At 71.7% G+C, this 49050-nt stretch carries 37 protein-coding genes (1 of these 37 only partly in view); 28 read left to right on the top strand and 9 right to left on the bottom strand.

Going from position 1 to position 49050, the window contains the following annotated elements:
• Positions 1-175 precede the first annotated feature (175 nt).
• The 10 genes from paaA (at position 176) to D458_RS0127300 (ending at position 12102) form a co-directional block, all read left to right on the top strand.
• Positions 176-1156 (top strand): 1,2-phenylacetyl-CoA epoxidase subunit PaaA, encoded by a 981-nt coding sequence (paaA, locus tag D458_RS0127345; RefSeq protein ID WP_017589905.1) that lies wholly within the window; start codon positions 176-178, stop codon positions 1154-1156.
• Entirely contained in the window at positions 1153-1464 is a 312-nt protein-coding gene (gene paaB, locus D458_RS0127340) for a 1,2-phenylacetyl-CoA epoxidase subunit PaaB (protein ID WP_017589904.1), read from the top strand. Before paaA ends, paaB begins: the two co-directional genes overlap by 4 nt.
• A 70-nt stretch (positions 1465-1534) precedes the next feature.
• The gene (paaC, locus tag D458_RS0127335) at positions 1535-2413 is read left to right on the top strand and encodes a 1,2-phenylacetyl-CoA epoxidase subunit PaaC (RefSeq protein WP_017589903.1); all 879 of its coding nucleotides are present in this window, start codon (positions 1535-1537) and stop codon (positions 2411-2413) included.
• A complete protein-coding gene (gene paaD, locus D458_RS0127330; RefSeq protein WP_017589902.1) occupies positions 2407-2952 on the top strand; it encodes a 1,2-phenylacetyl-CoA epoxidase subunit PaaD in 546 nt (181 codons plus the stop codon). The genes paaC and paaD overlap by 7 nt, the downstream gene beginning before the upstream one ends.
• Positions 2953-2954: 2 nt before the next feature.
• On the top strand, positions 2955-4058 hold the full coding sequence (paaE, locus tag D458_RS0127325; RefSeq protein WP_017589901.1) for a 1,2-phenylacetyl-CoA epoxidase subunit PaaE: 1104 nt from the start codon (positions 2955-2957) through the stop codon (positions 4056-4058).
• A 50-nt stretch (positions 4059-4108) separates the two neighbouring features.
• Positions 4109-4486 (top strand): hydroxyphenylacetyl-CoA thioesterase PaaI, encoded by a 378-nt coding sequence (paaI, locus tag D458_RS0127320; RefSeq protein WP_040702859.1) that lies wholly within the window; start codon positions 4109-4111, stop codon positions 4484-4486.
• Between the two features lie 334 nt (positions 4487-4820).
• Positions 4821-6002, top strand: a complete 1182-nt coding sequence (gene rhaI, locus D458_RS0127315; RefSeq protein WP_017589899.1) for an L-rhamnose isomerase — start codon at positions 4821-4823, stop codon at positions 6000-6002.
• A complete protein-coding gene (locus D458_RS0127310) occupies positions 5990-8095 on the top strand; it encodes a bifunctional rhamnulose-1-phosphate aldolase/short-chain dehydrogenase (protein WP_017589898.1) in 2106 nt (701 codons plus the stop codon). The genes rhaI and D458_RS0127310 overlap by 13 nt, the downstream gene beginning before the upstream one ends.
• Positions 8092-9603, top strand: a complete 1512-nt coding sequence (locus D458_RS0127305; protein WP_017589897.1) for a rhamnulokinase — start codon at positions 8092-8094, stop codon at positions 9601-9603. Before D458_RS0127310 ends, D458_RS0127305 begins: the two co-directional genes overlap by 4 nt.
• A gap of 231 nt (positions 9604-9834) precedes the next feature.
• Positions 9835-12102: a rhamnogalacturonan lyase gene (locus D458_RS0127300; protein ID WP_017589896.1), complete on the top strand. Its 2268-nt coding sequence runs from the start codon at positions 9835-9837 to the stop codon at positions 12100-12102.
• 77 nt (positions 12103-12179) lie between these two features.
• On the opposite strand, the gene D458_RS0127295 is transcribed toward D458_RS0127300, so the two are convergent.
• Positions 12180-13391: a cation:proton antiporter domain-containing protein gene (locus D458_RS0127295; protein ID WP_017589895.1), complete on the bottom strand. Its 1212-nt coding sequence runs from the start codon at positions 13389-13391 to the stop codon at positions 12180-12182.
• Between the two features lie 350 nt (positions 13392-13741).
• Here D458_RS0127295 and D458_RS0127290 point away from each other — a divergent pair, with 350 nt between their 5' ends.
• Entirely contained in the window at positions 13742-15541 is a 1800-nt protein-coding gene (locus D458_RS0127290) for a LamG domain-containing protein (RefSeq protein ID WP_017589894.1), read from the top strand.
• Between the two features lie 136 nt (positions 15542-15677).
• Here D458_RS0127290 and D458_RS0127285 read toward each other — a convergent pair whose 3' ends face one another.
• Positions 15678-16727: a LacI family DNA-binding transcriptional regulator gene (locus D458_RS0127285; RefSeq protein WP_026119728.1), complete on the bottom strand. Its 1050-nt coding sequence runs from the start codon at positions 16725-16727 to the stop codon at positions 15678-15680.
• Positions 16728-17059: 332 nt separating this feature from the next.
• Between D458_RS0127285 and D458_RS0127280 the strand changes: the two genes are divergently transcribed.
• From D458_RS0127280 to D458_RS0127250, 7 genes are all read left to right on the top strand, one after another.
• Positions 17060-18577 carry a sugar ABC transporter ATP-binding protein gene (locus tag D458_RS0127280; protein ID WP_017589892.1) on the top strand — a complete coding sequence of 506 codons (1518 nt, stop codon included), beginning with the start codon at positions 17060-17062 and terminating at the stop codon, positions 18575-18577.
• A complete protein-coding gene (locus D458_RS0127275; RefSeq protein ID WP_017589891.1) occupies positions 18574-19626 on the top strand; it encodes an ABC transporter permease in 1053 nt (350 codons plus the stop codon). The genes D458_RS0127280 and D458_RS0127275 overlap by 4 nt, the downstream gene beginning before the upstream one ends.
• Positions 19610-20725: an ABC transporter permease gene (locus D458_RS0127270; RefSeq protein ID WP_017589890.1), complete on the top strand. Its 1116-nt coding sequence runs from the start codon at positions 19610-19612 to the stop codon at positions 20723-20725. Before D458_RS0127275 ends, D458_RS0127270 begins: the two co-directional genes overlap by 17 nt.
• A complete protein-coding gene (gene rhaS / locus D458_RS0127265; RefSeq protein WP_017589889.1) occupies positions 20722-21786 on the top strand; it encodes a rhamnose ABC transporter substrate-binding protein in 1065 nt (354 codons plus the stop codon). The genes D458_RS0127270 and rhaS overlap by 4 nt, the downstream gene beginning before the upstream one ends.
• Positions 21787-21799: 13 nt before the next feature.
• On the top strand, positions 21800-22117 hold the full coding sequence (locus D458_RS0127260; protein WP_017589888.1) for an L-rhamnose mutarotase: 318 nt from the start codon (positions 21800-21802) through the stop codon (positions 22115-22117).
• 360 nt (positions 22118-22477) lie between these two features.
• The gene (locus D458_RS0127255; protein ID WP_017589887.1) at positions 22478-25249 is read left to right on the top strand and encodes a carbohydrate-binding protein; all 2772 of its coding nucleotides are present in this window, start codon (positions 22478-22480) and stop codon (positions 25247-25249) included.
• Positions 25250-25393: 144 nt separating this feature from the next.
• Positions 25394-27295, top strand: coding sequence for a glycoside hydrolase family 127 protein (locus D458_RS0127250; RefSeq protein ID WP_017589886.1), 1902 nt, complete (start codon positions 25394-25396; stop codon positions 27293-27295).
• Between the two features lie 75 nt (positions 27296-27370).
• Here the strand turns inward: D458_RS0127250 and yjfF are convergent, their stop codons facing one another.
• Genes yjfF through D458_RS0127230 form a run of 4 tightly spaced genes read right to left on the bottom strand, consistent with a single transcriptional unit; the run spans position 27371 to position 31884 of the window.
• Positions 27371-28363, bottom strand: coding sequence for a galactofuranose ABC transporter, permease protein YjfF (gene yjfF, locus D458_RS0127245; RefSeq protein WP_017589885.1), 993 nt, complete (start codon positions 28361-28363; stop codon positions 27371-27373).
• On the bottom strand, positions 28360-29367 hold the full coding sequence (locus D458_RS0127240) for an ABC transporter permease (protein WP_017589884.1): 1008 nt from the start codon (positions 29365-29367) through the stop codon (positions 28360-28362). The genes yjfF and D458_RS0127240 overlap by 4 nt, the downstream gene beginning before the upstream one ends.
• On the bottom strand, positions 29364-30905 hold the full coding sequence (locus tag D458_RS0127235; RefSeq protein WP_017589883.1) for a sugar ABC transporter ATP-binding protein: 1542 nt from the start codon (positions 30903-30905) through the stop codon (positions 29364-29366). The genes D458_RS0127240 and D458_RS0127235 overlap by 4 nt, the downstream gene beginning before the upstream one ends.
• 22 nt (positions 30906-30927) lie before the next feature.
• Positions 30928-31884: an ABC transporter substrate-binding protein gene (locus D458_RS0127230; RefSeq protein WP_026119726.1), complete on the bottom strand. Its 957-nt coding sequence runs from the start codon at positions 31882-31884 to the stop codon at positions 30928-30930.
• Positions 31885-32207: 323 nt separating this feature from the next.
• Here D458_RS0127230 and D458_RS0127225 point away from each other — a divergent pair, with 323 nt between their 5' ends.
• The 7 genes from D458_RS0127225 to D458_RS0127195 all read left to right on the top strand — a co-directional run bounded on the left by D458_RS0127225 (position 32208) and on the right by D458_RS0127195 (position 41089).
• Positions 32208-33248, top strand: a complete 1041-nt coding sequence (locus D458_RS0127225; RefSeq protein WP_017589881.1) for a LacI family DNA-binding transcriptional regulator — start codon at positions 32208-32210, stop codon at positions 33246-33248.
• 160 nt (positions 33249-33408) lie between these two features.
• Positions 33409-34452, top strand: coding sequence for a LacI family DNA-binding transcriptional regulator (locus D458_RS0127220; protein ID WP_017589880.1), 1044 nt, complete (start codon positions 33409-33411; stop codon positions 34450-34452).
• A 237-nt stretch (positions 34453-34689) separates the two neighbouring features.
• Complete coding sequence (locus D458_RS0127215; protein WP_026119723.1) at positions 34690-35610, top strand: carbohydrate ABC transporter permease; 921 nt, start codon at positions 34690-34692, stop codon at positions 35608-35610.
• A 3-nt stretch (positions 35611-35613) separates the two neighbouring features.
• Positions 35614-36567: a carbohydrate ABC transporter permease gene (locus D458_RS0127210; RefSeq protein ID WP_017589878.1), complete on the top strand. Its 954-nt coding sequence runs from the start codon at positions 35614-35616 to the stop codon at positions 36565-36567.
• 62 nt (positions 36568-36629) lie between these two features.
• A complete protein-coding gene (locus D458_RS0127205; RefSeq protein ID WP_017589877.1) occupies positions 36630-37991 on the top strand; it encodes an ABC transporter substrate-binding protein in 1362 nt (453 codons plus the stop codon).
• A 127-nt stretch (positions 37992-38118) separates the two neighbouring features.
• Positions 38119-40188, top strand: coding sequence for a beta-galactosidase (locus D458_RS0127200; RefSeq protein WP_017589876.1), 2070 nt, complete (start codon positions 38119-38121; stop codon positions 40186-40188).
• Positions 40189-40234: 46 nt separating this feature from the next.
• Positions 40235-41089 (top strand): sugar phosphate isomerase/epimerase family protein, encoded by an 855-nt coding sequence (locus tag D458_RS0127195; protein WP_017589875.1) that lies wholly within the window; start codon positions 40235-40237, stop codon positions 41087-41089.
• A gap of 199 nt (positions 41090-41288) precedes the next feature.
• Here the strand turns inward: D458_RS0127195 and D458_RS0127190 are convergent, their stop codons facing one another.
• Positions 41289-42770: a ricin-type beta-trefoil lectin domain protein gene (locus D458_RS0127190; protein ID WP_017589874.1), complete on the bottom strand. Its 1482-nt coding sequence runs from the start codon at positions 42768-42770 to the stop codon at positions 41289-41291.
• Between the two features lie 206 nt (positions 42771-42976).
• On the opposite strand from D458_RS0127190, the gene D458_RS0127185 reads away from it, so the two are divergent.
• The gene (locus D458_RS0127185) at positions 42977-44086 is read left to right on the top strand and encodes a substrate-binding domain-containing protein (protein WP_026119722.1); all 1110 of its coding nucleotides are present in this window, start codon (positions 42977-42979) and stop codon (positions 44084-44086) included.
• Positions 44087-44285: 199 nt separating this feature from the next.
• Here D458_RS0127185 and D458_RS0127180 read toward each other — a convergent pair whose 3' ends face one another.
• Positions 44286-45188 carry a LysR family transcriptional regulator gene (locus D458_RS0127180; protein ID WP_017589872.1) on the bottom strand — a complete coding sequence of 301 codons (903 nt, stop codon included), beginning with the start codon at positions 45186-45188 and terminating at the stop codon, positions 44286-44288.
• A gap of 110 nt (positions 45189-45298) precedes the next feature.
• Here D458_RS0127180 and D458_RS0127175 point away from each other — a divergent pair, with 110 nt between their 5' ends.
• Together D458_RS0127175 and D458_RS0127170 are read left to right on the top strand one after the other, a co-directional pair.
• Positions 45299-46726: an MFS transporter gene (locus D458_RS0127175; RefSeq protein WP_239648081.1), complete on the top strand. Its 1428-nt coding sequence runs from the start codon at positions 45299-45301 to the stop codon at positions 46724-46726.
• 304 nt (positions 46727-47030) lie between these two features.
• On the top strand, positions 47031-47789 hold the full coding sequence (locus tag D458_RS0127170; protein ID WP_017589870.1) for a methyltransferase domain-containing protein: 759 nt from the start codon (positions 47031-47033) through the stop codon (positions 47787-47789).
• Between the two features lie 62 nt (positions 47790-47851).
• On the opposite strand, the gene D458_RS0127165 is transcribed toward D458_RS0127170, so the two are convergent.
• On the bottom strand, positions 47852-49050 hold the 3' portion of the coding sequence (locus D458_RS0127165; RefSeq protein ID WP_017589869.1) for a cytochrome P450. The gene runs 40 nt beyond the window's last position; only the last 1199 of its 1239 coding nucleotides appear in the window; the start codon falls outside the window, past its right edge — the gene reads right to left on this strand; it ends in the stop codon at positions 47852-47854.

Below are 49050 nucleotides of genomic sequence, written 5' to 3'. Positions count from 1 at the left end.
GGCGGCCCGCCACAAGCCGGCTTCCGGTCGGCACCCCGGCGGCCCTCATCGGGACCGTCTCGGCGCCGACTCGGTGACCTGCTCGGATTCGGGCGCCCGGGGACTTGCGTCGGGCGCCCGGATCCGGGGATACTAATTACTGACCGAACGTTCGGTTATGAATGGGGAAAGATCAATGCCGACCACGGCCCAGGAAGCGCCCCCCGGCGCCGACGAGGCTCTCCAGGCGGACTTCGACGCCCGGATCGCCGCCAACCAGCGCATCGAGCCGCGCGACTGGATGCCCAAGGCCTACCGCAGGACCCTCATCCGCCAGATCTCCCAGCACGCGCACTCGGAGATCATCGGCATGCAGCCCGAGGGCGACTGGATCGCGACCGCGCCCAGCCTGCGCCGCAAGGCCATCCTCCTGGCCAAGGTCCAGGACGAGGCCGGGCACGGCCTGTACCTGTACGCGGCCGCCGAGACCCTCGGCGTGGACCGGGGCGACCTCACCGAGCGGCTGATCGAGGGCCGCCAGAAGTACTCCTCGATCTTCAACTACCCCTCGCTGAGCTACGCCGACGTCGGCGTCATCGGCTGGCTGGTCGACGGCGCCGCGATCTGCAACCAGGTCCCGCTGTGCCGCACCTCCTTCGGCCCCTACGCCCGCGCCATGGTGCGCATCTGCAAGGAGGAGTCCTTCCACCAGCGGCAGGGCTACGAACTGCTCATGCGCATGATGGAGGGCACCGAGGGCCAGCGCAGGATGGTCCAGGACGCCGTCGACCGCTGGTGGTGGCCGTCCCTGATGATGTTCGGCCCGCCCGACGCCGAGTCGCCCAACACCCAGCAGTCCATGACCTGGGGCATCAAGATCGACACCAACGACGACCTGCGCCAGAAGTTCGTCGACATGACCGTCCCCCAGGCGGAGAAGCTGGGCGTCACCCTGCCCGACCCCGAACTGGCCTGGAACGAGGAGCGCGGCCAGTACGACTTCGGCGAGCCCGACTGGAACGAGCTCAAGCAGGTCATCACCGGCAACGGCCCCAAGAACGCCGAGCGTGTCACCCGCAGGCGCGCCGCCCACGAGAAGGGCGCGTGGGTCCGCGAGGCCGCCACCGCCTACGCCAGGAAGCAGCAGGACAAGAGCGCCCAGGAGGTCGCGGTATGAGCACGAACGACAACGCGACCCCGGCCCGCCCCGAGTGGCCCCTCTACGAGGTCTTCGTCCGCGGCAAGCGGGGCCTGAACCACGTGCACGTCGGTTCGCTCCACGCGCCCGACGAGACCATGGCGCTGCACAACGCCCGCAACCTTTACACCCGCCGCAACGAGGGTGTGAGCATCTGGGTCGTGCTCGCCGACGACATCACCGCGTCCAGCCCCGACGAGAAGGACCCCTTCTTCGAGCCCAGCGGTGACAAGGTCTACCGCCACCCGACCTTCTACCCCATCCCCGAGGACGTCCCCCACATCTAGGGGTGGACGGGGGCCCGGGGAACGAACGGGTCCCGGGGCAGAGGCCGGCACGAGTCTTCAAGGAACAAGCATGAGTGGCGAGAACATTTTCACCGGTCTGACCGAGGAGCACGACGGCGACGCCCGTTGGGCCTTCGGCACCGGCTTCACCGAGGCGCTCGCGGGCGTGGACACCACCCTTCCCGCGGGGGTGGACGGCGCGGACCTGGCGGCCTACTGCCAGATGCTCGGCGACGACGCCCTCGTCCAGTCCCAGCGCCTCGTCCAGTGGGTGACCGACGCCCCCGAGCTGGAGGAGGAGGTGGCCCTGGCCAACATCGCGCTGGACCTGCTCGGCCAGGCCCGGCTCCTGCTGGCCCGCGCCGGACAGGCCGACGGCACCGGCCGCGACGAGGACGCCTTCGCCTACCACCGGTCCGCAGCGGAGTTCCGCAACGTGCACCTGACCGAGGTCCCGCGCGGCGACTTCGCCCGCGCGGTCGCCACGCTGCTCGTGCTCTCCAGCTGGCGCCTGGCCGTCTTCACCCGCCTGGCCGACAGCACGGACCCCGTGCTGTCCGCCATCGCGGCCAAGGCCGTCAACGAACTGGCCTACCACCGCGAGTACGCCGTGTCCTGGTCCCTGCGCCTCGGCGACGGAACCCCCTACTCCAACGAGCGCATGCGCGCGGCCGTCGCCGACGTGTGGCCCCACACCGGCGAGCTCTTCGCCACCCACCCCGTGGAGGTCTCCCTGGCCGCCCAGGGCGTGGGCGTGGACCCGGCCTCGGTGCGCGAGGAGGTCCACGGGGTCCTCGACCAGGTGCTGACCGCCGCCACCCTGCCCGCACCCGCGCCCTTCCCCGAAGGCGCGGTCGCCGGACGCGACGGCAGGCACACCGGTGAACTCGCCCCGCTGCTGGAGGAGCTCCAGCGCGTGGCCCGGGAGCACCCGGAGGCGACATGGTAACCACGACCGGCGCCGGCACGGACACGGACCAGAGCACCGGGGCCGAGCGGAAACTGTGGGCCGCGGCCGCCGCGGTCACCGACCCCGAGCTGCCCATGCTCACCCTCGCCGACCTCGGCATCCTGCGCGAGGTCGCGGTCGAGGCGGACGGCACCGCCGCGGTGTGGATCACCCCCACCTACTCCGGCTGCCCCGCCCTGGCCGAGATGCGCGTGGACGTGGACCGCGCCGCGCGCGCCGCCGGGTTCGAGCACGTGGAGGTGCGTACCGCGCTCTCCCCGGCCTGGACCACCGACTGGATCACCGACGAGGGCCGGCGCAAGCTCACCGAGCACGGCATCTCCCCTCCCGGAGGGGCGCCCAGGCGCCCGGCGGGCCCCATCCCGCTCACCCTCATGCCCACCCGTACCGTCCCGCGCTGCCCGCTGTGCGGCGCGGCCGACACCGAGGAACTGTCCCGGTTCGGCGCGACCTCCTGCAAGTCGCTCCACCGCTGCCGGACCTGCCTCGAACCGTTCGAGCACGTCAAGGAGATCTGACCGTGACCACACCCGTCACCGAGACCGACGGCGCCCCGGTCCGCGGCCGCGCCGCGTTCCACCGGCTGCGCGTGGCCGCCGTCGAGCGCCTGTGCGACGACGCCGTCGCCGTCACCTTCGACGTGCCCGACCACCTGGCCGAGGAGTTCGCCTTCGCCCCGGGGCAGTCCCTGACCCTGCGCCGGGAGGTCGACGGCGCGGAGGAGCGGCGCAGCTACTCCATCTGCGCGGCCGTGGGCGAGGCGCCCCGTGTGGGCGTGCGCCTGGTCGCCGGAGGCCTGTTCTCCAGCTGGCTGGTCCGCGAGGTCGAGCCGGGCGACGAGATCGAGGTGGGCCCGCCCACCGGACGGTTCAGCCCCGACCTCAGCACTGCCGCCCGACACGTGCTGATCGCCGCGGGTTCGGGCATCACGCCGATGCTGTCCATGGCCTCGTCGCTGCTGCGCCGCACCGACTCCCGCGTCACGCTGCTCTACGGCAACCGCCGCAGCGACACCGTGATGTTCGCCGACGAGCTCGCCGACCTCAAGGACGCCTTCGGCTCCCGGCTCGAACTCGTCCACGTGCTCTCCCGCGAGCCCCGCGAGTCCGAACTCCTCAGCGGCCGCCTGGACGGCGCGAAGCTGGACGCGCTGCTGTCCACGATCGTCGCCGCCGACGCGGTCGACCACTGGTGGCTGTGCGGCCCCTACGGGATGGTCACCGACGCCCAGGAGGTCCTCGCCCGGCACGGTGTGGAGGGCGAGCGCATCCACCAGGAGCTGTTCTTCGTCGAGGGCGCCGAGCCCCCGCCCCAGGCCCGCCACGAGGAGCCCGGGGTCGAGGGTCCGGCCAGCGAGGTCACCGTCGTCCTGGACGGCCGCACCACCACGTTGACCCTGCCCCAGGGCGTGCCGGTCCTGGACTCCGCCCAGCGCTACCGCCCCGACCTGCCCTTCGCCTGCAAGGGCGGCGTGTGCGGCACCTGCCGGGTCAAGGTGTGCGGCGGTGAGGTGAGGATGCGCCGCAACTACGCGCTCACCCCCGCCGAGGTCGAGGCCGGGTACGCCCTGGCCTGCCAGGCGCTGCCCCTGACCGACGCCGTCACCGTGGACTTCGACTCGTGAGCGGCCGGGCGTCCGAGGGACGCGGGGAGCGCAACGAGGCGGCGTGGCGGATGTTCGAGGCCGACCGGGCCTCCAAGAACCTGGGCATGCGCCTGGTCGAGGCCCGCGACGGGTTCGCGGTGGTGGAGATGGCCGTGGGGCCGCTCATGGTCAACGGCCACGGCATCGCCCACGGCGGGTTCGTGTTCACGCTCGCCGACACCGCCTTCGCCTGTGCCTGCAACCTGGACGGAGGCGGGGTGACGGTGGCCTCCGGGGCCGACGTGACCTTCGTGGCCCCCGCCAAGGAGGGCGACCTGCTGGTGGCGACCGCCGTGGAGCGCGTGCTCTACGGGCGCAGCGGCGTCTACGACGTCACGGTCCACCGGGGCGAGGACGTCGTCGCCGAGTTCCGGGGCCGCAGCCGGACCCTGCCCCGGCGCGGGTAGCGGGGGTTCGGATTCCAGGAAGGGCCGGGGCGGGAGCCCCGGCCCTTCTCCGTGTGCCGGAGGCCGGCTGGACAACGGCGGCGGGGGTCCGCGAAGATGATGGGAAAGCGCTTACTGACGACGGTGCCGCTCCTCGGTGCCCGTCCTGGCCGGCGTGGGCTCTTTCGGCTGGTGAATAAAACGTTGTAAGCGATCGTCTCTGCCTCCTTGTGGTGGTTTCGGGTGTGGCTGTTGACACTCTTCCTGATGTCGGGATAACTTCTGCGCTAGTTGAATAAAACGATTCAATGACCGCTTGCGCCACCATCCCGCACCAGCCGAACGGAGCCCCAACGTGGTCACACCGCACACGGCCTCGCACTCCGACACCCTTGCCGTCCTGCGCCGCCAGCACATCGAACTGCCCTCCTGGGCCTTCGGGAACTCCGGAACCCGCTTCAAGGTGTTCGGCCAGCCCGGGGTGCCCCGCGACCCCTGGGAGAAGATCGCCGACGCGGCCCAGGTGCACCTGCACACCGGTGTGGCCCCCACCGTCGCGCTGCACATCCCCTGGGACCGGGTGGACGACTACGCCGCCCTGGCCGCCCACGCGCGCGACCTGGGCATCGGCATCGGCACCATCAACGCCAACGTCTTCCAGGACGACGACTACAGGCTCGGCAGCGTCACCAACTCCGACCCCCGGGTGCGGCGCAAGGCCATCGACCACCTCCTGGAGTGCGTCGACGTCATGGACGCCACCGGCTCGCGCGACCTCAAGCTCTGGTTCGCCGACGGCACCAACTACCCCGGCCAGGACGACCTGAGGTCCCGGCAGGACCGCCTGGCCGAGGCCCTGCGCGAGGTCTACGACAGACTCGCCCCCCACCAGCGCCTGCAGCTGGAGTACAAGCTCTTCGAACCGGCCTTCTACGCCACCGACGTCCCCGACTGGGGCACCGCCTACGCGCACTGCCTCGAACTGGGGGAGCGGGCCGTGGTGTGCGTCGACACCGGACACCACGCGGCGCACACCAACATCGAGTTCATCGTCGCCTTCCTCCTGCGCGCCGGGAAGCTCGGAGCCTTCGACTTCAACTCGCGCTTCTACGCCGACGACGACCTGATGGTGGGCGCGGCCGACCCCTTCCAGCTCTTCCGCATCATGTACGAGGTGGTGCGGGGCGGCGCGATGGCCACCGACACCCAGGTCGCGTTCATGCTCGACCAGTGCCACAACATCGAGCCCAAGATCGCCGGGCAGATCCGTTCGGTGATGAACGTGCAGGAGGCCACCGCCAAGGCCCTGCTCGTGGACCCCGACGCCCTGGCCCGGGCCCAGGAGGCCGGCGACGTACTGGGTGCCAACGCCGTGCTCATGGACGCCTACAACACCGACGTGCGCCCGCTCCTGGCCGACCTGCGCGAGGAGCAGGGGCTGCACCCCGACCCCATGGCGGCCCACGCCGCGTCCGGCTACGTCGAGAAGGTGGCGCAGGAGCGCAAGGGCGGCGCCCAGGCCGGATGGGGCGCGTGACCCCGCACGAGCACGACCCAGCCCAGCACCACCACGACACCGAACAGGGAAGCACCGTGTCCGAATCCGTCGTCGCCCAGCTCGTCGAACGCAGCAACACCCTCGGCGCCGATCCGCGCAACACCAACTTCGCGGGCGGCAACACCTCGGCCGCCGGCACCCGCACCGACCCCGTCACGGGACAGCCGGTCGAACTGCTCTGGGTCAAGGGCTCCGGCGGCGACCTGGGCACCCTCACCGAGGACGGCCTGGCCGTCCTGCGCCTGGACCGGCTGCGCGCCCTCGTGGACGTCTACCCCGGCGAGGAGCGCGAGGACGAGATGGTCGCCGCCTTCGACCACTGCCTCTTCGGCAAGGGCGGCGCCGCACCCTCCATCGACACCGCCATGCACGGCCTGGTGCGCGCCGCCCACGTGGACCACCTGCACCCCGACTCCGGCATCGCCCTGGCCACCGCCGCCGACGGCGAGCGCCTGACCCGCGAGTGCTTCGGCGACCGCGTGGTCTGGGTGCCCTGGCGCAGGCCCGGTTTCCAGCTCGGCCTGGACATCGCCCGCCTGGCCGAGGAGAACCCCGACGCCATCGGCGCGGTCCTGGGCGGCCACGGCATCACCGCCTGGGCCGAGACCAGCGAACAGTGCCAGGCGAACTCGCTGGAGATCATCCGCACCGCCGAGCGCTTCTTGGAGGAGAAGGGCCGCCCCGAGCCCTTCGGCCCCGCCCTGGAGGGCTACGGCGCCCTGCCCGAGGCCGAGCGGCGCGAGCGCGCGGCCGCCCTGGCCCCCGTCATCCGCGGCCTGGCCTCCACCGACCACCCGCAGATCGGTCACTTCACCGACAGCGACACGGTCCTGGACTTCCTCGCCGCCGCCGAGCACCCCCGCCTGGCCGCGCTGGGCACCTCCTGCCCCGACCACTTCCTGCGCACCAAGGTCCGCCCCATGGTGCTCGACCTGCCCGCCGACGCCCCGATCGAGCGGGCGGTGGAGCGGCTGCGCGAGCTGCACCAGGAGTACCGGGCCGACTACCGCGCCTACTACGAGCGCCACGCCCGGCCCGACAGCCCCGCCATGCGCGGCGCCGACCCGGCGATCGTCCTGGTCCCCGGCGTGGGCATGTTCTCCTTCGGCAAGGACGCCAAGACCGCGCGCGTGGCCGGCGAGTTCTACGTCAACGCCGTCAACGTGATGCGCGGCGCCGAAGCGGTCTCCACCTACCGGCCCATCGAGGAGTCGGAGAAGTTCCGCATCGAGTACTGGTCCCTGGAGGAGGCCAAGCTCGCCCGCCTGCCCGAGCCCAAGCCCCTGGCCGGCCGGATCGCCTTCGTCACCGGCGCCGCGAGCGGCATCGGCAAGGCCATCGCCACCCGCCTGGCGGCCGAGGGCGCCTGCGTGGTCGTGTCCGACCTCGACGCGGACAAGGCCGCCGAGGCCGCGGCCGAACTCGGCAACGCCGACGTCGCCGTGGGCGTGGCCTGCGACGTCAGCGACGGCCAGGCGGTCGCCCGGGCCCTGGGCGAGGCCGCCCTGGCCTTCGGCGGCGTGGACCTGGTGGTCAACAACGCCGGGCTGTCCATCTCCAAGCCCCTGCTGGAGACCACCGAACGCGACTGGGACCTGCAGCACGACGTCATGGCCAAGGGGTCCTTCCTGGTCTCCCGTGAGAGCGCCCGGATCATGACCCGCCAGGACATGGGCGGCGACATCGTCTACATCGCCTCCAAGAACGCCGTGTTCGCCGGTCCCAAGAACATCGCCTACTCCGCCGTCAAGGCCGACCAGGCCCACCAGGTGCGCCTGCTCGCCGCCGAGCTCGGCGAGCACGGCATCCGCGTCAACGGCGTCAACCCCGACGGCGTGGTCCGGGGTTCGGGGATCTTCGCCGGCGGCTGGGGCGCCCAGCGCGCCGAGGTCTACGGGGTCAAGGAGGAGGAGCTGGGCGCGTTCTACGCCAAGCGCACCCTCCTGGGCCGCGAGGTGCTGCCCGAGCACGTGGCCAACGCGGTCTTCGCGCTGACCGCGGGGGAGCTGTCGCACACCACCGGACTGCACGTGCCCGTGGACAGCGGCGTGGCCGCCGCCTTCCTGCGGTGAGCGCCGTGCCCGAGAAGCGGGAGGCGGCGGTGCACGCCGCGATCGACCTGGGTGCCTCCAGCGGCCGGGTGATCACCGGGCGCCTCGTCGACGGCGTCCTGCGCACCGAGGAGGCCGCCCGGTTCGCCAACACGCCGGTGACCGTGCCGAGCCAGGAGCGCGAGACCCTGCACTGGGACGTCCTGTCCCTGTACCGGGGAGCCCTGGAAGGGCTGCGTGCGGCGGCCGAGTCCCACGGGGGCCTGGCCTCGGTGGGCATCGACTCCTGGGCGGTGGACTACGGACTGCTCGACGCCGACGCGGCCCTGCTCGGCAACCCGGTGCACTACCGGGACGCCCGTACCGAGGGTGTGCCGGAGGAGGTGTTCGGGTACCTGCCCGCCGACCGCATGTACGCCGTCAACGGGCTCCAGGTCCAGCGGTTCAACACGGTGTTCCAGCTGGCCGCGGCGGCAGACGACCCCCAGCTGGTGCCGTTGGCCCGCGACGCGCTGCTCATCCCGGACCTGCTGGGGTACTGGCTGACGGGGGAGCGGGTGTGGGAGGTGACCAACGCGTCCACCACCGGGCTGGTGGACGCGCGCACCCGGGACTGGGCCCAGGAGTGCCTGGACGTGCTGGAGGGGCCCTTCGGGGTGCCGGTGCGCGACATGCTCTCCCGCCTGGTCGAACCGGGCACGGTCGTGGGCCGGCTGCGTGCCCGTGAGTCGGTGGGAGGCGCCGCGGGGGCGCCGCTGGTGGCGGTCGGCTCGCACGACACCGCGTCGGCGGTGGTCGCGGTTCCGGCCGCCACGCCGCACTTCGCCTACGTCTCGTGCGGGACGTGGTCGCTGGTGGGGGTGGAGCTGGACGCCCCGGTGCGCACCGAGGAGAGCCGGGCCGCCAACTTCACCAACGAGCTCGGCGTGGACGGCACAGTCCGCTACCTGCGCAACGTCATGGGCCTGTGGGTTCTGCAGGAGTCCCTGCGCACCTGGCGCGAGCGGGGCCGCGACGTGGACCTGGCCGACCTGCTGGAGCGGGCCGCCCGGGTGCCGGCGCTCGCCTGCGTGGTCGACGTGGACGATCCCCGGTTCCTGCCGCCGGGCGACATGCCCGCGAGGATCGCCGCGTACGCGGCCGAGACGGGCCAGCGGCCGCCCGAGGGCGACGCCGAGCTGGCCCGGTGCGTCATCGACTCCCTGGCCCTGGCCTACCGCAGAGCGGTGCGCCAGGCCGCCGAACTGTCCGGTCGGGACGTCGAGGTGGTGCACGTGGTGGGAGGCGGGGCGCGCAACACGCTGTTGTGCCGACTGACCGCCGAAGCCACCGGCCTGCCGGTCGTGGCCGGTCCGGCCGAGGGCACCGCCGCGGGCAACCTGCTGGTGCAGGCCCGTGCCGTCGGCACGGTGGAGGGGGAGCTGTCGGACCTGCGCCGGATCGTGGCCGACTCCTTCGAACTGCGGCGCTACGAACCGCAGGAGGGCCGGGCCCGGTGGGAGGACGCCGAGCGGCGTCTCTGGGGCTGACCCGGACAGGGCCCCGAGGACCCCGGGGAGACCGCCGCGAACCGCGGTCTCCCCGGGGTCCTTCGCGTGCTCTCGGTGCGTCTTCTCGCGCCGCTTCCCGTGCTTTCGGGGGTCTTGGCTGGAAAGCGCTTGCCTTATAGGGTGAGCCACCCCCGCCGTATGAGGAGCGTGCCCGTGAGGAACCCCCGCCGATCCCTTCTGAGAACGAGTCCACTGGTGGCAGGCGTATGCATGGCCCTGCTCGCACCCGGCGCCACCGCGGTGGCCGAACCCCGACCCGAGTCCGGCGTCCAGCTGGAACAGCTGGACCGGGGGCTGATCGCGGTCAAAACCGAGGAAGGCGTTTTCCTCAGCTGGCGCCTGCTGGCGTCCGAGGTCAGCGGCCACACCGGGTCCGGGCTCCGAGGCCCCCTGTTCCGGGTGTACCGGGACGGGAAGGTCGTCGGGACGGTCAGGGACAGCACGAACTTCCTGGACGAGAAGGGGAGCGCAGACTCCGAGTACCGCGTCGTCCCCGTCCCCCGGGGACGGCCCGGCGCCGGCCCCGAGGGCGAGGCCTCGGTCCGGGCCGAGGGCCACCACGAACTGCCCCTGAGCAAGCCCGAGGGCGGGACCACCCCGGCGGGCGAGGCCTACGAGTACACCGCCAACGACGTCAGCGTGGGCGACGTGACCGGCGACGGCCGCTACGAGTTCGTCGTCAAATGGGACCCCACCAACTCCAAGGACGTCTCCCAGAAGGGCTACACCGGCAACACGTACGTGGACACGTACACGCTGGAGGGCGAACTCCTGCACCGCGTCGACCTGGGCGTCAACATCCGCTCGGGCGCGCACTACACCCAGTTCGTGGTCTACGACCTCGACGGCGACGGCCGGGCCGAGCTGATGTTCAAGACCGCCCCGGGCACGAGGACGCTGACCTTCGGCGAGGACGGTCAGGTCTCCGAGGAGTACATCACCCTGCCCGAGGAGGACGCCGAGGCCGGGTACGGGCACGGCGACGACTACCGCATGAGCTCGCAGGACTACTACGAGCACCTCGTCGAGACGTTCCAGGGCTGGCACGAGCACCCCGAGGTCGAGGCCGGGAACTGGCCCGCGACCCTGGAGGAGGCCTTCGGCCAGGAGGCGCGCCACGACTACCCGCTCAGCCGCCAGGACGCCGAGGACCTCGCCGACCACTTCGTCGACGAGTACGCGCCCGCGCGCAGCGGGCGCAACGACCTGCGCGACTTCGAGGGGTTCGTCGTCCACGGCCCCGAGTACCTGACGGTCTTCGACGGCCGGAGCGGCGCGGAGCTGGACACCGTCCGCTACGAACCCGGGCGCGGTGACGACGGCCTGATGTGGGGCGACTACGCGATGGCCCGCATCGAGCCCGGCAACCGGGTGGACCGCCTCCTCTCGGGCGTGGCCTACCTGGACGGGGCCGCCCCCTCGGCGGTCTTCGCCCGGGGCTACTACACGCGTTCGGCCCTGGCCGCCTACGACTTCGACGGTGAGAGCCTCCAGCGGCGCTGGCTGGCCGACAGCGGCCACGTGCCCATGGACAACCCCTTCGATGCCTCCCCGCACGGGGGAGCGGGCACCGACCCCGACACGGGGACGCTGGCCGGGCAGGGCTTCCACTCCTTCAGCGTGGCCGACGTGGACGGCGACGGCCGGCAGGAGATCGTCTACGGTTCCGCCACCGTGGACGACGACGGCACCCTCCTCCACTCCTCCCACGACCACGGGCCGCCGCAGAGCGACGTCGCGGGGGAGTACGTCAAGCTCGGCCACGGTGACGCCATGCACGTGGGAGACCTGGACCCGCGGCGGGACGGCCTGGAGGTCTGGACGGTGCACGAGGGCGGCACCCACGCGCCCTACGGGTTCGCTATGCGCGACGCCGCCACCGGCGAGGTGCTCTTCGGCGGGTACACCGGAACGGACACCGGCCGCGGCATGGTCGGCGACATCGACCCGGACAGCCCCGGACTGGAGGCGTGGTCCTCCATGCCGCCCGGAGACGACGTCGAGGCGGGCCTGTGGAGCGCCGACGGGGAGTTCATGGGTGACAGCACCCCGGGCACGAACATGAGCATCCGCTGGTCCGCGGACATGACCACCCAGCTCGTCGAGGGCATCGCCACCCCCGACCACACCCAGTCGCCCCGGATCGAGGACTGGAACCGGGGGACCCTGCTCACCGCCGAGGGGACCCTGACCAACAACGGTACGAAGGGCAACCCGGGCCTGGTCGCGGACGCGTTCGGTGACTGGCGGGAGGAGATGGTCGTGCGCACCGAGGACAGCACGGCGCTGCGGATCTTCACCAGCACCGAGGTGACCGACCGCAAGCTGTACACACTCATGCACGACGCGCAGTACCGGGTCGGTGTGGCCGGACAGCAGAGCGGTTACAACCAGCCGACGTACCCGAGCTTCTACCTCGGATCGGACATCGACTGGGCGCGGGTCGGGGTGCCCGAGGCCCACTACCCGAACCCGTAGCGGCACGGCTCGGACGCCGGCCTCCGGACCCGCCCGCCCCACTCCGCCCCGCCGAACAGCTGTTCGGCGGGGCGGAGTCATGAGTCGGTCGGCTCGGCGCGCGCGTACAGCTTCCGGAAGGGCGAGGAGGTGACGCCGTGCGCCACCACGCTGGCGGTCACGGCCAGGCTGACGGCGGCGAACAGCCGCGGGTCGTGCACGCCCTCGTGGGCCGAGTGCGCCGCGTAGAAGAGCGCGCTGACACCCATCGGGCCGAACCAGCCCAGGAAGGCGGAGCCGCGCGGGCGCAGCCCCAGCGGACGCCGGCAGAGCATGACCCAGGGGAGGCGGCGCAGCAGCAGGACGGCGAACACGAAGGCGAGGGCGGCCGGACCGAAGCCGACCCACTCCTGCCAGGGCAGCACGATGCCCAGCAGCACGAACACGGGCAGGGCCAGGTAGCGGTTGACCGCCTCGTCGATGTTCTGCTGCGGGGTGCGTTCGCTCTCGCGCACCGTCCAGTTGTAGGCCAGCCCGGCGCTGAAGACGGCCAGCACCCCTCCGACGCCGATCAGTCGTGCGGCTCCCAGGACGGCGACCGCGAGCAGGAGCGTGAAGACCAGGGAGGGACCCTGCTCCAGTTCCCGTTCACGAGTGGCCGCCTCCATCGCCTTGCCCGCCGCCGCTCCCATGAGCGCACCCAGCGCCACACCGCCCAGCACCTCCCAGACCAGGCGGCCCGCGGCGTCCCCGGGCCCGGTGAGGGGCAGGGCGACGGCCACCGCCACCCCGACCAGGGGCAGGGCGAGCCCGTCGTTGGCCCCGCTCTCCCCGGTGAGGAGTCGGCGCAGGCGTCCGGGCAGGGCGCGTTCGGCGGGCTCTCCGGTCACCACCGACGAGGCGAGCACCGGGTCGGTGGGGCACAGGCACACACCCACCACGACGGCCAGGGCCAGGGGGAGGCCGAGCATCAGCGCGGAGGCGCTGGTGACCGCGGCCGCGAGCGGCATGACCACGCACAGCAGCAGCGCGAACTGGGGTAGCAGCGAGCGCAGGGAGGAGAAGGGGAACCGCAGCGCCGCCGTCATGACCGAGGCGGCCAGCAGGAGGCGGCTGCCCTCGAGCAGGAGGCTCTCGCGTTCAGGGACGGGCAGGGGGACCAGGTCGAGCACGAGGGGCCCCAGCACCACGCCGAGCAGGAGGGCCAGAAGGGGTTCGCTCAGCGGCAGGGACCGGGTCCGGTTGCTGAACAGGGCCAGGAGCACGCTGAGCACGCCGATGGCCGCGTACGCCAGGTGAAGGGAGTTCATGCGGTCGGCCTCCGCTCACTCGGGTCCGTTGCGTACCTCGGAGCAGGGTAATGGCCGGTGGCCCCGCAGACCCGCAGGCCGAACCGGCGAGGCGCGAAACCACGGCGGAGACGGACAGTAGCCAAACACAAGGATTGCGGCCATATGTGGCCATGGGCAGCATTGATTTTCCCAGCGTGGGTCTTTGCCCATTCTGTGGCCCATGCGCATGTATTGGAGTGAGGTGGATCACCTGTCAGGTCTTCTCTTGCTCCTGCTAGCTTGCCTCTCGTCCCAGGGCAACCACCCGTCGCGTCTCGACGGCGCGGCCTCCAACAGGTGATCCCTCACCCTGGGTAGAGAGCCCTGCCATGTTCCGCTGTGCTCGGGTACGTATCGCCGCCCTTCTGGTGTCGGTGCTCCTGCTGCCCGCTCTGCCCGCACCAGCCTTTGCCGAGGCGGGAGTCGAGGTCACTTCCGCCGACTACCCCGCTGGGAACGAGTTTCACGGAGCCCCCGGCCAACCCGGCGACTTCACTTTCTCCAGTAACGGAGACAAGGACGTCCAGAGCTACTTCTACGGCCTCAACGACGGCACCTGCCTCCGCCAGGCCGTACCCGACGAGCCGGGTGGGTCGGTGACGTTGACCCTCACCCCGCGCAGTGCGGGCCCCAACCGCATCTACGCGCGCACAGTGGACGCCTCCGGCCGCTCCTCCGCCTGCGTGTCCGTCTACTACTTCCTCGTAGCCCCTCCCAGTGATCCGGTGGCCTACTTCGCCTTTGACGAGGGACAGGGGAACCGCGCCGCCGACCTCGTCAATCCAGACCAGGGCGCCACCCTGTCCGACGGTGTGGAGTGGGTTCGCGGCCGGGTGGGAACTACCGGAAACCCGAACACCGACCCCGCCCCGCGTATGGAGGGCACAGCCGTCCACATCAACGGCCGTACCGACGGCGAGATCACCGCAGAGCACTCCACCGTGGACACCTCCGGTTCCTTCTCCGTCTCCACCTGGGTGAAGCTGGAGGGCACCGACGCCGACCACGTCGCGGTCGCCCAGGAGGGTGCCGCGCAGAGCGCCTTCCAGCTCGGCTACCAAGGCGAGAGCGGTCAGTGGGTGTTCAGGATGTCCCCCGAAGACGAGCACCGTGACGGTTCCCAGGAGTGGGCGGTGGCCGCATCCACCGCCTCCGCTGAAGCCGGGGTGTGGACCCACCTGCTGGGTACCCACGACGACCGGACCGGCGAGATCACCCTCTACGTCGACGGCATCGAACAAGGCACCGCCACCCATCCGGGGTCGTGGAACGCCCGGGGGCCGCTCGCTATCGGACGCGTCCTGTCCCAGGGTGCGGGTGAGCACCACTGGTCCGGCGCCATCGACGACGTCCTGGTGTGGAACCGCCTGGTCCTGGACGAGGCGGTGGCCAGCTCCGAGACCAACTCCGAGGTGTGGCGACTGGCCAACCGCCCGCTCGCGTCCGAGGGCCGGTGGATGCTCGACGAGTGGGACGGCAGGGCCGTGGCCGACGCCACCGACCACGGACTCGATGCCACCTTGCACGGGGACCCCCTCACCGCTTGGAACACCGCCGACAACGACATCACTTTCTCCCCCGCACTGCGGTTGAACGGTGACAAGGAGTACGTCGAGGCCCCCGGTCCCGCCCTGCGCACGGATCGCAGCTTCAGCATCGCGGCCTGGGTGCGCCTGGACGAGACGGGCGTAGGCGTCGACGCCACCGCCGTCAGCCAGGCCGGTGCACACCAGAGCGGCTTCCAACTGGGTTACCAGGGATCCAGTGATACCTGGGTCTTCAAGATGGCTGCCCACGACGACGCGGCCGACCCGGGTTCGATCGGTGGGGTCTACGCTTCCTCCGCTTGGCTGGCCCAGCCGGGGAAGTGGACCCACCTGGTCGGGATCTACGACCACACCGGTGGCGAGCTGGTGCTCCATGTCGACGGAACCGAGGCGTCCCGTGTCGCGGTGGACCACGCCTGGCACGCCGAGGGTCCGCTCCGGATCGGCAGCGCCCAGCACGGCGGTTCCAACACCGACCACTGGCCTGGTGACATCGACGACGTCCACGCCTACCAAGGCGTCCTGGGGGCCCACTCGATCTCCAACGTCTCCATGGGATTCTTCCCCACCGCCCAGCACTGACCGATACCGAGGGAGACGGGCTATGTGGCGAAGCGCCGGTCACGGGCGCGGAACTGGCTGTTCCCATGCCTTCCCGGCTGTTCACCACGTATGAGGCCCTCGTTCCACCGAGCGTGGAACGGGGGCCCTCCGGCTCTCAGCTGCGGTAGGCCGCCGTGGATCCGCGTACGACCAGTTCCGGTGTGAACAGGACCCGCTCGTGGAGGTGGCCCGACTCGTTGAGCTCCGAGTGCAGCAGCCGCATGGCCTCCCGCCCCAGCTCGTACTTGGGCTGGGCCACCGTGGTCAGACCGGGGTGCACCAGGTCGGCGAAGTCCAGGTTGTCGTAACCGACCACCGAGATGTCCTCGGGAACGCGCAGTCCCCGCCGCCCCAGCCCCTTCATCAGCCCCAGTGCGAGCTGGTCGTTGGCGCAGAACACCGCCCGCGGCCGCTGCTTGGGCCCTCCGGCCAGCACGGCGTCCACCGCGCGCTCACCCTGGCCGGGGTTGAGCAGGGGCTGCTCCACCACCCGCACCGCCGCGTCCGGGTCCAGCCCGGCCTCCTCGAAGGCCGCGCGCAGCCCCTGGTGGCGCCGCCGTACCTGCTCGATCGCGGACGGGCCGGTCAGGAACGTGACCCGCTCGTGCCCCAGGCCGATCAGGTGCCGGCCGGCGGCCAGGCCGCCCTCGTGGTTGTCCACGCTGACGCTGCACCCCACGTCCTCGGAGACGTCGCCCCGGTCGAGGGCCACCCACGAGGTCCCCTGCCGGCTCAGCCACAGCAGGTCCGACAGGTCGTCGTCCACCGGCATCACCACCGCCCCGGCGGCGCGCTGCTCGGCGAGCAGGCGCACGTTGCGCCGTTGGCGCTGACGGGTCTCCGCGGAGTTGAGCAGCACCACCGCCAGCCCCGAGTGCGCGGCCTCGTCCTCCACACCGCGTGCGACCTCGGCGAAGAAGGGGTTGGTCACGTCCAGTACCAGCAGCCCCACCGACTCGCTGCGCCCGGAACGCAGGCTGCTGCCGGAGGAGTTGCGCACGTAGTCCAGCTCGGCGATGGCCGCCTCCACCCGCAGCCGGGTGGCCTCGGCGACGCGCTCAGGCCGGTTGAGGACGTTGGACACCGTGCCGGGGGAGACTCCGGCGTGCCGGGCGACCTCGGTGATGCCCACAGGGCGGCGGGCGGATCGTGACCTGGTGGACAAAGGGGTTCTCCCGTGCGTGTGCTCGAGGGGCGACGGGAGGCATCGTACTGATCCGGACGAGCCTCCGGCTGAGTGCGCGGCCCGTGGGAGTCACATGTTCACACTCTGATTGAAACGTGTCAATGCCCAACGGCTCCCCAGGAAGGTGTCAGGCCCTGGGGTGAAGGCTGACCTGGCGGGGTCCGCGGTGTCGTTATCAGGGTGATACCTGGTCATTTCAGGTGATCCCCTTGACGGTGGTGTGTGCTGCACTTAACATCCCCATCATATTAAAACGTTTTTTCCGGTGTGCTGGCCACTCGCCGGACCCGGAACCGAAAAGGAGGGCGCACGTGGACCCGACAGAGGTCCCCCCACCCCTCGCACTGGTCGACGTCACCAAGTCCTTCGGGAGCGTCAGGGCCCTGCGCGGGCTGTCCCTGGAACTGCGCGCCGGAGAGATCCACGCTCTGGTCGGTGAGAACGGGGCGGGCAAGTCCACCCTGGTCAAGACCATCGCCGGGGTGCACCGGCCCGACGGCGGGCAGCTTCTCGTGGACGGGCGTCCCACCGGGTTCGCCGCCCCGGTGGACGCCCAGAACGCGGGCATCGCGGTCATCTACCAGGAACCGACCCTGTTCCCCGACCTGTCGGTGGCCGAGAACATCTTCGTCGGCCGTCAGCCCCGCACCCGCTGGGCGACCATCGACCGCCGCCGCATGCGCCACGAGACCGAGGGGGTCTTCAGCCGCCTCGGTGTCCGGATGGACCCCGACCGCCCCGCGCGCGGGCTGTCCATCGCCGACCAGCAGCTGGTGGAGATCGCCAAGGCCCTCACCCGCCAGGCCAGGGTCCTGGTCATGGACGAACCGACCGCGGCCCTGTCCGGTGTCGAGGCCGAGCGCCTGTTCACCGTCGCGCGGACCCTGCGCGACTCCGGCGCGGCACTGCTGTTCATCTCGCACCGCTTCGACGAGGTCTTCTCCCTGTGCGACCGCATCACGGTCGTGCGCGACGGCGCCTTCGTCTCCTGCGACCCGACCTCCGAGCTGGACGTGGACACCGTCGTGCGCCGCATGGTCGGACGCGAGGTCACCAGCCTCTACCCCAAGGAGGAGGCCGAGCACGGTGAGACCGTCCTGGAGGTCGAGGGCCTGACCCGGGACGGCGTCTTCGCCGACGTGTCCTTCAGCGTCCGCGCCGGGGAGATCGTCGCCCTGGCCGGACTCGTGGGCGCCGGACGCAGCGAGGTCATCCGCGCCGTGTTCGGTGTGGACCGCTACGACGCCGGGTCCGTCCGGGTCCAGGGACGGGAACTGGCCGGCGGCAGGCCCAAGGCCGCCATGGCCGCCGGAATCGCGCTGGTCCCCGAGGACCGCCGCCAGCAGGGCCTGGTCATGGAGTCCTCCATCGAGCGCAACGCCACGGCCACCCGCCGCCGACCGCTCAGCCGCCTCGGGCTGCTGAGGCCCAGCGCCGAACGCGCCTCCGCCGAGGAGTGGGGCGAGCGCCTCAACCTCAAGTTCGGCCGCCTCGACGACTCGGTCTCCACGCTCTCCGGAGGCAATCAGCAGAAGGTCGTGCTGGCCAAGTGGCTGTCCACCGAGCCCCGCGTGCTGTTCGTCGACGAGCCCACACGCGGTATCGACGTGGGCACCAAGGCCGAGGTCCACCGCCTGCTCTCCGGCCTGGCGGGCCGGGGCCTGGCCATCGTCATGGTCTCCAGCGAACTGCCCGAGGTCCTGGGGATGGCGGACCGCGTCCTGGTCATGCACGAGGGCCGGGTCACCGCCGAACTCGACCGGGCCGAGGCCGACGAGGAGTCGGTCATGTACGCGGCCACCGGACAGCGACCGAGCGAGGCCGTATGACGAACGCACCCAGCACCGCTCCCGAGCCCTCCACCGCCGGTGCGCCGCCCCGGCCCAGCGGGCGCCCCGCCCGCCGCCAGCGCCAGTTCCGCGAACTCGGCGTGCTCCTGGCCGTGGTCGTGCTCATCACCGCCACCTGGCTCCACAACCCAGGGTTCCTGTCCAGCCAGGGGGTGCGCGACCTGTTCCTGGGCGCCACCGTCCTGGCCGTCCTGGCCGTCGGCCAGGCCCTGGTCCTGATCACCAAGAACGTCGACCTCTCGGTCGGCTCGGTCATGGGCCTGTCCGCCTTCGGCACGGGCCTGCTCTTCGTGACCTTCCCCGGCCTGCCCGTCCCCGTGGCCGTACTCGCCGGGGTCGTTATCGGCCTGGTGTGCGGCCTGCTCAACGGCCTGCTCGTGACCACCGTCCAGGTGCCCGCACTGGTGGTCACCCTGGGCACCCTGTACGCCTACCGGGGCCTCAACCACTGGTGGGCCGACGGCGGCCAGGTCAACGCGCACGACATGCCCTCCGCCTTCCTCCTGCTGGGACGGATCAGCGTCCTGGGCGTGCCGCTCCCCGCCGCGGTCGCCATCGCCGTGGTCGCCGCGGTCGGTTTCTACCTGGCCCGCTACCGGTCGGGCCGGGAGCTGTACGCCATCGGCTCCAACGCCGACGCGGCCCGGCTGTCGGGCATCCCCGCCGCCCGGCGCGTCATGGTGGCCTTCGCCGTCAACGGCGCCCTGGCCGGGCTCGCCGGAGTCCTGTTCGCCGCCCGCTACGGCACCGTGGACTCCACCGTGGGCACCGGCATGGAACTGCAGGTCGTGGCCGCCGCCGTGGTCGGAGGGGTGGCCATCGCCGGGGGAGTGGGCACCGTCTACGGGGCCGCCCTGGGCGCGGTCCTGCTCACCACCATCACCGCCGCCCTGCCCATCTGGCGGATCGACCAGTTCTGGCACCAGGCCGTGGTGGGCGCGCTCATCCTGGCCGCCATCGCACTGGACCGGCTGCTGGCGCTCCGCACCGCGCGCAAACTTCGAGGAGGAGGTGCCCGTGGCGCCTGAACGCACCGCCACCGCGTCCGCACCGGACCGGACGAACGGCCCGGGACCGGCCCGGGAGGAGCGGCCCGCCGCCCGCCTGCGCGCCCTGCTGTCGGGCCGTGAGGCCCCCGTCGTCTCCGCGCTCCTCGTCGCCGTCCTGGGCGCCGCCCTGTTCGTGGACATGTTCGCCACCGCGCGCAACATCGACTTCATGCTGTTGAGCGTGGCCGCCATCGCCCTGATGGCGCTGCCGATGACCCTCATCGTCATCACCGGCGAGATCGACCTGTCGGTGGCCAGCACCCTGGCCCTGACCAGTGCCACCCTGGGCGTGCTGTGGGAGGCCGGGGTCCCGATCGAGACCGCCCTGTGGATCTGCCTGGGGGTGGGCGCGCTCCTGGGCGCCTTCAACGGCCTCCTGGTCACCGTCTGCGGGCTGCCCTCCCTGGCGGTCACCATCGGCACCATGGCCCTGTACCGGGGCCTGGCCTACGTGCTGCTGGGCGACCGGGCCGTGGCCAGCTACCCCAGCAACTGGGTCGGCGGCGCGCGGGAGCACTTCCTGGGCCTGCCCGGCCTGCCGTGGATCGCCGTGGCGGTCCTGGTCCTGGCCGTGCTGTTCGGGGTGCTGCTGCACGCCACCGCCGTGGGCCGGTCCCTGTTCGACATCGGCAACAACGACGAGGCCGCCCGGTTCACCGGGGTGTCGGTCCGCTGGACCAAGTTCTGGCTCTTCACCCTCAGCGGCGTGGTGGCCTCCGGCGCGGGCGTCTTCTGGACCATGCAGTACGGCACCTCGCGCGCCGACACCGCCTTCGGCCTGGAACTGCAGGTCGTGGCCGCCGTCCTGCTGGGCGGCGTGTCCATCTTCGGCGGGATCGGATCGGTCCTCGGCGTGATGAGCGGCGTGCTGCTGCTCGGGGTCATCCGCAACGCCCTCCAGCTGTTCGGAGTCGGCAGCGAGGTGCTCCAGGTCGTCACCGGTCTGATCCTCATCGCCTCCGTCGTCACCCCCAACATCGCGGCCCGTGTCAGGGCCAGGCGTGCGTCCGGCCCCCAACCGCCGCCGGCCCACGCGCCGCCCCCCGTGTCCGCCTCCACCAAGGGAGAAGATTCATGACCCAGCCCCGCCCACGCCACCTGTTCCTGGCCGCGTCCGCCTTCGCCGTGCTGATGACCGCGGCCTGCGGCGGAACCACCATCGACGGCGCCCAGGAGGAGAACGACTCCGGCCCCTCCGGCACCGCTGACCCCAACGCCGAGATCCCCGAGGGTCTGCAGATCGACTTCCTGCCCAAGCAGCTCAACAACCCCTTCTTCGACATCGTCAACGAGGGCGGCACCGAGGCGGTGGAGGAGGTCTCCGGCACCGCCACCGAGCGCGGCGGCACCGAGGCCACGGCCGACTCCCAGGTGGAGTACATCAACGCCGCAAGCCAGGCGGGCAGCGACGTCATCGTCATCGCCGCCAACGACCCCGACGCGGTGTGCCCCGCGCTCGACGAGGCCCGTGACAACGGCGCGGCCATCGTGGGCTACGACTCCGACGCCAACTGCACCGACGTGTTCGTCAACCAGTCCACGACCGAGCTCATCGGCCGCACGCTGGTGGAGATGATCTCCGAGCAGCTCGGTGGCGAGGGCACCTTCGCGGTCCTGTCCGCGACCCCCAACGCCACCAACCAGAACGCCTGGATCGCGGCGATGGAGGAGGTGCTCGAGGAGGAGGAGTACGCCGACCTGGAGCTGGTGGAGACCGTCTACGGCAACGACGACGACCTGCAGTCCTTCCAGGAGATGCAGGGCCTGATGCAGTCCTACCCGGACCTGGGCGGCGTGGTCTCGCCGACCACCGTGGGCCTGGCCGCGGCGTCCCGCTACATCAGCGACTCCGAGTACAAGGGCGAGGTGGCCGTCACCGGTCTGGGCACGCCCAACCAGATGCGCGAGTTCGTCGAGGACGGCACCGTCGACCAGTTCGCCCTGTGGAACCCGCTCGACCTGGGATACCTGGCCGGGTACACCGGCGCCGCGCTCAAGGCCGGACAGATCACCGGCGCCGAGGGCGAGACCTTCACCGCCGGGCGCCTGGGCGAGTTCACCTTCGAGACCGACCGCGAGATCGTGCTCGGCCCGCCGCAGGTCTTCGACGCCGACAACATCGACGACTTCGACTTCTGATCGGGGGACGGTTATGCGACGCGTGTGCTTCGTGCTCAAGGTGCGCGAGGACCGGCTGGAGGAGTACAAGGAGCGCCACGCCGAGGTCTGGCCCGAGATGCGCCGGGCGCTGTCGGAGAGCGGGTGGCACAACTACTCCCTGTTCTGCGACGAGCGGGGCACGGTGGTCGGCTACCTGGAGACCGAGGACTTCGAGGCCGCCCGTGAGGCCATGGCCGGGACCGAGGTCAACGCCCGCTGGCAGGCCGAGATGGCGCCGTTCTTCGAAGGTCTGGACGGCCGTCCCGACGAGGGCATGCTCCCCCTGACGGAGATCTTCCACCTGCCCTAGGGAACCGGACTCCCTCTCGGAGACCTCGAACGCCCCGGTCGGGCGACCTTTCACAGCCACGGGTCGCCCGGCCGGGGTTCGCCATTCCCTGTTCATGTTGTCGCTCACACGCTGGGTGGAGGGCGAAGCGCGAGACCGCAGGGGGAGTGGCTGGGCCTCTGTTCTCCGGATGGTTCCGCTTTCTGTACAGACACAAGGGGGCGAGAATCTCGTCGCGAGGGTTGACCGCACAATTGTTTGCGCTAACAATGTGTGCTGCCGAACCGGTTCTTCGCGTCGCGGGCACGTGTGGCCCACAGGACGCTCCGCGAAGGGCGTCGAGCCGGTTCGACAGCCGAAGGCAGACGAGTCGGGAGCAGCGTGGCACCCCCAGGCCAGCCGCCCCTCTCCGACGTGTTCGCGGCCGCGCCGGCCGACCCCGTGGCCGCCGTGCCCGCCAGCGTCCTGGCTGACCCCCGCCCCCGACCCGCGAACGACGAGGCCGCCGTGACCGACCCCGCCGACCAGCAGCTGACCATCGACCTCGCCACCGGCACCGGTGGCTTCCACGGAGGCGCCTGCGGCCTGCTCTACGGCCTCTACGGGCCCGGACTGCCCACCGACAATCTCATCGAGGGCATGAACGTGCGCACCGTGGCCACCAAGGGCCAGGACGGGGCCCAGCACCCCGGCTCCGACGCCCTGGAGGTCCTGCCCTGCCTGGTGGAGACCACCGGCGGCGACGTCTACGTCCGCACCACCGACCACTACCGCGGCTTCCCCTACCAGTGGCCGGGCGAGACCCCCGAGGAGCGGCTGTCCGGATACACGGAGGTCCTCGGGGCCCAACTGCGCCAGATCCGGGGACTGGACCCGGCCCTGCTGGACCACCTCGTCATCGAGCCCTTCAACGAACCCGAGGGCAACATGTTCGGTGACGGCGAGTGGAGCTACGACGGCACCAGCTGGCTGGACGACCCCGCCGACTACTTCCGCGCCTGGGACGACGCCCACGCGCTCATCCGGGCCGAACTCGGCGGCGTGCGCGTCTCCGGACCCAACACCAGCATCCTGTTCGACCAGGTCCAGGGGTTCCTCCAGCACACGGTGGAGGCCGGGACCGTCCCCGACGTCGTCACCTGGCACGAGCTCAGCCACCCCGGCCGGATCCGCGGTTCGGTCGAGCGCTACCGCGCCTGGGAGGCCGAGGCCTTCGCCGGCACCCCCTACGAGGGCACCGAGCTGCCGGTCAACATCAACGAGTACGCGTTCAACCACCACACCTCGGTCCCGGGGCAGATGATCCATTGGATGTCGGCGATCGAGGAGTCCAAGGTCGACGCCATGATCGCGTTCTGGAACGTCAACGGGAACCTCTCCGACAGCGCGGTCCAGGCCAACCGGGCCAACGGCCAGTGGTGGCTCTACAACGCCTACGGCGCCATGACCGGCCACACCGTCCGGGTCACACCGCCTCGTCCCGGAGAGGACTACACCCTCCAGGCCGTGGCCGCCCTCGACGAGGAACGGACCCTGGCACGGGCGCTCCTGGGCGGCTCCGACGGTGCCGCCCGGGTGGTCTTCGACCACGTCCCCGAGGAGCTGTTCGGCTCACGGGTGCACGCCTGGGTGCGGGAGATCCCCTGGACCGGGCAGATCGGTGACTCCGCCCCGCCCCGGCTGCTCACGGAGGAGGTCCTGCGGGTCCAGGACGGCGCCGTCACCGTCGACTTCGGTGACGGCCTGCCCGCGCTCACCGAGTCCTCCGCCTACGAGATCGTGCTCACCCCGGCCGGGGACGGAAGCCCCGCCGGTGAACCGCCCCACCGCTGGCAGGGCTCGTTCGAGGCCGAGGACGCCGAGTACACCGGCGGCGGGTACAGCCTCAACGGCCCCGAGGGCTCCCCCGAGGACGTCTCCAAGTACTACACCTCCGGCGGCTACCACGTCGGCGGTCTGCGCACCGGCTCCGACGGAGTCCTCGACTTCACCGTCACGGTGCCCGAGGCCGGCACCTACGACCTGAGCGTGTTCGCCAACTCCCCGTACACCCACGACCTCGTCGCGGAACAGGGGCCCACCAACGTCTTCCTGCGGGTCGACGGCGGGGCCGAGCAGGAACTGTTCCTGCCGCTGGCCTACAACCGGGTGGTCTGGGACCACGCCGACACCACCGTCGAACTCCGGGAGGGCGAGAACACCGTCACCCTGGCCACCCGGAGCCTGGTCGGCGACGGCGCCACCCGGGGCGAGGCGACCATCGACCGCATCACCCTGGCCCTGCCCCAGGGGACGCCGACCACCACCTACGAGGCCGAGACCGCCGCCCTCTCCGGGGCCACCCCCCTCTACCGGGACGAACGCCTCCAGGGACGGGACGTCACCGGTTCCGGCGCGGTCGAGATCGGCGAGGGCGACAGCGTCACCTTCTGGACGCACTCCGCACACGACGCCGAAGCCGTCCTGGACGTGCGCCTGATCGGGTCGGGCGCGGCGGACCTGGCGGTCAACGGCCGCACCGCCACGCGGGTCACCGAGGACGCCTCCTCGGCGGCGGTCTCGCTCTCGGGCGGGGTCAACAAGGTCACCGTCACCGGGGCCGAGGGCACCCCCCTGGTCGACCGGCTCGACCTCACCCCCTCCGACGGACACCTGGCCGCCACCCCGTACCAGGCCCAGGACGCCCGGACCGGGGGAGACGCGGCCGTCGTCGACCTGCCCCTGGCCGGCGGGGGACAGGCGGTCGACGGCATCGGCGGAGAACCCGGCAACGGCAACACGCTCACCTTCGACGTGGAGGCGCCGAAGGCCGGGCCCTACGTCCTGCGGGTGCGCTACTCCAACCCCGAGACCTCGGAATCCTCGCACTACAACCCGAACCCGGTCGCCCGGCGCGCCGACATCTCGGTCAACGGGGCCGATCCCGACCGGGTCCTGTTCCCGCCCACTTACCACGCCAACAACTTCTGGGTGCTCAGCGTCCCGGTCGAGCTGTCGGCCGGGGCCAACACCGTCACGTTCGCCTCCGAGGAGGCGCCCGGCTTCGACGGCGAGACCTACGCGTCCCAGACCTGGCCGGGCCGCCTGCTCAGGTCCTCCTACGCACCGGTGATCGACAGCATCACCGTCTGCGAGTTCGCCACCGGACTCTAGGCACGTACACCGCACCACCACGGTCGGGCCCCGTCCCCCGCACGGAGGCGGCCGGGTGAATCCGCGCCCCGCCGGCCCGTACACCCTGATCCCCAGGAGACACGTGTGAACCACCCCCCGGAAGCTGCCGCCCCACCTTCCCGGATGCGTCCCGTCGACCCTGCCCGAGGCGGCCACCGACCGCTCGGCCTCGACGAGTACACCCTCGCACCCGGCTTCTGGGAGGAGCGGCAGCGCACCAACACCGACGCCACCCTGGCGCACTGCGAGGAGTGGATGGAACGCCTGGGCTGGCTCGCCAACTTCGACCGCGTCGCCGAGGGGACCACCGGCCCGGACCGGCCCGGCTGGTGCTTCTCCGACTCCGAGGTCTACAAGCTCATGGAGGCCCTGGCCTGGGAGCACGGCAGGACCGGGGACCCGGGGGCCGACACCGCGCTGCGCCGCCTGACCGAACGCGTGGCCCGGGCCCAGGACCCCGACGGCTACCTCAACACCTGTTACGGGCACGGCGGCCAGGAGCCCCGCTACAGCGACCTCGAACACGGGCACGAGCTGTACTGCACCGGCCACCTCCTGCAGGCCGCGGTCGCCCGGGCCCGCACGGCCGGGCCCGCGGATCCGCTGGTCCAGGTGGCCCGCCGTGCCGCCGACCACGTCTGCGCGGCCTTCGGCCCCGACGGCAGCCAGGGGCTGTGCGGCCACCCGGAGATCGAGGTCGGGCTGGCCGAACTGGGGCGGGCACTGGGCGAGGAGCGCTACCTGGAGCAGGCACGGATCTTCGTGGAGCGGCGCGGCCACGGCACCCTGCGAGGCGAACGCGTGCCCTCGGGCAGCCCCTACTTCCAGGACGACGTGCCCGTGCGCGAGGCCCGTGCCTGGCGGGGACACGCGGTCCGCGCCCTGTACCTGGCGGCGGGCGCCGCGGACGTGGCGGTCGAGACCGGCGACGCCGGGCTGCTCGCCGCGCTGGAACGCCAGTGGGAGCACACCGTGGCCCGGCGCACCCACCTGACCGGCGGCATGGGCTCGCGCCACCAGGACGAGGGGTTCGGGGAGGACTGGGAGCTGCCCGCCGACCGCGCCTACTGCGAGACCTGCGCCGGGATCGCCTCGGTGATGGTGTCGTGGCGGCTCTACCTGGCCACCGGGGACGTGCGCTACGCCGACCTGATCGAACGCACCCTGTTCAACGTGGTGGCCGTCTCGCCCAGCACCGACGGCCGGGCGTTCTTCTACGCCAACCCCCTCCACCAGCGCACTGCGGGTGGGGCACCGGACGGCGAGGCCCCCAGCCCCCGGGCGGAGAGCGGGGTCCGCGCGCCCTGGTTCGACGTCTCGTGCTGCCCCACCAACCTGGCGCGCACCCTGGCGTCCTGGCAGGGGTACGCGGCCAGCGCCGAGGAGCACGGGCTCACCCTGCTGCAGTACGCGGCGGGCACCGTCCGCGGGCCGCTGGGGGACGGGCGCACGCTCGGTGTGGAGGTGGCCACCGGCTACCCGGACGACGGGCTCGTCACCGTCCGGGTCACCGAGCCGCCGCCGGGCCCGGTGGTCCTGCGCCTGCGCGTCCCGTCGTGGGCGCGGGGCGCGGTACTGGAGGAGGCGGGGCGGACCCGCGAGGCCGCCCCCGGGTTCGCGGTCGTGGAACGTGAGCTGGTCCGGGGAGAGGAGATCCGCCTCCGCCTGCCGGTGGAGCCGCGCCTGACCCGGCCCGATCCCCGGATCGATGCCCTGCGCGGATGCGTGGCCGTCGAACGGGGACCGCTGGTGTACTGCGCCGAGTCGGTCGACCTGCCCGCGGGGGCGGACCTGGACGGGGTGGTGGTCGATCCGACGGTGCCCCCGGTACGGGACGGCGACCGGGTGCGGCTGAGCGGGGCGGTGCTCCCACCGGACGCGGCCCCGTGGCCCTACGGCGCCGCACCAGGTCAGGGGCCGGAGCAGGGAAAGTCCGGGCCGGTCGAGGCGGTGCTGACCCCCTACCACTCCTGGGCCGAGCGCGGCCCCACCGCCATGCGGGTCTGGCTGCCGGTGCTCTCCTAGACCGGCTCCGGCCCCGTCCGCGCGGTGCGGGCGGGGCCGGAGCTGTGTCGCCGGAGCCGTGTCAGGAAGCCCGGGTCATTCGGTGCGGCGCACGATGAGGCGCTGGAACATGATGAAGGCCAGCAGCAGGACCCCGATGACGATCCGGGTCCACCAGGAGCTGAGGGAGCCCTCGAAGGAGATCAGCGTCTGCACGGTGCCCAGGACCAGGACGCCCAGGACCGAACCGGCCACGTAGCCGACCCCGCCGGTCAGCAGGGTCCCGCCGATCACCACCGCGGCGATCACGTCCAGTTCCATGCCGACGCCGTGCAGGCCGTAGCCGGAGAGCATGTACAGGCTGAACAGCAACCCGCCCAGGGCCGAGCAGAAGCCGCTCACCGCGTAGACGCCCACCCGGACCCGGCCGGTGGGCAGGCCCATCAGCCGGGCCGAGGTGGCGCTGCCGCCCACCGCGTACACGGTGCGGCCGAACCGGGTCAGGTGCAGCACGTACACGGCGGCCAGGACCACGGCCAGGGCGATCAGGACGCTGTAGGTCAGCGTCACCCCCTCCGCGAGGGTGATCGTTCCGGTGGCCACCGTGCGGAACGCCGGGTCGGTGATGGAGATCGACTCCACGCTGATGAGCAGGCACAGGCCCCGGGCCAGGAACATCCCGGCCAGGGTGACGATGAAGGGCTGCACGTCGAAGAAGTGGATCACCAGCCCCATGAGCAGCCCCAGGGCGGTGCCGGCGACCAGGACGGCCAGTACCGACAGCAGCGGCGGCCAGCCCGCCTGCAGGGTGGCGGCCGCGATCATGGTGGACAGCGCCGCCACCGCGCCCACCGACAGGTCGATGCCGCCGGTCAGGATCACGAAGGTCATGCCTACCGCGAGCACGATGAGGAACGCGTTGTCCACGAACAGGTTGGTGAGGATCTGCGGCGAGGCGAACCCGTCGTAGAGCACCGACCCGGTGCCGAAGGTCAGCACGAACACCACGAACGTGGCGATGACCGGCAGGAACCGCTGGGGCAGGCGTTCGATGCGCTCCCGCGCGCGGGTGACGTCCAGGACGTTCATGCCGCGGTCACCTCCTCGGAGCGGTGGGGTGCGGACGCGGCACGGCGCCGGGGGCCGAACAGCCGCGCGGAGTGGGGGGACTGCAGCAGGCACACGGCGATCACCACGAGCGCCTTGAACACCAGGATCGCGTTGGGCGCGACCCCGACGTTGTACACGGTGGTGGTCAGGGTCTGGATGACCAGGGCGCCCACCATGGTGCCGGTGAGCGAGTAGCGTCCCCCGGCCAGCGACGTGCCGCCGATGACCACGGCCAGGATCGCGTCCATCTCGATCCACAGGCCCGCGTTGTTGGCGTCGGCGGCGCTGACGTTGGAGCTGATCATCAGCCCGGCCACCCCGGCGCACAGCCCGGCGAACACGTACACGGTCCACACGATGGTGCGCGAGCGCACCCCGGCCAGCCGGCTGGCCCGCGGGTTGGTTCCCACGGCCTCGACGAGCATGCCCAGGGCGGTGCCGCGGGTCAGGGCTCCCACCAGCAGCAGTACGCCCAGGCTGATCAGGATCGCGATCGGCAGGACCAGGAAGCCCGCGCCGATCTGTCGGTAGAGCGGGTCGTTGATCGTGATGATCTGGCCCTCGGTGATGAGCATGGCGCCGCCGCGGCCGGCGGTCATCAGCACCAGGGTCGCGATGATCGGCTGGATGCCCAGGACCGAGACGAGGAAGCCGTTCCACAGGCCGAGCAGGACGCACAGGCCCAGGGCCAGGGTCATGGCGGTGAACGCGTGCCCGCCCGCCGCGATCCAGGTGCAGGCGAAGGCTCCGGAGATCGCGGCCACCGCGCCCACCGACAGGTCGATGCCGCGGGTGGCGATCACCAGGGTCATGCCCACGGCGATGAGCAGGGTGGGCGCTCCGTTGCGCAGGATGTCGACGACCCCGCCGTACAGGCGGCCGTCCTGCATGCGCAGTTCCAGGAACGCGGGGTTGACCACGGCGTTGAGCACGATCAGCAGCGCCAGGGCGGCGACCGGCCAGAAGAGGTGGTGCCGGATCACGGGGCCACCGCCTCGGGCTCGTGTTCGGCGATGGCCGCCATCACCTCGTCGACGGTGACCGTGTCACCGTCGAGTTCGGTCACCTTGCGGCGGTCCCGCAGCACCACCACACGGTCGCAGACCCGGACCACCTCCTCCAGTTCGGCAGAGATGAACAGCACCGCCATGCCGTCGGCGGCCAGTTCGGTCACGACCTTCTGGATCTGGGCCTTGGCACCGACGTCGATACCGCGTGTGGGTTCGTCGAGGATGAGCAGGCGGGGGCGGGTGATCAGCCACCGTGCGAGCAGGACCTTCTGCTGGTTGCCGCCGGACAGGTGGCCCATGATCGCGCCGGGGTCGGCGGGGCGGATGTCGAGCCTTTCGATGTACTCCTCCACCAGCGCGTCGGCCGTGCGCCGGGGGACCGGACGCATCCACCCCCGGGCGGCCTGGAGGGCCAGGACCAGGTTGTCGCGCACGCTCAGGTCGGCGACGACCCCCTCGGCCTTGCGGTCCTCCGAGCACAGGGCGACCCCGTGGGCGATCATCGAACGCGGGCCGCGGGGCCGGACCTGTCGGCCGTCGACGCTGATCGTCCCGCTGTCCGCGCGGTCGGCGCCGAAGAGCAGCCGCGCCGTCTCGGTGCGTCCAGAGCCGAGCAGTCCGGCCAGGCCCACCACCTCGCTGGCGCGGATCTCCAGGTCGAAGGGGGCGATGGCGCCGGTGCGGCCCAGTCCCTCGGCGGTCAGCAGCGGGGCGGTGCCGGGGGTGCGCTCCTCCGCGCGGCGCTCGACCTCCTCCAGTGTCCCCAGTTCACGGCCGAGCATCGCCGAGACCAGTTCGAGGCGCTCGGTCTCCTGCGGCAGGTACTCGCCGACCAGGGCGCCGTTGCGCAGGACGGTCATCCGGTCGGCGATCTCGTACACCTGGTCCAGGAAGTGGGAGACGAACAGGATCGCCACCCCCTCGTCGCGCAGTACGCGCACGATGCGGAAGAGTTCGCCGACCTCGTCCGTGTCCAGGCTGGAGGTCGGTTCGTCCAGGACCAGCACGCGGGCGTCCACGGCCAGTGCCCGGGCGATGGCCACCAGCTGCTGGACGGCGATGGGGTGGGAGCCCAGCACGGAGCCGGGGTCCACGGACAGTCCGATGCGCTCCAGCAGCTGGGCGGACCGGACCCTCATGGCCCGCGGGTCGATGGCTCCCAGCCGGCGCGGTTCGCGCCCCAGCAGGATGTTCTCGGCGACCGAGAGGTTGGGGCAGAGGTTGACCTCCTGGTAGACGGTGCTGATCCCGGCCGCCTGGGCCTGCGCGGGCGCGGTGAACTCCACCGGCCCGCCGTTCAGGTGGATGCTGCCGGAGGTGGGCGGGTGCACCCCGGTGAGGGCCTTGATGAGGGTGGACTTCCCGGCTCCGTTCTCGCCCATCAGGGCGTGCACCTGGCCGGGGTACAGCCGGAGGTCGACCCCGGCCAGGGCCAGGACCCCCGGGAACTCGACGGTGATGCCACGCATGTCGACCACCGGGTCGGCCGAACGCGTCGGTGTTTCGGTCATGACCAGCGCCTTAGGGAGAGTCCTAGTACTTGCGGTCGGGGAGGGCGGCCTGGGCCTCTTCTTGGGTGAAGGTGGTCTCCTCCACCTCGATCCGCTTGGGGACCTCCTCGTCGGCCACGACCTGCTCCACGAGCTCCATCAGCTGGTCGCCCAGCAGCGGGTTGCACTCGACGATGAAGTTGATGTCGCCCTCGGCCAGGGCCTCCATCCCGGCCTGGACGGCGTCCACCGTGATGATCTGGATGTCTTCACCGGGCTCCATCCCCGCGGCGCGGATCGCCTCGATGGCGCCCAGACCCATGTCGTCGTTGTGCGCGTAGACGACGTCGATGTCGTCGTGGGAGCGCAGGAAGGCCTCCATGACCTCCTTGCCGCCCGAGCGGGTGAAGTCGCCGGTCTGGGTGGCGATGACCTCGATGTCGGGGTGGTCGGCGATGACCTCCTCGAACCCCTCCTTGCGGTCGATGGCGGGCGCCGCGCCGGTGGTGCCCTGGAGCTCCACCACGTTGGTCTCGCCCTCGGCGTTGTCGACCAGCCACTCGCCCGCCTTGCGGCCCTCCTCCACGAAGTCGGAGCCGAGGAAGGTCTCGTAGAGGGTGTCGTCCTCGGAGTCGATGGCCCGGTCGGTGAGGATGACCGGGATGTCGGCGCGCTGGGCCTCCAGCAGGACCGCGTCCCAGCCGGTCTCCACGACCGGGCTGAACGCGATGACGTCGACGTTCTGCTGGACGAAGGAGCGGATGGCCCGGATCTGGTTCTCCTGCTTCTGCTGGGCGTCGGAGAACTGGAGGTCGATCCCGGCGTCCTCGGCGGCCTGTTGGACCGACTCGGTGTTGGCGGTGCGCCATCCGCTCTCGGCTCCGACCTGCGAGAAGCCGAGGGTGATGGTGTCGTCCTCGGCCGAGGGCGAGTCGCCCGAGCCGCAGGCGGTGGCGGCCAGCAGGGTGAGCGCCGCGGCGGCAGTCATGCACTTCTTCATCGGGGGGTCCTCCACGTCGGTGTGACCCGGGGAATGGGGGCGGGTGATCCGGATCACTTTTGGAATATCGTGAGCGCTAACATTCTTGAAGTCAACCCTGGTACGCCCAGAATTTCGGACCATTGCCGACCAGCGGAGGGTGGGATATGTTAACGCCAACTAAGCCTCTGCACCGGGTCGCCCATCAGCGGGACACGGGTCACCGCCGGTGACCGGGCGCGCCGCGGGAGGGCTCGTGTCCCGATGTCCGACGAACCGATCACATAGCCTGGTGCCGCTCGCCAGGCGGTGAGCGGCAGGCCCCAGCAGTCAAGGAGTCATGGGTGGACCACACTTCCCCCTCCGTCCGGGTGAACCGCGATCCCGCGATGACGGACGTCGCGCGACTCGCGGGCGTGTCCCACCAGACGGTGTCCCGTGTACTCAACGGGCACCCCAACGTCCGTGAGCAGACCCGGCTGCGGGTGCGCGCCGCCATCGAACAGCTGGGCTACCGGCCCAACCGGGCCGCCCGTACGCTGGCGACCGGCAAGTCCCAGCTCATCGGAGTGGTGGCGCAGAACTCCACCCTGTTCGGCCCCTCCTCGCTGCTGGCTGCCTTCGAGCTGGCCGCCGCAGCCCAGGGCTTCGTGGTCAGTGTGCGCCGGGTCCGGGTCCTGGACCGGAGCTCCATCGCCGCCGCCGTGGAGCACCACCGCGAACAGCGGGCCGCCGGGATCGTGGTGATAGCGCCGACCGCGGCCGCCGACGCGGCCCTGACCGAAGTGCCGACCGACGTGCCGCTGGTGGCGGTGGACGGCGACCCCGAACGCGCCGGGGCCGCCCTGGTCACCGTCGACCAGGAGGCCGGCGCCCGCCTGGCCACCCGGCACCTGCTGGACGCCGGGCACGAGACGGTCTGGCACGTGGCCGGGCCCGCGGACTGGTTCGACGCCGCCGGCCGCATGCGGGGTTGGCAGCAGACCCTGGAGGCGGCGGGAGCGGAGGTGCCGCCGGTCAGCCCCGCGGACTGGAGCGCCGCCTCGGGGTACCGGGCCGGCCTGATGCTCGCCCGGATGCCGGAGGTGACGGCGGTCTTCGCCGCCAACGACCACCTGGCCCTGGGGATCCTGCGGGCGATGTCCGAACGCGGCCGCTCCGTTCCCGGCGACGTGAGCGTGGTCGGGTTCGACGACGTCCCCGAGGCGGGCTACTTCATCCCGCCCCTGACCACCGTGCGGCCCGACTTCGACACCGTGGCCGCCCAGGCGCTCAGCCTGCTGCTCGCCGGGATCAAGGGCCGGGGACAGGGAGGCGCCGACCGCCGGGTGGTCACCCCCACGCTCGTCGAACGCGGCAGCGTGGGCCCCCCGAAGTCCCCCTAGACATCCTCGGCGCGAGCGCCCCGGACCACTCCCGAACGCCCCCGGACATCCCACCAGCACACGCCTGGGGGCGGGCGCGCCACCCCACGGGTGGTTACACTGAGCGCCGTCGGACACAGGCGGCGGCCGACGACTCCGCCACGGACACGGGGGCGTGAGGATGGCCGAGGGCGCAGGGGCCGCGACGGATTCGCGGCGGCGCGGCGGCCGGATCTCCATGGCCGACGTCGCCCGCAGGGCCGGGGTCTCCTCTCAGACGGTCTCGCGGGTCTCCAACGGAAGCCCCAACGTGGTGCCCGAGACCCGCAAACGGGTCCTGGCGGCCATGCGCGAACTCGGTTACCGGCCCAACAGCGCCGCGCGTGCGCTGAAGCGGGGAGAGTTCCGCACGCTCGGGGTCATCGTGTTCACCCTGTCCACCACCGGCAACGTGCGCACCCTGGAGGCGATCGCCACCTCGGCCGCTGACGAGGGGTACGCGATCACGCTCATCCCGGTGGCCGCGCCGACCCAGGACGAGGTGATGGGAGCCTTCACCCGGCTGGGCGAGCTGGCCGTGGACGCGGTCGTGGTCATCATGGAGGTCCACCTGTTGGACGCCGCGGACCTGCGGCTGCCCCCCGGGCTGCAGGTGGTCGTCGCCGACTCCGAGGTCGACGACCGGTACGGCGTGGTCGACACCGACCAGATCGGCGGGGCCCGGGACGCCACCGAGCACCTGCTCGGCCTCGGCCACCGCACGGTCCACCACCTGGCCGGTCCGGTGGAGTCCTTCTTCGCCGAACGGCGGGCCCGCGCCTGGCGCGAGACCCTCCGGGAACGGGGGTGCCCGGTTCCCGAGCCGGTCCACGGCGACTGGTCGGCCGAGAGCGGCTACCGGGCGGGCCGGGAGCTGGCCGCCGACCCCGACTGCACGGCGGTCTTCGCGGCCAACGACCAGATGGCGCTGGGGCTGCTGCGGGCGCTGCACGAGCGCGGCCGAGCGGTCCCCGGGGACGTGAGCGTGGTGGGGTTCGACGACATCGCGGAGGCGGGTTCGTTCCTGCCGCCGCTGACCACCATCCGCCAGGACTTCGCCGAGGTCGGCCGCCAACTCGTGGCCAAGGCGCTGAGCCGGCTGCGCGGCGAGGACGAGGACCCCGCGGCCACCCTCGTCCCCACGGAACTGGTGGTGCGCGCCAGTACGGCGCCGCCCGGGGGGTGAACCCGCGGGCCTGCCGGGGCCGCTCCCCGGGCCCCGGGCCCGTCTTCGGAGCCCGGCTCCCCGGCTCCGGTCCCCGAACCCCAAGTGTGATCCCCCGACCCCTTGACCGCCCGGCAACACGGGTGCAACACTCCCGGCACCGCAATGTTTGCGTAAACATCACTCGGTGTCCGCCCCCTCGCCCCTGGTCCCAGGGGCGTCCCCACGGTCGACACGGACTGCTCGACGAGGGATCCGATGACGTCAACGACCACCGCCGCACGCACCCCCCACCGGCCGCCGAAACGCGCCCGCCCCCGAGGGCGCTGGACCGGATGGGGCTTCCTCGCCCCGTTCATGGCCGTCTTCGCGCTGGTCTTCGTGGCACCGATCCTCTACTCGCTCCACCTGAGCGTGTACCGCGACCAGCTGGTCGGCGGCACCTCGTTCGTGGGCCTGGACAACTACCGGAGCGCCTTCACCGATCCCGTGTTCTGGGAGTCGGTGTCCAGGGTCTCGCTCTTCCTCGCCGTCCAGGTGCCCATCATGCTGTTCCTGGCCCTGCTCCTGGCCCTGGCCCTGGACAGCGGCCGCCTCTACGGGCGCGACTTCTTCCGCATCTCGATCTTCATGCCCTACGCGGTGCCCGCGGTCGTGGCCGCCCTGATGTGGGGCTTCATGTACGGCAGCCGGTTCGGGCTCGTCGGCAACGCCAACGACCTGCTGGGCGTCACCCTGCCCGACCCGCTCTCGCCGGGGCTGATCCTGGCCTCCATCGGCAACATCGTCACCTGGCAGTTCGTCGGCTACAACATGCTCATCCTCTTCTCGGCGCTGCGCACGGTGCCGCACAACCTGTACGAGGCGGCCGAGGTCGACGGCGCGGGCCAGCTGCGCGTGATCACCGCGATCAAGCTCCCCGCCCTGCGCGGGGCCCTGGTGATCGCCGCGATCTTCTCGGTCATCGGCAGCTTCCAGCTGTTCAACGAACCCAGCATCCTGCGGAGCCTGGCCCCGAACGCCATCTCCACCGGGTACACGCCCAACCTCTACACCTACTCACTGGCCTTCTCCGGCCAACAACAGAACTACGCCGCGGCCGTGGCGATCATCATGGGGCTGCTGACCATGGTCATCGCCTACGCGGTGCAGCTGTTCGGCATGCGAAAGGCGGCTTGAGCCATGGGCACCCCCACCCCGACCCGCACCCCCCGGCCCCGCCGCCGCACCGCGCCCAGCCCGCTGCGCCCACCGCGCCCGCGGCTCCGGTCGCGCCGCGGCGCCGGGCCGGCCCACCCGCGCCGCAGCCTCGCCCTGACCCTGGTCACCGGGCTGGCCCTGCTGTACTCCCTGGTGCCCCTGGTGTGGCTGGTCGTCAACGCCACCAAGAGCCAGGCGTCGCTGCTCGACAGCTTCGGGCTGTGGTTCGGCTCCGACTTCGCGCTCTTCGACAACATCGCCGCGACCCTCGCCTACGACGACGGGGTGTTCGTCCGCTGGCTGCTCAACACGGTGCTCTACGTGGTGGCGGGTGCGGGCGGAGCCACCTTCCTGGCCGTGCTCGGCGGCTACGCCCTGGCCAAGTTCGAGTTCCCCGGCCGCCGCGCCGTCTTCGCCGTGGTCCTGGGCGCGGCCGCCGTACCCGGTACCGCCCTGGCCGTGCCCACCTTCCTGATGTTCAGCCAGCTGGGCCTGACCAACACCCCGTGGGCGGTGATCGTCCCCTCGCTGATCTCCCCCTTCGGCCTGTACCTGATGTGGATCTTCGCCGCCCAGGCCGTTCCCAAGGAACTGATGGAGGCGGCGCGCATCGACGGCTCCGGGGAGATCCGCACCTTCTTCACCGTGGCCCTGCCGCTGCTGGCCCCCGGCACCGCCACGGTCCTGCTCTTCACCATGGTGGCGACCTGGAACAACTACTTCCTGCCGCTGATCATGATCCGCGACCCCGACTGGTTCCCGCTCACCCTCGGCCTCAACGCCTGGAACGCCCAGGCCGCCACCATCGGCGGAGAACCCGTCTTCCACCTGGTCATCACCGGGTCCCTGCTCACCGTCATCCCGCTGATCGCCGCCTTCCTGCTGCTCCAGCGCTACTGGAGGTCGGGCCTGACCGCCGGAAGCCTCAAGGGCTGAACCGTTCCCGGGCGACGGAACCGTTCGGGCCCGGACCACCACCACGACCGAGGAGACCCCCCATGAGAAGCCAACCGGACACCCGCCGAACCCCCACGGCCCGGCTCCCCAGAGCCGCCGCCGCGGTCGGCGCCCTGTGCCTCGCGCTGAGCGCCTGCGGCTCGGGTGACGACACCGCTCCCGACATCGGCGCCGAGGACGTCGCCGCGGCCCTGGAGGAAGGCGGGGAGATCACCGTCTGGGCCTGGGAGCCCACCCTGGACCGGGTCGCCGAGGAGTTCGAGGCGGAGCACCCCGGCGTCACCGTGAACGTGGAGAACGTCGGTACCGGCGACGAGCAGTACACCGCCCTGCAGAACGCCCTGTCCGCCGGCTCGGGCCTGCCGGACGTCGCCCACATCGAGTACTTCGCGCTGGGCCAGTTCACCATCGCCGGGAACCTGGTCGACCTGGCCCCGCTGGGCGCGTCGGAACTGGAGGGCGACTACACCCCCGGCCCGTGGGGCGCGGTCCAGGGCGAGGAGGGCGCGATCCACGGTCTGCCCATGGACTCCGGCCCGATCGCCCTGTTCTACAACCAGGACGTGTTCGACGAACTGGGGGTCGGGGTCCCCACCACCTGGGAAGAGTACGTCGACGCCGCCCGGGAGCTGCAGGAGGCCGACCCCGACGTCTACATCGCCGCCGACAACGGCGAGGCGGGCAATGCCACCACCGGTATCTGGCAGGCCGGCGGACAGCCCTTCCAGGTGGAGGGCGAGGAGGTGACCATCGACTTCTCCGACGAGGGCACCGCCCGCTACACCGACACCTGGCAGCAGCTCATCGACGAGGAGCTGCTCCTGCCGGTCACCGCCTGGAGCGACGAGTGGTACCAGGGGCTGGCCGACGGCAGCATCGCCGCCCTGGTCACCGGCGCCTGGATGGGCCTCAACCTGGAGTCCGGGGTCCCCGAGGGCGCCGGTTCCTGGCGGGTCGCCCCGCCGCCCGCCTGGGACGAGGGCGACGCCGCCAGCGCCGAGAGCGGCGGCAGCGCGCTCGCCGTCCCCGTGGGCGCCGAGAACCAGGCGCTCGCCTACGCGTTCATCGAGTACGCCAACTCCGGTGACGGCGTCCAGGCCCGGATCGACCAGGGCGCCTTCCCCGCCACCGTCGCCGACCTCGAGTCGCCGGAGTTCCTGTCGGCCGAGTCCGAGTACTTCGGAGGCCAGACCGTCAACGAGGTCTACGCCGAGTCCGCCGCCAACGTGCGCGAGGGCTGGAACTACCTGCCGTACCAGGCTCACGCCAACTCGCTGTTCAACGACACCGCGGGTCAGGCCTACGTCTCCGACACCACCCTCGCCGAAGGGCTGGCGGACTGGCAGGACGCCTCCGTCCGCTACGGCGAGGACCAGGGCTTCACCGTCACCACCGGCGACTGACGCCGACCGGCCCTCTCCCGGCACCGGGTCCGCCCCGGTGCCGGGTCCCACCACGACGCCCGAACCGAACGGGGGGCGGCCCCGCGCCGCCCTCGCCCGCACCCGTGTCCTTTCGAAGGGATCCACCATGACCGACGCCGCCTCCCGCGACTGGCTGCGCTGGCCGCACGACCCCGACCGCCCCCGCTTCGCCTACGGTGCCGACTACAACCCCGAACAGTGGCCGCGCGAGGTGTGGGAGGAGGACCTGCGCCTGATGCGCCGCGCCGGGGTCAACATCGTCACCCTCGGCGTGTTCTCCTGGTCGCGGCTGCAGCCGGGCCCGGACACCTGGGACTTCGGCTGGCTGGACGACATCATGGACCGGTTGCACGAGAACGGCATCGCCGTCGACCTGGCCACCGCCACCGCGTCCCCGCCCGCCTGGCTCACCACCGCCCACCCCGAGGTCCTGCCGGTCACCCGCACCGGGGAGACGGTCGGCCCCGGGGCCCGCCAGCACTGGCGCCCCACCTCGCCCGTGTTCCGCCGGTACGCCCTCGAACTCACCACCGCCCTGGCCGAGCACTACGGCGGCCACCCCGCCCTGGCCGCCTGGCACGTCAACAACGAACTGGGCTGCCACAACGTCCACGACTACTCCGACGACGCCGCGGCCGCCTTCCGTTCCTGGCTGCGCGACCGCTACACCACCATCGACGGGCTCAACCACGCCTGGGCCACCGACTTCTGGTCCCAGCGCTACACCGACTGGGACCAGGTCCTGCCGCCCCGGCTGGCCGCCTCCCACGCCAACCCCACCCAGCAGCTCGACTTCACGCGCTTCTCCTCCGACGTCCTGCGCGACCACCTGCGCGCCGAACGCGAGATCCTGCACCGCCTCACCCCCGGCATCCCGGTCACCACCAATTTCATGGTCATGGGCCACACCGCGGACATGAACTACGCCGACTGGGCCCACGAGGTCGACTTCGTCTCCAACGACCACTACGTACGCCCCGAACCCGGCGGCGCCGACGAGCTCTCCTTCTGCGCCAACCTCACCGGCGGCCTGGCCCGCGGCCGCCCCTGGTACCTGATGGAGCACTCGACCAGCGCCGTCAACTGGCGCAGCGTCAACCCGGCCAAGGCCCCCGGCGAGATGGCCCGCGACTCCCTGCTGCACGTGGCGCACGGCGCCGACGCCGTCTGCTACTTCCAGTGGCGCCAGTCGGCGGGAGGAGCGGAGAAGTACCACTCGGCGATGGTGCCGCACGCCGGAGCCGACAGCGCCGTGTTCCGCGACGTCACCGAACTCGGCCGGGTTCTGAAGGAGGACCTCGCCGAGGTCGCCGGAAGCGGACGGCTGCCCGCCCGCGCCGCCCTGCTCTTCGACTGGGAGTCCCGCTGGGCGGTGCGCCGCGACTCCCTGCCCAGCTCGCTGCTGGACGTGCACGACGAGGCCATGAGCTGGTACACCGCCTTCCTCGACGCGGGGGTGCGCGTGGACGTGCTGCCCACCGACGCCGACTGGGAGGGCTACGACCTGGTCGTCGCGCCCCTGCTGCACGTCCTGCCCGAGGCGACCGCGCGCCGCCTGACCGGCTACGCCGAGGGCGGCGGCCACCTGGTCACCACCTACTTCTCCGGGATCGTCGACGAGAACGACCACGTCCACCTGGGCGGCTACCCCGGTCCGCTGCGCGATCTGCTGGGCCTGCGCATCGAGGAGTTCGCGCCCCTGCCCGAAGGCGCCGCCGTCACCCTGGACGACGGCTCCACCGGGACCCTGTGGTCGGACCGGCTCACCGTCACCGACGCCGGGACCGAGGTCTGGGCCCGCTACGCCGACGGCCCCCTGGCCGGGGGAGCGGCACTGACCCGCAGGGCCCTGCCCGGCGGCGGCAGCGCGGCCTACGTCTCCACCCGCCTGGACGACGCGCACCGCACCGCCCTGCTGAACCGGCTGCTGGACGGGGCGGGGATCGGCAGCGAGCTCCCCGAGGACCTGCGCGGCCGGGTCGAACTGACCGTGCGCGCCGGTGAGGGCGTCGAGTACCGCTTCCTGACCAACCGCACCGACGAGCCCGTCAAACTGCACGGCCTCCCGGGCACCCCGTTGACCGGGGCCGCCGCGACCGGAGAGGAGGAGCGCGTCCTCGCCCCGCACGGCACCACCGCCTGGCGCGTCCCGGTATCCGGCCCGGCGACCGTCTGATCCCACCGGGTACGGTGCCTCCACCGGCCCCTGAGAGAGGAACCCCTTGGCACAAGGCACCTTCGACCGACCCGCCCTGCCCCGGTTCGCGGTGTCCACCCTCGGAGCGCCGGGGCGGTCACTGGAAGAGGTCGTCCCTCTGGCCCACACCGCCGGAGCCCGAGCCCTGGAACTGCGCGCCGGCGCGGGGGAGGCCGCCGACCCCGCGCTCGGCCCCGCCGAACTCGGCCGCCGCCGCGCCCTGGTCGAGGCGCACGGGATGAGCGTGCTCGCCGTCGCCTCCTACGTCCGGGTGGCAGCCGAGGGCGACGATGCCGGGGTGGTGGCCGACCTCGCTGACCACCTCCGTCTGGCCGAACTGCTGGGCGCACCGTACCTGCGGGTCTTCCCCGGAGGCCCCGGTGCCCTGTCGGAACGGACCCGTGCCCCGGAGCCGGACCCGGAGGCGGACGAGCGGGCCGCCCGGAGGCTGGCCGCCGCGGCGCCTCTGGCTGGCGACCTCGGGGTTCGTCTGGCATTGGAGACCCACGACTCCCACCCGCGGGGCGAGGACGTGGCCCGGGTGCTCGGCCTGCTCGACGACGGCGCCCGTCAGAACACCGCCGTGGTCTGGGACCTGCTGCACCCCTGGCGGGTGGGCGAGCCGCTCGAACGCACCTGGGAGCACCTGCGTCCCTGGCTGACCGGGGGCCGGGGGTGGGTCCAGTTCAAGGACGTGGCCGCCCCCGAGGACCCGTTCCCGGTCCCGCCGGGGCAGGGCGCCCTGCCCCTGGACGGGGCGTTCCGCCTGCTGGAAGGCGCCGGCTACACCGGACCGCTCAGCCTGGAGTGGGAGAAGGCCTGGCATCCCGGCGCAGCCGACCTGGAGGTGGCCCTGGAGCACTCCCGCCGGCTGCTGTGAGGCCGGGGCCGCCGGGCCGGGCGTGCCGAAGCGGTGGGCTTCCGACCGGGCGAGCGGGCGCCCTCCCTGCCCGGCGGGCAGGGAGGGCGGAGCCGCACACGGACCGCGTCCTGTTGGGGGCGCTGCCGCGCCGGACCGGCTTGTGACTCCTGTTGTCGGCCGCTCGCACGGCGGCGCCCGCCCGCCACGCGTCGGCGGACTAGTTCGGGACGACCCGCCACTGCTGGTTGTCGCCGCCCCAGCAGGACCACAGCTGGGCCCTGGAGGTCTCCCGGCTCACGTCCAGGCACAGGCCGGAGGAGACACTGCGCAGCGTGTTGTCGGAGTGGAAGGCCCACTTCTGGTTGTCCTGGCCGTTGCAGTCGAAGATGCCGACCCTCGTGCCGTCGGCCGCGCTCCCTCCCAGGGCGTCCAGGCACTTCTCGCCGCCGTAGACAGTGATCTCCCCGGTGGCCGTCCTGGTCCACTGCTGGTTCGATCCGCCGTTGCAGTCCCAGATCTGGACCTGGGTGCGGTTCTCCCGGCTGGCCCCGGGGACGTCGAGGCAGCCCGGGACACCGACGTTCTCCAGCCCCGTGTCGGGTGTGTCGTCGCCGAGGCCGAAGGCGTACTCGAGCCGGTCGATCCCGGTCTGGTTGCGCACGCTCAGCGACAGGTCGGTACCGCTGCCGTGGAGGGCGTAGAGGGAGTACCAGTCGTGGTCGGGCCTGACGGTGTGCTTGCCGCCGAGGGCCGGCCAGTACACCGCCCCCATGCCGAGGTCGTGGACGGTGTCGGTGGCGGCGCGCATGTAGCGGACGAAGTTGTCCGAGCTGTCCGGGTCGTTGTAGTCGAGCCCGTCGTCCATCGGGGCGCCGAACTCGTCCAGGACGGTGCGGGTGCCGCAGTCACCGATCCGTTCCTGGAACAGGTCGATCCACTCGTCGTAGCTCATGGAGTCGAACTGGAAGGCGTACAGGTGGAGCGCCACGTAGGTCCCGTCCAGGCGGCTGTCGCCGCACACCGAGACGACCTCGCCGTTGTAGCCGCTGCCGCTCACGATGATCCGGTCCCGGGGAACGGACGGGTAGCGCTCGACCCAGTCGACGGCGAAGTCGGCCCACTCCGAGGCGCTGTAGCCGTGGGGCTCGTTCATCGACTCGAAGTGGACCAGGTCGTCGGACCCGTACTCGTCGACGACGGCGTCCCACATCGAGTAGAAGGCGGCCTCGTCGACGACCCTGCCTCCGGAGGAGGCGCCGTCCTCCCAGTAGGAGAGGATCACCTGCATGCCCCGGTCCGTCGCGGCGTCGACGGCCCCGAAGTAGGCGTCACCCCACGCCGTGCCGGGGACGGAGTAGGTGTTGACCGGAAGCCGGACGGTGTCGGCTCCTACGGTGCTCTCGAACCCGCTGTAGACGGCGTCCGCCTTGGCCCTGACGGTCGCGTAGCTGTCGGACTCCTCCAACCCCTCGGGGACCACGGGGCCGTCGACGAAGTTGTCACCGGGAGCCGCCCAGTTCACGCCCCCGAACCGGGTGGCGTCCAGCTCGTCGGCCGCCGCCGGCGGGGCCGCGGACAGTGCGCCGACCGGAACGGCGACCAGCGTGGTCAGCGCGGCCGCCAGCATCGCGCCGAGCAGACGTCTGCGTACGGGGGGTTCGGGGGAGCGGTCGCCTCGGGGGGTGCGGGGGTGGAGCATGGCTCTCCTTTCGGGGGACAACGCCGGGGCCGGTGGTCCGCGTCGGAGGTGCCTCTCCATGAGCGGTCCGTGCCGAACCAGCGGCCCGTTTCACCACAGGTGTGGAACCAGGAATAGTCGGAGCCGGCACGGAGCCGCTACCGCTCGAACACGAACGAACACAAACGATCATGGACGAACAGACCAGCCCCGTGAGAAAGTGCCGGATGACCGAAGACCGCCCCTTCGCCCACCAACGCCGGGAACGGATCGTGGGCGAGTTGCGCCGGCACGGCAACGTACGGGTCCGCGACCTCGCGAGGCTGCTGGAGGTCAGTGAGCCGACCGTCCGGCGCGACATCGCCGCCCTGGACGCGCGCGGCCTGCTCACCAAGGTGCACGGGGGCGCCACCCTGCCGACCGCGCTCCACCCGGGCCGGACCCCGGTGCGCCGGAACCGCCCCGGGACGGCGCCCCTGACGATCGGCATGGTCGTGCCCTCCCTGGACTACTACTGGCCGCGGGTCGTCAGCGGCGCACGCGCGGCCGCCATGGCGCTCGGCGTCCAGCTCCAGCTGCGCGGCTCCAGCTACGACCCGGCCGAGGACCGCCGCCAGATCGGCCGACTGATCGAGGCCGGGCAGGTGCAGGGACTGCTGCTGGCCCCCACCCTCGACGGTGAGGGCGTCGGCGAGATGGTCGACTGGATCAGCGACCTGCCGGTGCCGACGATCATGGTGGAGCGGCAGACCCCCCACTGGACGCCGACCGCCAGCCAGCTGGAGTGGGTGCGCAGCGACCACACGCTGGGCCTGGAGATGGCGGTGCGCCACCTCCACGAGCACGGTCACCGCCGCGTCGGCCTGGTGCTGTCCGAGAGCAGCCCGACCTCGGCCCACCTCGCCCGGGGCTGGTTCAGGGCCTGCGAGGAACTCGACCTGCCCAGCGACTTCGTGGTCCGGCGGGCGGTGTCCCTCCACGTGCCGGGCCACCGCCGGATCATCGAGGGCATCCTGGACCGGTGCCGCAGGTCCGGGGTCACGGCGCTGATCGTGCACAGTGATCCCGACGCCCTGTCCGTGGCCCAGTACCTCACCGAGCAGGGGGTCGCGATCCCCGACGACATCGCGCTGGTCGGCTACGACGACGAGGTCGCCCACCTCGCCCAGCCGGCGATCACGGCCGTCCGCCCGGCCAAGGCCCGCGTCGGCCGGGTCGCGGTGGAGATGATGGTCTCCAGGCTCGTGGAGGGCAGACACCGCCCCGGACAGCGCGTGCTCGTCCTGCCGGAGCTGAACCTGCGCGACTCCTCGGTCAAGAGGCCGGAGTCTCTGTGACCCCGCCACGCAGCACCCCGGCACAGCCTCGGGAGGGCACACGGGGAGGAGCCCGCCGCCCCGATGCTGCCGGGGCGGACAGACCTCCTCCGTCGGCCGGGCAGAGGAAGCGCCCCAGGAGTGACGGGGAGCCTTCGGACGATCGCCCTCACGCTCCTGCCGTGCGTGAACGGTCGGCCCAACGGTTCAGTGGCCCCTCTCAGAGCGGGTGCGACATCTCCTGAACGGTGGTGACGGCCGCCGCGATACGGGGGTTGTCCCGTGAGCCCCGGCGCAGGGCGAGCATGATCCTGCGCCGGGGCACCTGGCTTCCGGTCAGGGGAATCTGGATCACCTTCGGGTGGGGGACCGTCATGGCGATCCTGGGGACCGCGGCGATGCCCAGGCCGGCGGCCACCAGAGCGGTGGTGGCGGTGAGCTCCTGCGCGTAGTGGGCCACGCGAGGGGCGTACCCGATCGCGCGAGTCGCGGCCAGCAGCTCGATGTAGGCGTCCTGGTGCGGACGGCCGGAGATCCACTCCTCCTGTGCCGCGTCCTCCAAGGGGATCTCGTCTCTTGCGGCGAAGCGGTGTGTTTCGGGGACGAGAAGATCGATGGGGTCGTCGAGAAGGCTGATCACCTCGACATAGCTGTCGGTGATGTGGCTGGTGGTCTCGTTGGCGACGAAGAGCCCCAGGTCGATGGAGCCCGATTCCAGGGCGGTGAGGAGCTCGCTGGAGTAGACCTCCTGGATCACCGGCTCCAGCAGGCGGTGCCGCTCCCTCAGCCGGAGCGCGGCCGGGGTCAGGATCGAGGAGATCGCCGTGGGGAAACCTCCGATGGTGATCGGCCCGCAGAGCTCCCTCGCCGCGGCGGTGGTGTCGCTCAGGGCTGTCTCCCACTGGGCGTTGAGCCGGCGGGCGTGCCTGACCAGGCGCTGTCCCGCGGGGGTGAGCCTGACCCGGCGGCCGTGGCGTTCGAGCAGGTCCACGTCCAGCTCGGCGGCCAGGTCCTTGAGCTGTTTGGAGACTCCGGACGGACTGCGGTAGAGCGCTTCCGCCGCAGCGGTGACGGTGCCGTACTCGCACACGGCGATCAACAGGCGCAGGCGGGAATCGATCATGCACTCATCGTGCACGTTTTCAGTGAAAAGTTGAACCTGGACGCCAGTGGTTGATGCTTCTACTACTGGAGGGGATCCCTGTTTTCTCCAGCTACCGGGCGGCGTTCATGATGACTGATACGAAATCTCGCGCACCGAACCGCGACCTGTACGCGATCCTGGTCCTGTTCGGCACGGTGATGCTCATCGGCGGCACGGACATGACCAAGGTGACCGTCGCGCTGCCGGTGCTGGCCGATGCCCTGGCCCTGGACTCGGCACAGACCCTGTGGGTCGGCGACATCTACGCCCTTGCCGCCGGAGTCGCCCTGGCCCCCAGCGCGGTGGCAGCGGACCGCTTCGGCCGCAAACGCATCTACGTGCTCGGTTTGAGCGTGGCCGTCGTCAGCGCAGCACTGGCAGGCCTGGCACCGAGCGGTGCGATCATGATCGCCGCGCGGATCGGTCAGGGGCTCGGCTCAGCACTCCTGATCGCCGGGACGGTCGCCGTCATCCGCGTGACCTTCCCCGGGATCAGACCGCGGGCTCTGGCCTACGGAGTCTGGACCGCCGGATTCAGTACCGGTTCGGCCCTGGGGCCACTGCTCGGAGGAGGGCTCGTGGATCTGGCCGGGTGGCGGTGGGTGTTCTGGATCAACGTGCCGGTCCTCCTGGTCTGCCTCATCGGGGCGGCGTTCGTGCTGCGGGAGTCGACCAACCCCGATCCGCCGAGTCTCGACGCACCGAGCGCGGTCCTGTCAGTCGTCGCGGTCGGTCTGCTCATCGCAGGCCTGAAGGACCTGACCCGACCCGACACCGCTCCTTGGCTGGGTCCTGCCGCGATGGCCGTCGGCGCCGGTGCGGTGGTGCTGTTCGTGATCAGACAGCTACGGCTGCCGCGTCCGTTCCTGGACGTGCGCCTGTTGGCCGACGGTCTGCTGGCGAACGCGGCGCTGGTGATCGCGACGACCCTGGGCGTGTTCAACGGCACGCTCTACCTGCTGGCCCTGCGCTACCAGGTCACCGGTGGCCTCACGGCCGTCGACGCCGGGATCGCGCTGCTGCCCCTGGCCGTCGCGATGGCGGTCGGTGGACTCGTCGGGCCCGTGTCGCAGCGCTGGTTCGCCCAGCAGTACGTGATCGTCGCCGGCATGTTCACGGCCGCGTTCGGCTTCCTGTTGTTGGCCACCGCCCCAGGAGCCGGTGAGCCGGTGGGGATGATCCTTCTCGGCCTCGGGGCCGGGATCGTCATGGCGATCGGTGCCAACACCGTCATGAGTGCCGCGCCGGAGGAGCGCACCGCGGACGCTGGAGCCCTTCAGGAGAGCGCCTTCGCGCTGGGGGCAGGGGCCGGTATCGCGGTCCTCGGGGTCATGGCCGTCCACTACGCCGCACCGTCCGCCGCGCAGCCCTCGGCGGAAGCGGTCTACGGAGTCGGGGCGGACAGTGCTCTGGGAATCGCCGCGTTCTTCTACGCGTGCTTCGCTCTCGCGGCCGGCGTCCACCTCGTCAGTACCGTCAGGAACCCGCACGGCAAGGCAGAGAAGAGCCTCAGGTGAAACCGTTCCGGCGGTGTTCCGTGCCGGGTGTTCCGTTCTGGACCTGGAAGCCTCGGCGTGTGCCGCGGGTGCCTCGCCTCATGCATCCCCTGACTCCCCGGGGTGAGCCCAGGTGGAGCGGGTGGTGACGTCCGTGTCCGGCGCGGTGCCCCAGAGGAGGGGTGCGGGGGAGGGGCGCCTCGACGCGGGTGAGGGGGCATGCCCACCGGTCACACACGGCGGTCCTGCCTCCTTGCCCCGAACGGTCAGGATTCGCTTTCCGCCAGGCGTTGAACCCACGGGGCCGGGAGAGCAGGATGCCCCTATGCAGACTCCCCAGCGTTACGACGCGGACCGCCTCCTCGCCCGACTGGACCGCTTCGACCTCACCCCCTTCGCTCGCGGTCTCCGTGCGCGGGTCCGAGAACTACTGTGCTGCGGCCCCCAGGACACGGTGGTCGACGTCGGCTGCGGCGGAGGGCGGGCCGTGGCCGAGATCTCCGCCGAAGGGCCGCACGCGGTGGGGGTCGACCTCGACCCGCGGATGCTCGACGCCGCGCGTTCGCGTCACCCCGAGGCGGATCTCCGCCCGGGTAACGCCTACGAACTCCCGCTCGCGGACGCCTCCGTCCAGGGCTACCGGGCGGAGAAGGTCTACCACTCCCTGGACGACCCCGCGCGTGCCCTGTCCGAGGCGTACCGGGTCCTGGCCCCCGGCGGCCGCATCGTCCTGGCCGGACAGGACTGGGACGCCTACATGGTGGACGCCGCCGACTCCGGGACCACCCGCTCCATCCTGCGGTCCTACGCCGACCGGATGCCCGACGCCCGCGCGCCCCGGCGCCAGCGGGCGCTGCTGCTCGACGCGGGGTTCCACGGAGTCGAAGTGGAGGGGAGCGTGCTCGTGTTCACGGACGAGGAGGTCCTGCCCATGCTCACGGCACTGGCGGAGGCCGCGGAGGAAGCCGGTGCCGTCTCGGCGGAGCAGGCCGCCTCCTGGACCGCGGACCAGCGTGAGCGTGCCCGCGAGGGGAGGCTCTTCGCCGCCGTGCCCTTCTTCGTGGTCAGCGCCGTCCGGCCCTGACCCGGTGGCGCCGTCGGACAGGCCCGGTTCCCGGTGAGAGCCGTCCTGAGCCGCCGACGTGTTCAGACCGGGCGTTGCCTGCGCACGACCGCCCTCACCCCGCGGGGCTGAAGCGCCAGCGCCGGGTTCGGCCGGACGCCCTGCGGGTCGACCAGCTCCAGTCGCACCCGAGCGCGCAGTTCCCTGGCGATGACCTCTGTCTCGCGCAGGGCCATCGACGCGCCCACACAACCCCTCGGCCCGGCCCCGAAGGGGAAGTAGGCGTGTCGGGGGCTCGGGCCGCGCCCGAACCACCGCTCGGGCCGGAACTCCTCAGGGTCCGGGAACCACCGCCCGTCGCGGTGGGTGACCCATTGGCTCAGACCCAGGACCGTACCGGCGGGGAGGGTGTAGCCACCGGCCTCGAAGGGGCGCACGGTCTCGCGGCTGATCACCCACGCCGGCGGGTACAGGCGCATCGCCTCCTTGGCCGCCGCGAGCGCGTAGCCGTCGTCCGCCATCCGGGCATCGGCCTCACCGTGCCCGCCCAGCGCGAAGAAGAGCCAGGTCAGGGCATCGGCCGTGGTCTCGTATCCCGACATCAGGAGAGTGGCGAGCTCGTCTCTGACCTCCTCGAAGGGCGGGTCGTCGGACAGCAGCCGGTCCAACGCCGTGTCGGCGCCCGTGGGCCGGTGGTCGCGGATCAGCGCGGCGAGGGTCTCGTCCAGGGTCCGCAGAGAACGCTTGAGTTCCCGGTTGACGCGCGTGGGCAACCACGTCGGAAGACGGGGGGACGAGGTCAGCCGCATGATGGCCGCCACGGCGGCGGCCAGTGTCTCGCCCCGCTCACCGAGTTCGTGCCCGGCGATGTGCGTGGCGCCGATCCGCATGGCCAGCCGCGACATCTCCTGATGGACGTCGATGGTCTCGCCGTCGCGCCAGGCGTCGACGGTGTGGGCGACACCCTCGCGGGCCACACGCTCCAGGTGTTCCAGCCGCTCGCTGCGGAAGGCGGGGCGGAGCCGGGCGCGTTTGCGCTCCCAGTCCGCGCCCTCGCTGTTCATCATGGCGAGGGGGAAGCCCGTGGGTCCGCGCCGGACGCCCTCACTGATCTTGACGACGTTCTCGCCGGAGTCCGTCAGCACCCGGCGGATGTCGTCCGGGTGGGCCAGGAGCACGTTCGAGGGGGTGAGGGAGACGACGTCGCCGAACTCGCGGGCCGCACGGGAGAGGAAGGAGAGCGGGTCGAGCGCGAAGTCGGCGACGTTGGAGGTGCCGCGTC

The organism is Nocardiopsis ganjiahuensis DSM 45031 (genome assembly GCF_000341085.1).
Classification (GTDB): domain Bacteria; phylum Actinomycetota; class Actinomycetes; order Streptosporangiales; family Streptosporangiaceae; genus Nocardiopsis; species Nocardiopsis ganjiahuensis.
The sequence above is the reverse complement of the archived record's forward strand: the minus strand, read 5'-3'. Positions and strand labels throughout refer to the sequence as shown.

Bases quoted from the DNA above. Each gene is read 5' to 3' on its own strand.
- paaA (WP_017589905.1), top strand. From the start codon at position 176: ATGCCGACCACGGCCCAGGAAGCGCCCCCCGGCGCCGACGAGGCTCTC.
- paaB (WP_017589904.1), top strand. From the start codon at position 1,153: ATGAGCACGAACGACAACGCGACCCCGGCCCGCCCCGAGTGGCCCCTC.
- paaC (WP_017589903.1), top strand. From the start codon at position 1,535: ATGAGTGGCGAGAACATTTTCACCGGTCTGACCGAGGAGCACGACGGC.
- paaD (WP_017589902.1), top strand. From the start codon at position 2,407: ATGGTAACCACGACCGGCGCCGGCACGGACACGGACCAGAGCACCGGG.
- paaI (WP_040702859.1), top strand. From the start codon at position 4,109: ATGTTCGAGGCCGACCGGGCCTCCAAGAACCTGGGCATGCGCCTGGTC.
- D458_RS0127310 (WP_017589898.1), top strand. From the start codon at position 5,990: ATGGGGCGCGTGACCCCGCACGAGCACGACCCAGCCCAGCACCACCAC.
- D458_RS0127300 (WP_017589896.1), top strand. From the start codon at position 9,835: ATGGCCCTGCTCGCACCCGGCGCCACCGCGGTGGCCGAACCCCGACCC.
- D458_RS0127295 (WP_017589895.1), bottom strand. From the start codon at position 13,391: ATGAACTCCCTTCACCTGGCGTACGCGGCCATCGGCGTGCTCAGCGTG.
- D458_RS0127290 (WP_017589894.1), top strand. From the start codon at position 13,742: ATGTTCCGCTGTGCTCGGGTACGTATCGCCGCCCTTCTGGTGTCGGTG.
- D458_RS0127275 (WP_017589891.1), top strand. From the start codon at position 18,574: ATGACGAACGCACCCAGCACCGCTCCCGAGCCCTCCACCGCCGGTGCG.
- rhaS (WP_017589889.1), top strand. From the start codon at position 20,722: ATGACCCAGCCCCGCCCACGCCACCTGTTCCTGGCCGCGTCCGCCTTC.
- D458_RS0127260 (WP_017589888.1), top strand. From the start codon at position 21,800: ATGCGACGCGTGTGCTTCGTGCTCAAGGTGCGCGAGGACCGGCTGGAG.
- D458_RS0127250 (WP_017589886.1), top strand. From the start codon at position 25,394: ATGCGTCCCGTCGACCCTGCCCGAGGCGGCCACCGACCGCTCGGCCTC.
- yjfF (WP_017589885.1), bottom strand. From the start codon at position 28,363: ATGAACGTCCTGGACGTCACCCGCGCGCGGGAGCGCATCGAACGCCTG.
- D458_RS0127235 (WP_017589883.1), bottom strand. From the start codon at position 30,905: ATGACCGAAACACCGACGCGTTCGGCCGACCCGGTGGTCGACATGCGT.
- D458_RS0127230 (WP_026119726.1), bottom strand. From the start codon at position 31,884: ATGAAGAAGTGCATGACTGCCGCCGCGGCGCTCACCCTGCTGGCCGCC.
- D458_RS0127220 (WP_017589880.1), top strand. From the start codon at position 33,409: ATGGCCGAGGGCGCAGGGGCCGCGACGGATTCGCGGCGGCGCGGCGGC.
- D458_RS0127215 (WP_026119723.1), top strand. From the start codon at position 34,690: ATGACGTCAACGACCACCGCCGCACGCACCCCCCACCGGCCGCCGAAA.
- D458_RS0127210 (WP_017589878.1), top strand. From the start codon at position 35,614: ATGGGCACCCCCACCCCGACCCGCACCCCCCGGCCCCGCCGCCGCACC.
- D458_RS0127205 (WP_017589877.1), top strand. From the start codon at position 36,630: ATGAGAAGCCAACCGGACACCCGCCGAACCCCCACGGCCCGGCTCCCC.
- D458_RS0127200 (WP_017589876.1), top strand. From the start codon at position 38,119: ATGACCGACGCCGCCTCCCGCGACTGGCTGCGCTGGCCGCACGACCCC.
- D458_RS0127190 (WP_017589874.1), bottom strand. From the start codon at position 42,770: ATGCTCCACCCCCGCACCCCCCGAGGCGACCGCTCCCCCGAACCCCCC.
- D458_RS0127185 (WP_026119722.1), top strand. From the start codon at position 42,977: ATGACCGAAGACCGCCCCTTCGCCCACCAACGCCGGGAACGGATCGTG.
- D458_RS0127180 (WP_017589872.1), bottom strand. From the start codon at position 45,188: ATGATCGATTCCCGCCTGCGCCTGTTGATCGCCGTGTGCGAGTACGGC.
- D458_RS0127175 (WP_239648081.1), top strand. From the start codon at position 45,299: ATGACTGATACGAAATCTCGCGCACCGAACCGCGACCTGTACGCGATC.
- D458_RS0127170 (WP_017589870.1), top strand. From the start codon at position 47,031: ATGCAGACTCCCCAGCGTTACGACGCGGACCGCCTCCTCGCCCGACTG.